This window comes from Bacillus atrophaeus (assembly GCF_001584335.1).
GTDB lineage: Bacteria > Bacillota > Bacilli > Bacillales > Bacillaceae > Bacillus > Bacillus atrophaeus.
Window position 1 is genome coordinate 687,918 of record NZ_LSBB01000020.1, and the last position, 57,671, is coordinate 745,588.

The 57,671-nt window shown below is 44.5% G+C and carries 61 protein-coding genes (2 of these 61 cut by a window edge); 60 read left to right on the top strand and 1 reads right to left on the bottom strand.

The annotated features are described in order from the left end of the window. The 17 genes from AXI57_RS17125 to spoVM all read left to right on the top strand — a co-directional run. Positions 1–435: the 3' end of a calcium-translocating P-type ATPase, SERCA-type gene (locus tag AXI57_RS17125; protein ID WP_061670753.1), read on the top strand. The gene continues 2,238 nt to the left of window position 1, outside the view; 435 of the gene's 2,673 nt are visible here — the last part of the coding sequence; its start codon lies off the left edge, out of view; the stop codon is at positions 433–435. Positions 436–516: 81 nt separating this feature from the next. Further along, complete coding sequence (locus tag AXI57_RS17130; RefSeq protein WP_061670911.1) at positions 517–1,392, top strand: YicC/YloC family endoribonuclease; 876 nt, start codon at positions 517–519, stop codon at positions 1,390–1,392. A gap of 76 nt (positions 1,393–1,468) precedes the next feature. Next, positions 1,469–1,738 carry an extracellular matrix/biofilm regulator RemA gene (gene remA, locus AXI57_RS17135; protein ID WP_003154355.1) on the top strand — a complete coding sequence of 90 codons (270 nt, stop codon included), beginning with the start codon at positions 1,469–1,471 and terminating at the stop codon, positions 1,736–1,738. A gap of 7 nt (positions 1,739–1,745) precedes the next feature. Further along, positions 1,746–2,360 (top strand): guanylate kinase, encoded by a 615-nt coding sequence (gene gmk / locus AXI57_RS17140; protein WP_003329002.1) that lies wholly within the window; start codon positions 1,746–1,748, stop codon positions 2,358–2,360. A 3-nt stretch (positions 2,361–2,363) separates the two neighbouring features. Continuing rightward, positions 2,364–2,567: a DNA-directed RNA polymerase subunit omega gene (gene rpoZ / locus AXI57_RS17145; RefSeq protein ID WP_003329001.1), complete on the top strand. Its 204-nt coding sequence runs from the start codon at positions 2,364–2,366 to the stop codon at positions 2,565–2,567. A 90-nt stretch (positions 2,568–2,657) separates the two neighbouring features. Continuing rightward, the gene (gene coaBC, locus AXI57_RS17150; protein ID WP_061670754.1) at positions 2,658–3,878 is read left to right on the top strand and encodes a bifunctional phosphopantothenoylcysteine decarboxylase/phosphopantothenate--cysteine ligase CoaBC; all 1,221 of its coding nucleotides are present in this window, start codon (positions 2,658–2,660) and stop codon (positions 3,876–3,878) included. After that, entirely contained in the window at positions 3,875–6,292 is a 2,418-nt protein-coding gene (gene priA / locus AXI57_RS17155; protein WP_061571529.1) for a primosomal protein N', read from the top strand. The genes coaBC and priA overlap by 4 nt, the downstream gene beginning before the upstream one ends. A gap of 25 nt (positions 6,293–6,317) precedes the next feature. Continuing rightward, the gene (gene def, locus AXI57_RS17160) at positions 6,318–6,800 is read left to right on the top strand and encodes a peptide deformylase (RefSeq protein WP_061670755.1); all 483 of its coding nucleotides are present in this window, start codon (positions 6,318–6,320) and stop codon (positions 6,798–6,800) included. A 4-nt stretch (positions 6,801–6,804) separates the two neighbouring features. After that, positions 6,805–7,758, top strand: a complete 954-nt coding sequence (gene fmt / locus AXI57_RS17165) for a methionyl-tRNA formyltransferase (protein WP_061670756.1) — start codon at positions 6,805–6,807, stop codon at positions 7,756–7,758. Continuing rightward, positions 7,745–9,088 carry a 16S rRNA (cytosine(967)-C(5))-methyltransferase RsmB gene (gene rsmB, locus AXI57_RS17170; protein WP_061670757.1) on the top strand — a complete coding sequence of 448 codons (1,344 nt, stop codon included), beginning with the start codon at positions 7,745–7,747 and terminating at the stop codon, positions 9,086–9,088. The genes fmt and rsmB overlap by 14 nt, the downstream gene beginning before the upstream one ends. Before the next feature lie 3 nt (positions 9,089–9,091). Next, positions 9,092–10,183 carry a dual-specificity RNA methyltransferase RlmN gene (rlmN, locus tag AXI57_RS17175; protein WP_061670758.1) on the top strand — a complete coding sequence of 364 codons (1,092 nt, stop codon included), beginning with the start codon at positions 9,092–9,094 and terminating at the stop codon, positions 10,181–10,183. Positions 10,184–10,188: 5 nt separating this feature from the next. Further along, positions 10,189–10,953 (top strand): Stp1/IreP family PP2C-type Ser/Thr phosphatase, encoded by a 765-nt coding sequence (locus AXI57_RS17180; protein ID WP_003328993.1) that lies wholly within the window; start codon positions 10,189–10,191, stop codon positions 10,951–10,953. Next, entirely contained in the window at positions 10,947–12,887 is a 1,941-nt protein-coding gene (gene pknB, locus AXI57_RS17185; RefSeq protein ID WP_061670759.1) for a Stk1 family PASTA domain-containing Ser/Thr kinase, read from the top strand. Before AXI57_RS17180 ends, pknB begins: the two co-directional genes overlap by 7 nt. Before the next feature lie 14 nt (positions 12,888–12,901). After that, positions 12,902–13,804: a ribosome small subunit-dependent GTPase A gene (rsgA, locus tag AXI57_RS17190; protein ID WP_061670760.1), complete on the top strand. Its 903-nt coding sequence runs from the start codon at positions 12,902–12,904 to the stop codon at positions 13,802–13,804. A 1-nt stretch (position 13,805) separates the two neighbouring features. Then, positions 13,806–14,456 (top strand): ribulose-phosphate 3-epimerase, encoded by a 651-nt coding sequence (gene rpe, locus AXI57_RS17195; protein ID WP_003328990.1) that lies wholly within the window; start codon positions 13,806–13,808, stop codon positions 14,454–14,456. Positions 14,457–14,539: 83 nt separating this feature from the next. Continuing rightward, the gene (locus tag AXI57_RS17200) at positions 14,540–15,184 is read left to right on the top strand and encodes a thiamine diphosphokinase (RefSeq protein ID WP_003328988.1); all 645 of its coding nucleotides are present in this window, start codon (positions 14,540–14,542) and stop codon (positions 15,182–15,184) included. 85 nt (positions 15,185–15,269) lie between these two features. After that, positions 15,270–15,350: a stage V sporulation protein SpoVM gene (gene spoVM / locus AXI57_RS17205; protein WP_003328987.1), complete on the top strand. Its 81-nt coding sequence runs from the start codon at positions 15,270–15,272 to the stop codon at positions 15,348–15,350. A gap of 71 nt (positions 15,351–15,421) precedes the next feature. Here the strand turns inward: spoVM and rpmB are convergent, their stop codons facing one another. After that, the gene (gene rpmB / locus AXI57_RS17210) at positions 15,422–15,610 is read right to left on the bottom strand and encodes a 50S ribosomal protein L28 (RefSeq protein ID WP_003221548.1); all 189 of its coding nucleotides are present in this window, start codon (positions 15,608–15,610) and stop codon (positions 15,422–15,424) included. A gap of 268 nt (positions 15,611–15,878) precedes the next feature. Between rpmB and AXI57_RS17215 the strand changes: the two genes are divergently transcribed. The 43 genes from AXI57_RS17215 to AXI57_RS17430 form a co-directional block, all read left to right on the top strand. Next, positions 15,879–16,241, top strand: a complete 363-nt coding sequence (locus AXI57_RS17215) for an Asp23/Gls24 family envelope stress response protein (RefSeq protein ID WP_003328986.1) — start codon at positions 15,879–15,881, stop codon at positions 16,239–16,241. Positions 16,242–16,256: 15 nt separating this feature from the next. After that, positions 16,257–17,930, top strand: a complete 1,674-nt coding sequence (locus AXI57_RS17220; RefSeq protein WP_061670761.1) for a DAK2 domain-containing protein — start codon at positions 16,257–16,259, stop codon at positions 17,928–17,930. Between the two features lie 147 nt (positions 17,931–18,077). After that, positions 18,078–18,740 (top strand): L-serine ammonia-lyase, iron-sulfur-dependent subunit beta, encoded by a 663-nt coding sequence (sdaAB, locus tag AXI57_RS17225; protein ID WP_003328984.1) that lies wholly within the window; start codon positions 18,078–18,080, stop codon positions 18,738–18,740. Positions 18,741–18,762: 22 nt separating this feature from the next. Continuing rightward, positions 18,763–19,662, top strand: a complete 900-nt coding sequence (gene sdaAA, locus AXI57_RS17230; RefSeq protein WP_003328983.1) for an L-serine ammonia-lyase, iron-sulfur-dependent, subunit alpha — start codon at positions 18,763–18,765, stop codon at positions 19,660–19,662. Continuing rightward, positions 19,643–21,688, top strand: coding sequence for an ATP-dependent DNA helicase RecG (gene recG / locus AXI57_RS17235; RefSeq protein ID WP_061670762.1), 2,046 nt, complete (start codon positions 19,643–19,645; stop codon positions 21,686–21,688). The genes sdaAA and recG overlap by 20 nt, the downstream gene beginning before the upstream one ends. A 106-nt stretch (positions 21,689–21,794) precedes the next feature. After that, positions 21,795–22,361, top strand: coding sequence for a transcription factor FapR (fapR, locus tag AXI57_RS17240; RefSeq protein ID WP_003328981.1), 567 nt, complete (start codon positions 21,795–21,797; stop codon positions 22,359–22,361). Positions 22,362–22,374: 13 nt separating this feature from the next. Then, positions 22,375–23,373 (top strand): phosphate acyltransferase PlsX, encoded by a 999-nt coding sequence (gene plsX / locus AXI57_RS17245; RefSeq protein WP_003328980.1) that lies wholly within the window; start codon positions 22,375–22,377, stop codon positions 23,371–23,373. Positions 23,374–23,391: 18 nt separating this feature from the next. Next, positions 23,392–24,348, top strand: coding sequence for an ACP S-malonyltransferase (fabD, locus tag AXI57_RS17250; RefSeq protein WP_003328979.1), 957 nt, complete (start codon positions 23,392–23,394; stop codon positions 24,346–24,348). Next, positions 24,338–25,078 carry a 3-oxoacyl-[acyl-carrier-protein] reductase gene (fabG, locus tag AXI57_RS17255; protein ID WP_003328977.1) on the top strand — a complete coding sequence of 247 codons (741 nt, stop codon included), beginning with the start codon at positions 24,338–24,340 and terminating at the stop codon, positions 25,076–25,078. Before fabD ends, fabG begins: the two co-directional genes overlap by 11 nt. Before the next feature lie 84 nt (positions 25,079–25,162). Beyond that, entirely contained in the window at positions 25,163–25,396 is a 234-nt protein-coding gene (gene acpP, locus AXI57_RS17260) for an acyl carrier protein (RefSeq protein WP_003328976.1), read from the top strand. A gap of 139 nt (positions 25,397–25,535) precedes the next feature. Continuing rightward, the gene (rncS, locus tag AXI57_RS17265; RefSeq protein ID WP_010788584.1) at positions 25,536–26,285 is read left to right on the top strand and encodes a ribonuclease III; all 750 of its coding nucleotides are present in this window, start codon (positions 25,536–25,538) and stop codon (positions 26,283–26,285) included. Between the two features lie 93 nt (positions 26,286–26,378). Beyond that, positions 26,379–29,939, top strand: a complete 3,561-nt coding sequence (gene smc / locus AXI57_RS17270) for a chromosome segregation protein SMC (protein WP_061670763.1) — start codon at positions 26,379–26,381, stop codon at positions 29,937–29,939. A 19-nt stretch (positions 29,940–29,958) separates the two neighbouring features. After that, the gene (gene ftsY, locus AXI57_RS17275; RefSeq protein ID WP_061670764.1) at positions 29,959–30,948 is read left to right on the top strand and encodes a signal recognition particle-docking protein FtsY; all 990 of its coding nucleotides are present in this window, start codon (positions 29,959–29,961) and stop codon (positions 30,946–30,948) included. Positions 30,949–31,248: 300 nt separating this feature from the next. Beyond that, on the top strand, positions 31,249–31,581 hold the full coding sequence (locus AXI57_RS17280; protein WP_003328972.1) for a putative DNA-binding protein: 333 nt from the start codon (positions 31,249–31,251) through the stop codon (positions 31,579–31,581). A gap of 13 nt (positions 31,582–31,594) precedes the next feature. Then, entirely contained in the window at positions 31,595–32,935 is a 1,341-nt protein-coding gene (ffh, locus tag AXI57_RS17285; protein ID WP_003328971.1) for a signal recognition particle protein, read from the top strand. Positions 32,936–33,040: 105 nt separating this feature from the next. After that, positions 33,041–33,313 carry a 30S ribosomal protein S16 gene (gene rpsP / locus AXI57_RS17290; protein WP_010788590.1) on the top strand — a complete coding sequence of 91 codons (273 nt, stop codon included), beginning with the start codon at positions 33,041–33,043 and terminating at the stop codon, positions 33,311–33,313. After that, on the top strand, positions 33,313–33,558 hold the full coding sequence (locus tag AXI57_RS17295) for a KH domain-containing protein (protein WP_010788591.1): 246 nt from the start codon (positions 33,313–33,315) through the stop codon (positions 33,556–33,558). The genes rpsP and AXI57_RS17295 overlap by 1 nt, the downstream gene beginning before the upstream one ends. A gap of 129 nt (positions 33,559–33,687) precedes the next feature. Continuing rightward, the gene (locus AXI57_RS17300; protein ID WP_003328968.1) at positions 33,688–34,074 is read left to right on the top strand and encodes a YlqD family protein; all 387 of its coding nucleotides are present in this window, start codon (positions 33,688–33,690) and stop codon (positions 34,072–34,074) included. A gap of 4 nt (positions 34,075–34,078) precedes the next feature. Next, positions 34,079–34,603: a ribosome maturation factor RimM gene (gene rimM / locus AXI57_RS17305; protein WP_061670765.1), complete on the top strand. Its 525-nt coding sequence runs from the start codon at positions 34,079–34,081 to the stop codon at positions 34,601–34,603. Beyond that, positions 34,600–35,331, top strand: coding sequence for a tRNA (guanosine(37)-N1)-methyltransferase TrmD (gene trmD / locus AXI57_RS17310; RefSeq protein ID WP_003328966.1), 732 nt, complete (start codon positions 34,600–34,602; stop codon positions 35,329–35,331). The genes rimM and trmD overlap by 4 nt, the downstream gene beginning before the upstream one ends. A 137-nt stretch (positions 35,332–35,468) precedes the next feature. Beyond that, the gene (gene rplS, locus AXI57_RS17315) at positions 35,469–35,816 is read left to right on the top strand and encodes a 50S ribosomal protein L19 (RefSeq protein ID WP_003328964.1); all 348 of its coding nucleotides are present in this window, start codon (positions 35,469–35,471) and stop codon (positions 35,814–35,816) included. 160 nt (positions 35,817–35,976) lie between these two features. Then, a complete protein-coding gene (ylqF, locus tag AXI57_RS17320) occupies positions 35,977–36,822 on the top strand; it encodes a ribosome biogenesis GTPase YlqF (protein WP_061670766.1) in 846 nt (281 codons plus the stop codon). Positions 36,823–36,892: 70 nt separating this feature from the next. Next, on the top strand, positions 36,893–37,660 hold the full coding sequence (locus AXI57_RS17325) for a ribonuclease HII (protein WP_003328962.1): 768 nt from the start codon (positions 36,893–36,895) through the stop codon (positions 37,658–37,660). 20 nt (positions 37,661–37,680) lie between these two features. Then, positions 37,681–39,429 carry a hypothetical protein gene (locus tag AXI57_RS17330; RefSeq protein ID WP_061670767.1) on the top strand — a complete coding sequence of 583 codons (1,749 nt, stop codon included), beginning with the start codon at positions 37,681–37,683 and terminating at the stop codon, positions 39,427–39,429. Continuing rightward, positions 39,426–39,707, top strand: coding sequence for a FlhB-like flagellar biosynthesis protein (locus tag AXI57_RS17335; RefSeq protein ID WP_003328960.1), 282 nt, complete (start codon positions 39,426–39,428; stop codon positions 39,705–39,707). The genes AXI57_RS17330 and AXI57_RS17335 overlap by 4 nt, the downstream gene beginning before the upstream one ends. A 172-nt stretch (positions 39,708–39,879) precedes the next feature. Further along, on the top strand, positions 39,880–41,037 hold the full coding sequence (gene sucC / locus AXI57_RS17340) for an ADP-forming succinate--CoA ligase subunit beta (protein WP_003328959.1): 1,158 nt from the start codon (positions 39,880–39,882) through the stop codon (positions 41,035–41,037). A gap of 28 nt (positions 41,038–41,065) precedes the next feature. Then, positions 41,066–41,968 (top strand): succinate--CoA ligase subunit alpha, encoded by a 903-nt coding sequence (gene sucD, locus AXI57_RS17345; protein WP_003328958.1) that lies wholly within the window; start codon positions 41,066–41,068, stop codon positions 41,966–41,968. A 61-nt stretch (positions 41,969–42,029) separates the two neighbouring features. Continuing rightward, positions 42,030–42,929, top strand: a complete 900-nt coding sequence (gene dprA, locus AXI57_RS17350) for a DNA-processing protein DprA (RefSeq protein WP_061670768.1) — start codon at positions 42,030–42,032, stop codon at positions 42,927–42,929. 183 nt (positions 42,930–43,112) lie between these two features. Beyond that, positions 43,113–45,188 carry a type I DNA topoisomerase gene (topA, locus tag AXI57_RS17355; protein ID WP_013390513.1) on the top strand — a complete coding sequence of 692 codons (2,076 nt, stop codon included), beginning with the start codon at positions 43,113–43,115 and terminating at the stop codon, positions 45,186–45,188. Between the two features lie 75 nt (positions 45,189–45,263). Then, positions 45,264–46,571, top strand: a complete 1,308-nt coding sequence (gene trmFO / locus AXI57_RS17360; protein ID WP_061670769.1) for an FADH(2)-oxidizing methylenetetrahydrofolate--tRNA-(uracil(54)-C(5))-methyltransferase TrmFO — start codon at positions 45,264–45,266, stop codon at positions 46,569–46,571. A gap of 66 nt (positions 46,572–46,637) precedes the next feature. Next, positions 46,638–47,552: a tyrosine recombinase XerC gene (xerC, locus tag AXI57_RS17365; protein ID WP_010788602.1), complete on the top strand. Its 915-nt coding sequence runs from the start codon at positions 46,638–46,640 to the stop codon at positions 47,550–47,552. A gap of 13 nt (positions 47,553–47,565) precedes the next feature. Next, positions 47,566–48,111: an ATP-dependent protease subunit ClpQ gene (gene clpQ / locus AXI57_RS17370; protein ID WP_003328953.1), complete on the top strand. Its 546-nt coding sequence runs from the start codon at positions 47,566–47,568 to the stop codon at positions 48,109–48,111. A 7-nt stretch (positions 48,112–48,118) separates the two neighbouring features. After that, complete coding sequence (gene hslU, locus AXI57_RS17375; protein ID WP_255265367.1) at positions 48,119–49,531, top strand: HslU--HslV peptidase ATPase subunit; 1,413 nt, start codon at positions 48,119–48,121, stop codon at positions 49,529–49,531. 37 nt (positions 49,532–49,568) lie between these two features. Next, entirely contained in the window at positions 49,569–50,348 is a 780-nt protein-coding gene (codY, locus tag AXI57_RS17380; protein ID WP_003328951.1) for a GTP-sensing pleiotropic transcriptional regulator CodY, read from the top strand. A 419-nt stretch (positions 50,349–50,767) separates the two neighbouring features. After that, entirely contained in the window at positions 50,768–51,157 is a 390-nt protein-coding gene (gene flgB / locus AXI57_RS17390) for a flagellar basal body rod protein FlgB (RefSeq protein ID WP_003328950.1), read from the top strand. Beyond that, entirely contained in the window at positions 51,157–51,606 is a 450-nt protein-coding gene (flgC, locus tag AXI57_RS17395) for a flagellar basal body rod protein FlgC (protein ID WP_061670771.1), read from the top strand. Before flgB ends, flgC begins: the two co-directional genes overlap by 1 nt. A 10-nt stretch (positions 51,607–51,616) precedes the next feature. Continuing rightward, positions 51,617–51,937, top strand: a complete 321-nt coding sequence (gene fliE, locus AXI57_RS17400) for a flagellar hook-basal body complex protein FliE (RefSeq protein ID WP_061670772.1) — start codon at positions 51,617–51,619, stop codon at positions 51,935–51,937. A 43-nt stretch (positions 51,938–51,980) separates the two neighbouring features. Beyond that, complete coding sequence (fliF, locus tag AXI57_RS17405) at positions 51,981–53,588, top strand: flagellar basal-body MS-ring/collar protein FliF (RefSeq protein ID WP_061670773.1); 1,608 nt, start codon at positions 51,981–51,983, stop codon at positions 53,586–53,588. A 12-nt stretch (positions 53,589–53,600) separates the two neighbouring features. Next, positions 53,601–54,617: a flagellar motor switch protein FliG gene (fliG, locus tag AXI57_RS17410; RefSeq protein WP_003328945.1), complete on the top strand. Its 1,017-nt coding sequence runs from the start codon at positions 53,601–53,603 to the stop codon at positions 54,615–54,617. Further along, positions 54,610–55,365, top strand: a complete 756-nt coding sequence (gene fliH / locus AXI57_RS17415) for a flagellar assembly protein FliH (protein WP_061670774.1) — start codon at positions 54,610–54,612, stop codon at positions 55,363–55,365. The genes fliG and fliH overlap by 8 nt, the downstream gene beginning before the upstream one ends. Continuing rightward, entirely contained in the window at positions 55,362–56,678 is a 1,317-nt protein-coding gene (gene fliI / locus AXI57_RS17420) for a flagellar protein export ATPase FliI (RefSeq protein ID WP_003328943.1), read from the top strand. The genes fliH and fliI overlap by 4 nt, the downstream gene beginning before the upstream one ends. Positions 56,679–56,680: 2 nt before the next feature. Further along, entirely contained in the window at positions 56,681–57,124 is a 444-nt protein-coding gene (fliJ, locus tag AXI57_RS17425) for a flagellar export protein FliJ (RefSeq protein WP_003328942.1), read from the top strand. Positions 57,125–57,135: 11 nt separating this feature from the next. Beyond that, a protein-coding gene (locus AXI57_RS17430; RefSeq protein WP_003328941.1) for a MotE family protein crosses the window boundary here: on the top strand, positions 57,136–57,671 show its 5' portion. 64 nt of this gene lie beyond the right edge of the window; 536 of the gene's 600 nt are visible here — the first part of the coding sequence; its start codon is at positions 57,136–57,138; its stop codon lies off the right edge, out of view.

Below are 57,671 nucleotides of genomic sequence, written 5' to 3' on the forward strand. Positions count from 1 at the left end.
GTGATGAAACGGAAGCCGCGTCAGCCGAAAGAAGGGGTTTTTGCCAGGAAGCTTGGATGGAAGGTTATATCAAGAGGGTTCTTAATAGGTATCGCAACACTGCTGGCTTTCATTATCGTGTATCACCGCAATCCTGAAAATTTGGCATATGCCCAGACGGTTGCGTTTGCGACATTGGTGCTTGCCCAGCTGATTCATGTTTTTGACTGCAGAAGCGAAACGTCCATTTTTGATAGAAATCCGTTTGAAAATCTATATTTAATAGGAGCGGTTCTGTCATCCATTTTGCTCATGGTTATCGTCATCTACTATCCTGCGCTCCAGCCGATTTTCCACACCGTTCCGATAAAACCGGGAGACTGGCTTTTAGTGATCGGTATGTCGGCCATTCCTACTTTTTTGCTGGCCGGGTCACTTTTGACAAGAAAAAAATAAATTCGTATGATATAATCTTAGGGGTAATAGCATGTCTATTGCCTTTTTATTTTGAGAACAGGGAAGAATTGGGTGTTTGATATGATACGGAGTATGACAGGCTTCGGCACAGCAAGCAAAACACAAGATGATCTCTCTGTAACCGTTGAGTTGAAATCTGTGAACTATCGGTTCAAAGAAGTCAATGCTCGTTTGCCCAGGCCTTTGCTATATTTAGAAGATAAACTGAAACAGATTATTTTACAGAATATACAGCGCGGCAGAATTGAGCTTTTTGTATCCGTTGACAGCGAGTCGCTCGTACAGAGAAGCGTAAAGGTTGATTGGGCGCTGCTGGATGAGTTTGTCACCGCTGCCGGTGAAATAAAAAAACGCTACAGCTTAACCGCTGAACCTGGTGTTATGGAATTGTTACAGTTAGAGCAAGCGGTGCAAATCCGTGAAAAACAAACACAGCACGACAAGCTTGAGGAATTTTTAACGGAGGCCGTTGAGGAAGCGGTGAAAGGCCTTTGTGAGATGCGGACAAAAGAAGGGCTGCTTCTAAAGGAAGACTGCCTCGAACATCTCGACCGGCTTGAAACGCTTGCCGCACAGGTGAAAGCGCATGCTCCCGCGGTTGTGAAACAATATCAGGAGCGGCTGTACACCAGGATGAAGGAATGGACGGAAGATGCGCTGGACGAGAGCAGGCTGATAACGGAATGCGCCATCTTTGCGGATCGTTCTGACATTACGGAGGAGATTACCAGGCTGAAGAGCCATTTCGCACAATTCCGTGATATATTGGCTGAAGGAGGAATTGTCGGACGAAAACTCGACTTCCTCGTACAGGAGCTTAACCGCGAAGTAAACACCATCGGCTCAAAAGCAAATGATCATCAGATCACAAAGCTTGTCGTCGAAATGAAAAGTTCTATTGAAAAAATAAAAGAACAAGTGCAAAATATAGAATAGCGACTGTGCGTATTGTTTACAGACGGTCTCTCTAGGCTAGACTAGAGACGTCTATTTTACAGGGGGAACGTAGAAGATGACGATTAAACTGATTAATATCGGATTTGGGAATATCATCTCCGCCAATCGGATGATTTCGATTGTCAGCCCGGAGTCTGCGCCAATAAAACGGATGATTCAGGATGCAAGAGACCGCGGAATGCTAATTGACGCTACATACGGACGAAGAACCCGTGCAGTTGTCGTCATGGATAGTGATCACATTATCTTATCTGCCGTCCAGCCTGAGACAGTTGCACACAGACTTTCAGTTAAAGAAGAAATTATGGATGAAGGGCAGGGATAATTGCCGCATGAAAGAAAGAGGGTTATTAATCGTTCTCTCAGGTCCCTCAGGAGTTGGTAAAGGAACGGTAAGGCAAGCAATATTTTCACAAGAGGATACAAAATTTGAATATTCGATTTCAGTGACGACGAGAAGCCCGAGAGCGGGAGAGACAGACGGAGTCGATTATTTCTTCAAAACAAGGGATGAGTTCGAGCAGATGATTGCAAATAACAAGCTGCTTGAATGGGCTGAGTATGTCGGAAATTATTACGGCACGCCCGTCGATTATGTCGAACAAACGCTCCAAGAGGGAAAAGACGTCTTTTTGGAGATCGAAGTCCAGGGTGCGCTTCAAGTGAGAAACGCTTTCCCGGAAGGTCTGTTTATTTTCCTGGCGCCTCCGAGCCTTTCTGAACTGAAAAACAGAATTGTCACAAGAGGAACCGAGACAGACGCCCTGATTGAAAATCGGATGAAAGCTGCTAAGGCTGAGATCGAAATGATGGACGCTTACGATTATGTCGTTGAAAATGACAACATTGAGACAGCTTGCGAGAAAATTAAAGCAATTGTCCTCGCGGAGCATTTAAAGCGTGAACGCATTGCTCCGAGATATAAGAAAATGCTGGAGGTAGAATAACTTATGTTAGATCCGTCAATCGATTCATTAATGAATAAATTAGATTCAAAATACACGCTGGTGACTGTTTCTGCAAGACGCGCGCGTGAAATGCAAATCAAAAAGGACCAGCAGATTGAGCATACCATTTCACACAAATATGTAGGCAAAGCATTGGAAGAAATTGATGCCGGCCTGCTTTTGATTGAAAAGGAAGACCGCGAATAGCAGCACACAAGTAGCAACCTATGACAAGTATAGGTTGTTATTTTTTTCCGTAGGTTTTGTGTGAACGGTGTAAAAAAGGGGGAGAAATCATTGCTTAATAATCGAAATATATTACTTTGTGTGAGCGGAGGAATTGCCGTTTATAAAGCGTGTGCATTAACGAGCAAGCTTGTGCAGGCCGGAGCAAACGTAAAAGTCATTATGACGGAATCGGCATGTCAATTCGTCTCTCCGCTGACTTTTCAGGCGTTAAGCCGCCATGAAGTATATACAGACACATTTAAAGAACAAAATCCAAGCGTCATATCCCATATTGATGCGGCTGACTGGGCAGATCTCATCATCGTTGCCCCCGCAACAGCCAATGTTATTGGCAAATTAGCCAACGGGCTGGCAGATGACATGCTGACGACAACGCTTTTAGCGTCGGAGGCACCCGTTTGGATTGCGCCGGCCATGAATGTGCATATGTATGACCATCCGGCGGTTAAGCGCAATATTTCAGTCCTATACCAAGACGGCTTTCGTTTTATTGAGCCAAGTGAAGGTTATTTAGCATGCGGGTACGTCGGAAAAGGAAGATTGGAAGAACCAGAGAATATCGTGAAGCTCGCTGAAAGCCATTTTTCAGAAGAGACAAACGCTCCGCTCGAGGGAAAGCATGTTGTCATCACAGCCGGTCCGACACGTGAACCTGTTGATCCGGTTCGATTCTTTACAAACAAATCGACCGGGAAAATGGGCTATGCCGCAGCAGAGGCCGCAATTAGCCTCGGAGCGCGCGTGACCCTAATCTCTGGCCCGGTATCCATTGATCCGCCAAAAGGGCTGCATGAATTGATCAGCGTCCAGACTGCTGCGGATATGCGTGAGGCCGTGCTCTCTGTATTCGACTCAAGCGACATCGTCATTAAAACGGCTGCGGTTGCCGATTTTACGCCAACATCAGTATCAGACCATAAAATGAAAAAGAAAGACGGCTCGCTTGTTATTGAACTGAAGCGGACCGGGGATATTTTAAAAGAGCTTGGCGGGAAAAAACAGCGGCAGATATTAGTCGGGTTCGCAGCAGAAACACAAGACGTCGAGCATTATGCACGAAAAAAACTCGACACGAAAAATCTTGATATGATCGTAGCCAATAATGTGAAAACAGCAGGTGCCGGCTTTGGCGCTGATACAAACCTTGTCACGTTCTTTTTCAAAGACGGGCGCAGACGCGAGCTGCCGATACTGTCTAAGTTTGACGTCTCTCTAGAAATTTTCAGAGAAATTGTTGCGTTTTCAGAACAGAGCGTGGAGCGGTCATGAATTTTGCAGAAGTCATCGTGGATGTCAGCACAAAAAACATCGACAGGCCCTTTGATTACAAAATTCCGGAAAATCTAAAAGGGATGATCAAAACAGGCATGCGTGTTATTGTCCCGTTTGGTCCCCGTAAAATTCAAGGCTTTGTGACTGCTGTCAAAGAAACTTCTGATCTCGCAGGAAAGTCTGTCAAGGAAGTAGAGGATTTATTAGACCTGACGCCCGTTCTGACAAAAGAGCTTATGGATCTGTCCTCGTGGCTGTCAGACAAAACACTCTCATTTAAAATAACAGCGCTTCAGGCTATGCTGCCGGCGGCACTAAAGGCAAAATATGAAAAGGAATTGAAAATATCGGGTGATGACCCGCTTCCGCCGCAAATTGAGCGGCTGTTTTCCGAGCGTAAGAGCCTGTTATATTCAGATATTCCCGACCGCGAGACGCTAAAGCTCATCCAAAAATGTGTTCAAAAGGGCAATATAGATGTCACATATCAAGTAAAGCAAAAAACGAATAAAAAGATGATCAGAATGATACAGGCAAAAGTGCCGAAAGAGGAGCTTGCCAAGCAGGCTGCCGGGCTGAGTCAAAACGCCTCCAAACAGCAGGCGGTTCTTCATTTTTTCATCTCCGGCCAGGAAGGATTAAAGCTTTCTGCAGCGGATCTTTGCAAAAAGACAAATACAAGCGCGGCCACACTGAAAACCCTCATCCAAAAGGGATTGCTTCAGGAAAGCCATGAAGAGGTTTACAGAGATCCATATCAGGACAGAATGTTCAAAAAAACGAAGCCCCTTGCGCTGACTGATGAGCAAAGTGCAGCATACGAATCGATACGGGAAACGCTTGATCAAGACGAGCATAAAGTATTTCTGCTTCATGGCGTTACGGGAAGCGGTAAAACAGAGATTTATTTGCAATCAATTGAAAAAGTGCTTGCGAAAGGAAAAGAGGCGATCGTGCTTGTCCCGGAAATTTCGCTGACGCCGCAAATGGTCAACCGGTTTAAAGGCCGTTTCGGCTCCCAGGTCGCCGTTATGCACAGCGGGCTGTCCACCGGAGAAAAATATGATGAATGGCGAAAAATCCACCGAAACGAAGTCCGTCTTGTAGTAGGCGCCAGGTCAGCCATTTTCGCTCCGTTTGAAAATCTTGGCATGATCATTATCGATGAAGAACATGAATCATCCTATAAGCAGGAGGAAATGCCGCGTTATCATGCGAAAGAGGTGGCCATCAAACGAGCTGAGCACCATAGCTGTCCGGTCGTTTTGGGAAGCGCCACACCGACACTGGAATCATTTGCCCGTGCGAAAAAAGGAGTTTATGAGCTTTTGTCATTAAAGAGCCGTGTCAATCAGCAGGTGATGCCTGAAGTTTCTCTTGTTGACATGAGGGAAGAGCTCAGAGGCGGCAACCGCTCTATGTTTTCCTTAGAACTGATGGAACAGCTTGAGGAAACGATCGCAAAGGGTGAGCAGGCGGTGCTGTTTCTAAATAAACGGGGCTATTCTTCATTTGTCATGTGCCGGGACTGCGGTTATGTTCCGCAATGTCCGCACTGTGATATTTCCATGACCTATCATCGTTACGGCCAGAGACTCAAATGCCATTATTGCGGTCATGAAGAACCGGTTCCAAATACTTGTCCGGAATGCGGGAGCGAGCATATCCGTTTTTTCGGAACGGGAACGCAGAGAGTGGAAGAAGAACTGACAAAGGTGCTGCCGAATGCGAGAGTGATACGGATGGACGTGGACACGACGTCGAGGAAAGGATCTCATGAAAAGCTATTATCAGCTTTCGGGGAAGGAAAAGCGGACATTCTTCTCGGTACGCAGATGATTGCAAAGGGGCTTGATTTTCCCAATGTGACCCTTGTCGGCGTTCTCAGCGCTGACACAACACTTCATATCCCTGATTTCAGATCAGCCGAAAAAACCTTTCAGCTATTAACACAAGTAAGCGGGAGGGCCGGCCGGCATGAAAAACTGGGCCGGGTGATCATTCAGACATATACCCCGTCCCATTACAGCATTCAGCTGACAAAAACACATGACTATGAATCTTTCTTTCAGCAGGAAATGGGGCACAGGAGAGAACAGTCCTACCCTCCGTATTATTATTTGGCCCTTGTGACTGTTTCCCATGAGGAAGTGGCAAAAACGGCAATCATAGCCGATAAAATCGCCCATTATTTAAAAGCGAACTGCGGCGCTGACACGAAAATCCTCGGACCCGCCGCGTCGCCGATTGCCAGGATCAAAGATAGATATCGCTATCAATGCGTGATAAAATACAAACAGGAAAACCAGTTGTCAGAAGTATTAAAGAAGATACTGGAACATTATAAACGCGATATTGAACAAAAGCATGTAACGATTTCAATTGATATGAATCCTTATATGATGATGTAACATCTGCGTGTTGGAGGGCTTTATTTTGGCGGTAAAACCAATTGTCACACATCCTGCGGAGGTTCTTGAAACACCGGCGGAGGCTGTGACTGTTTTTGATAAAAAATTAAAAAAGCTGCTTGACGATATGTACGATACGATGCTTGAAATGGACGGTGTCGGATTGGCAGCGCCGCAAATTGGCATTTTGAAAAGAGCTGCTGTTGTGGATATCGGCGAAGAAAGCGGCAGAATCGACTTGATTAATCCGGAAATTCTTGAAAGCGGCGGCAAACAAACGGGAATTGAAGGCTGCTTGAGTTTCCCTGATTTATACGGAGAGGTTACCCGTCCCGATTATGTGAAAGTACAAGCCTATAATCGGCAGGGTAAACCGTTTGTCTTTGAAGCGGCAGGCTTTTTAGCAAGAGCTGTACAGCATGAAATGGATCACTTGGACGGTGTGCTGTTCACTTCAAAAGTAAGCAAGTATTATACAGAAGACGAACTAGCGGATATGGAAGGATGATTGGATGACGAGAATCGTTTTTATGGGAACGCCTGATTTTTCTGTTCCTGTTTTAAGAACGCTTATAGATGAAGGATATGAAGTTGTGGGGGTCGTCACTCAGCCTGACCGGCCGAAAGGAAGGAAAAAGGTTATGACGCCTCCGCCTGTTAAGGAAGAGGCCCTGCGCCATGGAATAACGGTGCTTCAGCCTGAAAAAGTGAGACAGGATGAAGAAATTGAAAAAGTGCTCGCATTGAAACCCGATTTGATTGTAACAGCGGCATTCGGACAAATCTTGCCTAAAAAGCTGCTCGACAGCCCGAAATATGGCTGTATTAACGTGCACGCGTCACTTTTGCCGGAATTAAGGGGCGGGGCTCCGATTCATTATTCGATTTTGCAAGGCAAGAAAAAAACCGGGGTTACCATCATGTACATGGTGGAGAAACTGGATGCAGGCGACATGCTTTCTAAAATTGAAGTGGACATAGAAGAGAACGATAACGTCGGAACGCTTCATGACAAATTAAGCAAAGCCGGCGCAAAACTTTTATCTCAAACCGTTCCTGACGTCATTAAAGGGAACGTAACACCGATTCAGCAAGACGAAGGAAAAGCGACCTACGCCCCGAACATTAAACGGGAGCAGGAGCTGATCGACTGGTCGAGAAGCGGCGAAGATCTTTATAACCAAGTGCGCGGACTGAATCCTTGGCCTGTCGCCTATACGACGCTTAACGGCCAAAACCTGAAGATATGGTCGGCGAAAAAAACACCCGCTCAAAAGAAAGCTGAACCGGGAACCGTTATTGCTGTTGAGGAGAATGGAATCGTAGTCGCGACAGGCAATGAAACAGCCTTGTTAGTAACCGAACTGCAGCCGGCAGGTAAAAAGCGCATGAAAGGCGAGGATTTCGTCAGAGGCGCAAATGTGCAAACTGGAGACGTATTAGGAGTAAAACATGAAGAAAAATAATGTTCGCGACATTGCGCTTGAAGCGCTGATGAAACTGGATCAAAATCAGGCCTACAGCAATCTGCTGCTCAAGTCTGTCATTAAATCGAATGAGCTCAGCGATCAGGACAGAGGCCTGTTGACTGAGCTGGTATACGGGACACTGCAAAACAAAACGGCGCTGGATTACATGCTCAAGCCGTTCATCAACAAACCGGCTAAGGTGAAGCCATGGGTCATTCAGCTCCTTCGGCTTTCCTTGTATCAAATGGAATATTTAGAAAAGATTCCGCACAGGGCAGCCATTCATGAAGCGGTAGAAATCGCCAAAAAAAGGGGCCATAAAGGAATTGCTTCTTTTGTCAACGGCGTTCTTCGCTCTGTACAGCGTGAAGGCGTTCCGTCATTTGCAGCCATTAATGACCCTGTCACCCGGCTTGCGACAGAGACAAGCCATCCGGAATGGCTTGTCAAAGAATGGGCGGAAGCATATGGGTTTGACGCAGCTGAAAAAATCTGCCGCATTCACCTTGTACCGCCTAAGCAAACCCTTCGTGTCAATCAAATGAAAACAGACAGAGATGAGTTGCTTGAATCTCTGGCGGCCGAAGGGATAGAAGCTGAAAAAGGCGACCTGTCCCCTGATGCAGTAAAGCTTTTAAAAGGAAGCATAGCGGGAAGCCGTTTCTTTAAAAATGGCGACGTGTCCATTCAGGATGAAAGCTCGATGCTTGTCGCACGAGCGCTTGGTCCTGAAGCAGGAGAAACCATTTTGGATGCCTGCGCGGCTCCGGGAGGGAAATCAACACATATCGCTGAACGAATGGGAAATGAAGGATCGGTCTTGTCACTAGACCTTCACGAGCATAAAGTGAAGCTGATTAAAGAAGCGGCAAATAGACTCGGACTGACAATCATCAAGCCTGAGGCAATGGATGCCCGCAAAGCATCGGAAGCCTTTCAAGATGATGAGTTTGACCGCATTCTCGTCGATGCTCCGTGCTCAGGCTTCGGGGTTATCCGCAGAAAGCCCGACATGAAATACAGCAAAAACCCTGAAGACAGTGCACGCCTTGCCAAGATTCAGCTGTCAATTTTAAGGGAAATCGCTCCATTAGTAAAAAAAGGTGGCAAACTCGTGTACAGTACGTGTACAATGGACCGGACAGAAAATGAAGAAGTAATCCATGCGTTTATACAAGAACATCCTGAATTTGAACCCGATTTGTCTCTTGAAAAGCGGCTGCCTGAAAAGGCGAGACCTTTTGTTCGGGGTGGAAGCCTTCAAATCCTTCCTCACTATTTCGGAACAGATGGTTTCTTTATTTGCAGCATGAGAAAGAAGGGATAAGCAATGACACAATCAAAACAAACAAAAGTCAGAAAAGAATTGCGGACCGAAAACCCGTCCATTTATTCTTTTGAATTAGATGAACTTCAAACATGGCTCACTGAAAACGGAGAGAAACCGTTTCGCGCCGCACAAATTTTTGAATGGCTTTATGAAAAACGAGTGTCTTCTTTTGAAGACATGACAAACCTTTCAAAAAGCCTGCGTGAGAAATTAAGCAGCCATTTCGTGCTCACAACGCTGAAAACTGCGGTGAAGCAAACATCTCAGGATGGAACGATGAAATTTTTATTCGAACTTCATGACGGTTACACAATCGAAACCGTTTTAATGAGACACGAATATGGCAATTCTGTATGTGTAACGACACAAGTTGGCTGCCGCATCGGCTGTACGTTTTGCGCATCGACACTCGGCGGACTGAAACGTAATCTTGAAGCAGGCGAAATCGTTGCTCAAGTAGTGAAAGTCCAAAAAGCGCTTGATGAAACAGATGAGCGCGTAAGTTCTGTGGTTATTATGGGAATCGGCGAGCCATTTGATAATTTTAATGAAATGCTTGCTTTCTTAAAAATCATTAATCATGATAAAGGATTAAATATCGGAGCCCGCCACATTACGGTGTCAACGAGCGGAATCATCCCAAAAATTTACGATTTCGCAGACCAGCAAATGCAAATTAACTTCGCGATCTCTCTGCACGCGCCAAATACGGAGATCAGAAGCCGGCTGATGCCGATTAACAAGGCGTATAAGCTGCCTGACTTAATGGAGGCAGTCAAATACTATATTGAAAAAACCGGCAGACGCATCAGCTTTGAGTACGGCCTGTTTGGCGGTGTAAATGACCAGGTTGAACATGCTGAAGAGCTTGCAGCGTTATTAAAAGGCGTGAAATGCCACGTCAACTTAATACCTGTCAACTATGTGCCTGAACGTGATTATGTCCGCACGCCGAAGGACCAGATCTTTGCTTTTGAAAAAACGTTGAAATCCCACGGAGTAAATGTCACGATCAGAAGAGAGCAAGGCCATGACATTGACGCGGCCTGCGGTCAGCTTCGCGCGAAGGAGCGTCAAGACGAGACGAGGTGATGAGGTTGTTAACAGCCTTAAAAACAGATACAGGGAAAATCCGCCAGCACAATGAAGACGATGCGGGCATATTTAAGGGGAAAGACGAATTTATATTAGCGGTTGTCGCTGATGGCATGGGCGGCCATCTTGCCGGAGATGTTGCGAGCAAGATGGCTGTAAAAGCCATTGGAGAGAAGTGGAATCAGGCGGAAACCATTCCTTCTGCGCCTTCGGAATGCGAGACGTGGATAAAGGAACAAATACACGCTGTAAACAGCCAGATTTACGGTCACGCACAAGCCCATGAAGAATGCCAAGGCATGGGAACAACGATTGTGTGCGCCCTTTTTACAGGGAAATCGGTGACGGTAGCCCACATAGGCGACAGCAGATGCTATTTGCTTCAAGAAGACGATTTCATTCAATTGACCGAAGATCATTCTCTTGTGAATGAGCTTGTGAAGACTGGAGAAATTTCTAAAGAAGACGCCGAGCATCACCCGCGAAAAAATGTACTCACAAAAGCTCTTGGAACAGACAGGTCGATCAGCATTGACGCCCGATCATTTGAATTAGAGCCAGGCGATAAGCTGCTTCTATGCTCAGACGGACTGACGAATAAGGTGGAAGACCGGGAGTTAAAAGAAATTTTGCAAGATACATCAGCTCCTCAGGAAAAAGTAAATCTGCTCGTAGACAAAGCCAATGAAAATGGCGGGGAAGACAATATAACTGCGGTATTGCTTGAGCTTGCTTTACATGTTGAAGAGGGTGAAGAAAAGTGCTAATCGGCAAGCGGATCAGCGGGCGCTACCAAATTCTCCGGGTTATTGGCGGAGGAGGCATGGCAAACGTTTATTTAGCTGAGGACATCATTCTTGAACGTGAAGTCGCAATCAAAGTACTGCGGTTTGACTTTGCGAATGACAATGAGTTTATCAGACGTTTCCGAAGAGAAGCTCAGTCGGCATCGAGCCTTGACCACCCGAATATTGTCAGCATTTACGATGTGGGCGAAGAAGAAGATATCTATTATATTGTGATGGAATATGTGGAAGGCATGACGCTGAAGGAATACATAACCGCAAACGGGCCTCTTCACCCTAAAGAAGCGCTCCGCATCATGGAGCAGATTGTCTCAGCCATAGCACATGCCCATCACAATCACATTGTGCACAGGGATATTAAGCCTCACAATATTTTGATCGACCATATGGGGAATATAAAGGTCACTGATTTTGGCATTGCCACTGCCCTTAGTTCCACAACGATCACACATACAAATTCTGTTCTCGGCTCGGTTCATTACCTGTCTCCCGAGCAGGCGCGGGGCGGCTTGGCCACGAAGAAATCAGACATCTATGCGCTCGGCATCGTACTGTTTGAGCTTGTAACCGGACGTATCCCGTTTGAAGGAGAATCAGCAGTCAGCATTGCTTTAAAGCATCTCCAAACGGAGACTCCTTCTGCAAAAAGATGGAATCCCGCGGTTCCCCAAAGCGTTGAAAACGTTATTTTAAAGGCCACAGCTAAAGATCCGTTTCACCGATATGAATCCGCTGAGGACATGGGAGAAGACATCAAAACAGCTTTTGATGCCCGTCGGCTCAACGAAAAGAAGTTTTCCGTACTGGAAGATGAAGAAATGACTAAAGCAATTCCCATTATAAAGGATGCCGATCAAGCCTCTCCCTCTGACAAAGAGAATGCTGATGAAGCTCCTCACGGAAAGAAGACGAAAAAGGGCAAGAAGAAAAAATGGCCATGGGTTTTATTGGCCGTATGCTTTATTTTAATTACGGCCGGAGTGCTCGCCGTAACCGTATTTCCATCTCTTTTTATGCCGAAAGATGTCAAGATCCCCGATGTTCAGGGGATGGAATATGAAGAAGCGGCTGATCTGCTTGAAAAAGACGGCTTACAGGTCGACTCGGATGTCTTGGAAATTTCAGACGAAAAAATTGAAGAAGGCTTAATGGTGAAGACAGACCCTAAAGCGGATTCAACCGTAAAAGAAGGGGCATCCGTTAAACTGTATAAAAGCACGGGAAAAGCAAAAACACAGCTGAATGATGTGACGGGTCAAACCGTTGAACGGGCAAAAGAAGCTTTGAAGAAAAAGGGCTTTGAAAACATAACAGTCAATGAGGTTCACGATGAAGAAGAGTCCGGCACGGTCATTGACCAGGAGCCTTCAGCAGGGACCGATCTTGTGCCAAGTGACGATCAAGTAAAGCTGACGGTCAGCATAGGCCCTGAAGACATTACGCTCAGAGACTTAACGACATACAGCAAACAGGCGGCCTCTGGTTATCTTGAGGATAACGGGCTGACATTGGTCGAAAAAGAAGCTCACTCAGACGATATTCCTGAAGGGCAGGTAGTCAAACAAAACCCGAAAGCAGGCACGGCATTAAAGCCCGGAAACGAAGTCGAAGTCACCTTTTCACTCGGACCTGAAAAAAAACCTGTGAAGACCGTGAAAGAAAAAATTCAAATCCCTTATGAACCGGAAAAAGAAGGGGACGAGCTAGAGGTCCAAATTTCAATTGATGACGCAGATCACAGCATTTCTGACTCTTATGAAAACTTTAAAATAAAAGAGCCGACTGAACGTACAATTGAACTGAAGATTGAACCGGGCCAAAAAGGGTATTATCAAGTGACAGTAGATAATAAAGTCGTCAGCTACAAAACAATTGAGTATCCCAAAGATGAATAACAAGGAGGGACAATATGCCTGAAGGCAAGATTATTAAAGCGTTAAGCGGGTTTTATTACGTACTGGACGAATCAGACGATACAAAAGAAGGAAAAGTGATCCAATGCAGGGGAAGAGGCATTTTTAGAAAAAATAAAATAACGCCTCTCGTCGGTGACTATGTAGTGTATCAAGCTGAGCATGAAAAGGAAGGCTACCTTTTAGAAATAAAAGATAGAACCAATGAGCTAGTCAGGCCGCCGATCTCAAACGTTGATCAGGCAGTGCTCGTTTTTTCTGCGGTTCAGCCCACTTTCAGCACATCTTTATTAGACCGTTTTTTAGTGCTTGTTGAAGCAAACGATATTCTTCCCATCATCTGTATCACCAAAATGGATCTTGTCAATGACCAAAAAACAAAAGAAGCCATTCAGGCTTATGCAAAAGACTACCGTAAAATCGGTTATGAGGTTTATCTCACCTCATCCAAGGAACAAAACGGGTTACCGGACATCATTTCTCATTTTCGGAATAAAACGACTGTCTTTGCAGGCCAGTCCGGAGTCGGGAAATCTTCACTTTTAAATGCGATAAGTCCTGAGCTTGAACTGAGAACGGATGAAATTTCGGAGCACTTAGGCCGCGGGAAACATACCACCCGGCATGTCGAACTCATCCACACATCAGGCGGATTAGTTGCGGACACGCCAGGATTCAGTTCACTGGAATTTACCGGCATTGAGGCGGAAGAGCTGGGATATACATTTCCCGAAATCAGAGAAAAAAGCGCTGAATGCAAATTCAGAGGCTGCCTTCATCTGAAAGAGCCGAAATGTGCCGTAAAACAAGCCGCTGAGAACGAAGAAATAACAAAATACCGTTATGACCATTATGTTGAATTTATGATGGAGATTAAAGACAGAAAGCCGAGGTATTAACATGATTAAGGTTGCACCATCTATCCTTTCCGCTGATTTTGCCTCTTTGGGAAAGGAAATAAAAGACGTGGAGCAGGGCGGAGCCGATTATATTCACATTGATGTGATGGACGGCCATTTTGTCCCAAATATTACGATCGGCCCGCTTATTGTGGAAGCCGTTCGTCCGGTGACAGAACTTCCGCTTGATGTTCATTTAATGATAGAAGAGCCGGACCGTTACATACCGGCATTCGCAAAGGCGGGAGCGGATGTGATATCCGTCCATGCCGAAGCATGTCCGCACCTTCACCGAACCATTCAATTAATAAAAGAACATGGCGTAAAGGCGGGAGTTGTGCTTAATCCCCACACCCCCGTTGATATGATTAAACATGTGATAGAAGAGCTTGATCTCGTTCTCTTAATGACTGTGAATCCGGGCTTTGGAGGGCAGAAGTTTATTCATTCCGTCCTGCCGAAAATAAGCGAAGTCCGCCGGCTTGCAGACGTAAAAGGGAAAAATGAGATACTGATTGAAGTAGACGGCGGCGTCAACAAAGAGACAGCCCCGCTATGCATTGAAGCAGGCGCCAACTTACTTGTCGCGGGGTCTGCGATTTATGGCCAAAATGACCGCAAGAAAGCCATTTCTGACATTAGAGGCAGCTAGTAAATAAGCACTTCGAAAGAGCCAAGCGCTGATTGACCAGCTTGAGCTCTTTTTCATGTATGCAGACAAAGAGAGGAAACAATATGAGCCAGATAAATATAGTCGCCGGCGGACCGATTGACTTAATACCGGAACTTTCCCAGTATGCCGCTGATCAAATGCTGTGGGTCGGTGTTGATAAAGGCACGGTCACATTGTTAGACGCCGGCATCATCCCGGATGAAGCGTTCGGAGATTTTGACAGTATTACAGACCGAGAGCGCCGGAAAATTGAAAAGGCGGCGCCGGGTTTGCATGTGTACCAGGCGGAAAAAGACCAAACAGACTTAGAGCTTGCACTCGTCTGGGCTTTAGAGCAAAAGCCGGATATGATCCAAGTATTCGGTATCACGGGCGGGAGAGCTGATCATTTTTTAGGGAATATCCAGCTTTTGCACAAAGGCATTGAATCAAACACAGCGATTCAGCTGATCGACAAACAGAACATCATTCAAATGTTTACACCGGGAACACATACAATTGAGAAGGACTTCGGCAAAAGATATATTTCATTCATCCCGTTTTCTGAAGAGGTAGAAGAGCTTACCCTCACCGGTTTTAAATATCCGCTAAAAAACTGTCATATTACATTCGGTTCAACACTATGTATTAGTAACGAACTCATTTATTCACGAGGTACTTTTTCGTTTGCTGAAGGCATAGTAATAATGGTAAGGAGCACTGATTAGTTACGTGCTTTCACTCAAATGCAGAAACAATAAACCTTTAGAACGATGAACAGGCGGTTACGGGACTTATAGGAGGGGGACAAAAATGAAATTTTACACCATTAAATTGCCGAAGTTTTTAGGAGGAATTGTCCGGGCAATGCTGGGCTCATTTAAAAAAGATTAAGCCTGACAGCGAAGCCCTCTTACACCACATAAAAACGCCTGCCACACATATCGGGGCAGGCGTTCATTTTGTTATACACGCTCAACTTTACCGGATTTCAAAGCTCGAGCAGATACATATACTTTTTTAGGTTTGCCGTTCACAAGGATACGAACCTTTTGAAGATTCGCGCCCCAAGTGCGCTTAGAAGCGTTCATTGCGTGAGAACGGTTATTCCCAGCTGTTGTTTTTTTACCTGTGATAACGCATTTACGTGCCATTTGTTTCCCTCCTAACTGCGCAAAACATCTACTTTTCAACATGCATTTTTCTTAGATGCTTTCGATACTTTAATAATTTACCACAGCTAAAAACCGTTTGCAACTATTGTTTACCCTCCTTTCAAGAAAAATCACTTGACAACTTGAAAAAAATTGAACGCTGTAGTATAAGTAGGGTTGGACAGTCAGTGTTGCTGACTTTTCTTTTCATAACGGAGTACATATAGTAGAATAGCTATAACTCTATGCACTCGAAGGAGGAACTTGCGTGTCCATTGAATTAAGAACAAAATACGGACAGATTGATATATCGAATGAAGTCATCGCGATGGTTGCCGGAGGCGCGGCAATTGACTGTTACGGAATTGTAGGTATGGCATCTAAAAGCCAAATTAAAGACGGACTGACTGAGATCCTCCGCAAAGAGAATTTCAGCCGGGGTGTTCTTGTCCGCCAGGAAGCAGACCGGATACATATTGACATGTACATTATTGTGAGCTACGGCACCAAAATATCCGAAGTCGCACACAATGTTCAAACAAAAGTAAAATACACAGTAGACCAAACAGTCGGACTTGCAGTGGATTCTGTAAATATTTATGTCCAAGGCGTACGAGTGACGAACCCGTAGTTAGGAGGAAAAGTATTGTCTAAACGAAAATTGGATGGGAGAGCCTTTGCGGAAATGATTCTTTCAGGGTCTCAAAACCTGTCTCAGAACGCAGGAGTTGTTGATGCGTTAAATGTGTTTCCGGTCCCGGACGGCGATACAGGAACAAATATGAACCTGTCGATGACCTCCGGAGCGAGAGAAGTGGAACATCTTGAGACATCTGATATCGGCAAGGTGGGAATTGCGCTGTCTAAGGGATTGCTCATGGGAGCGAGAGGGAACTCAGGTGTCATATTGTCGCAATTATTCCGGGGTTTCAGCAAAAGCATTGAGCAAAAAAAAGAAATAAACGCCAATGAGTTTGCCGCAGCGCTTCAAGCCGGTGTAGACATGGCTTATAAGGCAGTGATGAAGCCTGTTGAGGGGACGATTTTAACAGTAGCAAAAGATGCGGCGAAAGAAGCAGTCGCTGCGGCCCAAAAAGAAACCGATATCATAAAGCTGATGGAGGCTGTCACTGAAGAAGCAGAGGCATCGCTGAACAGAACGCCCGATTTGCTTCCTGTACTGAAGGAAGTCGGCGTGGTGGACAGCGGCGGAAAAGGGCTGCTTTGCGTATATGAAGGATTTCTGGCTTCATTAAAAGGAGAAACCGTTTCAGCAAAAACAGCTCTTCCTTCACTTGACGACATGGTCAGCGCTGAGCATCATAAGAGCGCACAAAGCATGATGAGCACGGAAGATATAGAATATGGTTTCTGCACCGAGGTTATGGTAAGGCTGGATCAGGACAAAAGAGAGTTTAATGAAGAAACATTCAGAAACGATCTGAGCCGATTCGGCGATTCGCTTCTAGTGATTGCAGATGATACACTGGCGAAGGTCCATGTCCATGCCGAAGAGCCCGGAAACGTATTAAACTACGCGCAAAACTACGGCGAATTGATTAAAATCAAAATCGAAAATATGAGAGAGCAGCACACGTCTATCATCAGTCAGGATCTGATGCCTGCTGACAGCGGGGCGCCTGTCGCGCCATCAACTAAAAAGCAGCCGTACGGTATTGTCACGGTCGCGATGGGAGAAGGCATTTCAGAGCTGTTTAAAAGCATCGGCGCTTCTTCCGTTATTGAAGGCGGACAAACAATGAATCCGAGCACTGAAGATATCGCAGAAGCTGTCAAGTCGGTGAATGCTGAAGTTGTGTTCATTTTGCCGAACAACTCTAACATTATAATGGCTGCCAATCAAGCGGCAAGCGTTTTAGAACAGCAGGTATTTGTCATTCCTGCAAAAACCGTGCCTCAAGGGATGTCTGCTCTATTAGCGTTTAATCCGCAGCAAGAACCAGAGGTCAATGAAGCGAATATGCTTGACGCCATTCAGCAAGTGAAAAGCGGACAGGTGACTTATTCAGTCAGAGATACTCATATAGACGGCCATGACATTAAAAAAGGCGACTTTATGGGAATTCTGAACGGAACGATTATCGGCAGCGCTGAAGATCAGCTTGCAGCGGCAAAAATGCTGCTTTCCGAAATGATTGGGGAAGAAGATGAAATTGTGACGGTTCTGTATGGAGAGGATGCTTCTGCGGAGGAAGCGGCACAGCTTGAAGAGTTTCTAGGCGATAAGTTTGAAGATGTGGAAGTTGAAATCCATAACGGAAAACAGCCGCTGTATTCTTATATATTTGCGGTAGAGTAGAAGGGCTTACGGCCCTTCTATTCTTATGCCTTCTTTTAAGTGCGGCAGCGCGGTAATACGTCCGCTTGCCATTTCATATCTGATCAATTAGTCTAGAAGAAAAGCGCTAAAAAGGTTTGTTGATTGATAGATAAGAGGGGGAAAAACATGAAATACAGGAGCGTTTTTGATATCATCGGACCGGTTATGATTGGTCCGTCCAGCTCACATACTGCGGGCGCGGCGCGAATCGGAAGAGTGGCCAGAAGTCTGTTTGGCAGAGAGCCAGAGCGCATCATAGTTTCTTTTTATGGCTCTTTTGCGGAAACTTATAAAGGCCATGGCACCGATGTCGCCATTATCGGCGGCCTGCTCGATTTTGATACATTTGACGAACGGATAAAAACGGCGATCCAAATTGCTGAAGATAAAGGAATAACGATAGAGTTTAGGGTGGAAGACGCTGTCCCTGTTCATCCGAACACAGCCAAGATCAGGATATCGGATGATCAAGGAGAGCTCGAATTGACCGGAATTTCAATAGGGGGAGGCAAAATCGAAATAACCGAATTAAACGGGTTCGAACTCCGCCTTTCAGGGAACCATCCTGCCATTTTAGTGGTCCATAATGATAAGTTCGGCACCATTGCGGGAGTGGCAAATGTCCTTGCGAAATTCTCCATTAATGTAGGACATATGGAGGTGGCGCGAAAGGACATCGGCCAGCTTGCGCTGATGACGATAGAAGTGGATCAAAATATTGATGATGACGTGCTCGATGAGCTTAAGAAACTGCCAAATATTATTCAAGTCACTAAAATTGCTGACTAGTGAAGTCAGGAGGACATAAGCTATGTTTCGTAATGTAAAGGAATTAATTGCGATTACAAAAGAAAAACAAATTCCCATTTCAGAGGTAATGATCGTTCAGGAAATGGAAGTATCGGAAAAGACGAGAGCCGAAATTTTCGAACAGATGGAGCACAACCTGACCGTGATGGAAGCGGCAGTTGAAAGAGGCATTAAAGGCGTAACAAGCCAAACGGGTTTGACTGGGGGAGACGCGGTTAAGCTGCAAGCCTATATTGAATCAGGCAAAAGCCTGTCGGGCTCTCTCATTTTAGATGCGGTATCAAAAGCTGTCGCGACGAATGAAGTCAACGCAGCGATGGGCACGATCTGCGCTACGCCCACCGCCGGTTCAGCGGGTGTCGTTCCGGGAACTTTATTTGCGGTAAAGGGAAAACTGAATCCGACAAAAGAACAGATGGTGCGCTTTTTGTTTACATCAGGAGCGTTCGGCTTTGTCGTTGCCAATAATGCGAGTATATCAGGCGCAGCCGGCGGCTGTCAGGCTGAGGTCGGATCAGCTTCAGGGATGGCCGCAGCGGCAATTGTGGAAATGGCCGGAGGAACACCGGAACAATGTGCGGAAGCCATGGCCATTACGCTGAAGAACATGCTTGGACTAGTGTGTGATCCGGTGGCGGGCCTTGTAGAAGTGCCATGTGTGAAGCGGAATGCAATGGGCGCCTCAAATGCAATGATTGCTGCTGATATGGCGCTTGCCGGTATCACGAGCCGCATCCCGTGTGACGAGGTCATTGACGCCATGTACAAAATTGGCCAAACGATGCCGACTTCGCTCAGAGAAACTGGGCAGGGCGGATTAGCGGCAACACCGACCGGAAGAGAATTAGAGAAAAAAATATTCGGAGGAGCGCTCAGTTCAAGTGAAACGTCTGCAAACTAGTATTTCTCATATCAAAGGTATCGGATCAGAAACAGAAAAAACACTTCATGAACTTGGTATCTATGATGTGTCTGATCTGCTGAACTATTTTCCCTACCGTTATGATGACTACGAGCTGAGAGATTTAGAAGACGTCAAGCATGATGAAAGAGTCACAGTCGAAGGGAAGGTTCACTCAGAGCCTTCTCTCACTTATTACGGCAAAAAGCGAAACAGGCTGACATTCCGGCTTTTGGTCGGCCATTATTTAATTACGGCGGTTTGTTTTAACCGCCCTTATTTGAAAAAAAAGCTCTCGCTCGGTTCAGTGGTCACCATATCTGGAAAATGGGACAAGCATCGCCAGACTATCATGGTGCAGGAACTGAAAAACGGCCCGCATCAAGAGGATAAAAGTATAGAGCCGGTATACTCAGTAAAAGAAAATGTCACCGTGAAAATGATGAGAAGATTCATTCAGCAGGCACTTTCCCAATATCTTGACACAATGTCTGATCCGTTGCCTGAAAAACTCAGGCTCCATTATAAACTGCCGGATTATCATCAAGCATTAAAAACGATGCATCAGCCAGAAACGAGAGAATCTCTAAAGCAAGCTAGGCGCCGTTTCGTCTATGAAGAATTCCTGCTGTTTCAGCTGAAAATGCAGGCGTTCCGGAAAGCTGAGCGAGAACAATCACAAGGCATCAAGCATCATTTTTCCAACGAAGAACTGATGAGCTTTGTAGAAAGCCTTCCGTTTCCGCTTACGAATGCACAGTCCCGCGTGCTGCGCGACATTACGGCGGATATGTCTTCGCCGTACAGAATGAACCGGCTGCTTCAAGGGGACGTAGGGTCTGGGAAAACGGCCGTGGCAGCTATCGGGCTGTATGCAGCCATTCTATCAGGCTACCAAGGTGCGCTTATGGTGCCGACAGAAATACTTGCCGAGCAGCACGCGGATTCTCTCGTTGCACTATTTGAGAATTGGAATGTGAATATCGCTCTGCTCACAAGCTCAGTCAAAGGCAAACGTCGCAGGGAGCTGCTTGAAAGACTGCAAGCGGGAGATATCGATATACTCGTAGGAACCCACGCCCTGATACAGGACGAGGTCGAGTTTAAAGCTTTGGGCCTTGTAATTACAGATGAACAGCATAGGTTTGGAGTGGAGCAGCGCAAAAAGCTTAGGAACAAGGGGCAGGATCCTGATGTGTTATTTATGACCGCTACCCCGATTCCCCGGACACTCGCAATTACCGTTTTTGGAGAAATGGATGTATCGGTTATTGATGAAATGCCGGCAGGGCGCAAACAAATCGAAACCTATTGGGTGAAGCACGACATGCTTGACCGCATTTTGTCATTCATTGAAAAAGAAGTAAGACAGGGCAGGCAGGCGTATATCATTTGTCCGCTGATTGAAGAGTCTGACAAACTGGATGTGCAAAATGCCATTGATGTATACAACATGCTTTCAGAAGTTTATCGGGGCAAATGGAATGTGGGACTGATGCATGGAAAGCTGCACTCTGATGAAAAAGATCAGGTGATGAGGGAATTCAGCGCAAATGAGTGTCAGATATTAGTTTCAACAACAGTAGTTGAAGTAGGCGTGAATGTCCCGAATGCCACGATTATGGTTATATATGATGCTGACCGTTTCGGCTTATCCCAGCTTCATCAGCTCCGGGGACGGGTCGGACGCGGAGAATATCAATCCTTCTGTATTTTGATGGCTGATCCGAAATCCGAAACCGGGAAAGAGCGGATGAGAATTATGTCTGAGACCAATGACGGTTTTGAATTGTCTGAGAAGGATTTGGAATTGCGCGGTCCTGGTGACTTTTTCGGAAAAAAACAAAGCGGTATGCCTGAGTTCAAGGTGGCAGACATGGTCCATGATTACAGAGCCCTGGAAACGGCAAGGCAGGATGCGGCTGATCTGGTGTCTTCAGAGGCTTTCTGGAACGAGCCGGAATACCAGGCGCTGAGAGAGCAGCTGTTGAAAAGCGGGGTAATGGACGGCGAAAAATTAAGCTGAGTTCAGAAATTTTTGGTTTTCTCTATAAACAATCGTTGCATTCCAATCTATGAGATTATATACTACTATTAGTACCTAGTCTTAATTGTCCGGATGGTGTTTATATATGAGGAGAAATAAGAAAGAACGCCAGGAATTGCTACAGCAGACGATAATAGCGACCCCTTTTATCACCGATGAAGAATTAGCGGGGAAATTCGGGGTGAGCATTCAGACCATCCGTCTGGATCGCTTAGAGCTCTCTATACCGGAGCTTCGAGAAAGAATAAAAAACGTTGCAGAGAAAACACTTGAAGATGAAGTGAAATCGCTGTCGTTAGATGAGGTCATTGGAGAGGTTATTGATCTCGAGCTTGATGAACAGGCGATTTCTATATTGGAAATTAAAAATGAGCATGTCTTCAGCCGTAATCAGATTGCGAGAGGGCATCATTTGTTTGCGCAGGCGAACTCACTTGCCGTTGCGGTCATTGATGATGAGCTGGCATTAACAGCGAGTGCAAATATCCGCTTTACAAGACAGGTGAAGCAGGGTGAGCGTGTCGTTGCTAAAGCAAAGGTGACTGCGGTCGAAAAAGATAAAGGCAGAACGGTTGTTGAGGTCAACAGCTATGTTGGGGAAGAGATTGTTTTTTCTGGAGACTTTGACATGTACCGTTCAAAACATTCATAAAGGTGGAGCATGCATGAGAATAGCTGTAGATGCTATGGGAGGAGACCACGCTCCCAAAGCTGTTATTGACGGAGTTATGAAGGCGATTGAAGCGTTTGATGATCTTCAAATTACGCTTGTCGGTGACAAAACAACAATAGAATCACACTTACCAACAACTTCAGAACGCATCACGGTGCTGCACGCTGATGAAGTGATTGAAGCGACGGATGAACCTGTACGCGCCGTACGCAGAAAAAAGAATTCTTCTATGGTGCTGATGGCTCAGGAAGTGGCAGAACAACGTGCTGATGCCTGCATTTCAGCAGGAAATACAGGCGCATTAATGACAGCGGGGCTGTTTATCGTCGGAAGAATAAAAGGGATTGAACGCCCTGCGCTTGCGCCGACGTTGCCGACTGTTTCAGGTGAAGGCTTTCTCCTTCTCGATGTCGGGGCCAATGTGGATGCTAAACCAGAACATCTTGTTCAATACGCCATCATGGGTTCGGTTTACGCCAAACAAGTGCTTGGCATATCTGCTCCGAGAATCGGCCTTTTAAATGTCGGAACCGAGGATAAAAAAGGAAACGATCTGACAAAGCAGGCATTTCAGCAGTTAAAGGAAACAAACGTCCAATTTATCGGAAACGTTGAAGCGAGAGATATTTTAGAGGGCGTTGCCGATGTAGTCGTAACAGACGGCTTCACGGGAAATGTTACGCTTAAAACCCTGGAAGGCTCTGCGATGTCTATTTTTAAAATGATGAAAGAAGCAATGACATCCAATTTCACTTCAAAGCTTGCAGCAGCAGTGCTTAAGCCAAAATTAAAAGAAATGAAATTGAAAATGGACTATTCCGAGTATGGAGGGGCCAGCCTTTTCGGATTGAAGGCGCCGGTGATTAAAGCGCACGGTTCTTCAGACGCCCGTGCGGTCTACCATGCCATTCGTCAGGCCAGAGACATGGTCAGCCAAAATGTCGCTGCTTTTATCGAAGAAGAAATAAAAGAAGAAAAAACGGATGCTTAATCTGGAGGTTTTATCATCATGAGCAAGGTTGCATTTTTATTCCCTGGACAGGGATCACAATTTATTGGAATGGGAAAAGAACTATATGAACGGGAATCCGTTTCAAAACGAATATTTGATGAAGCGGATGAAGCCTTGGAAACAAAGCTCAGCTCCCTCATTTTTGAAGGCGATGCCGAAGAATTAACTCTTACATATAATGCGCAGCCAGCACTGCTGACGACAAGCATCGCGATTCTTGAAAAATTTAAAGAGGCAGGCATTACACCGGATTTTACCGCCGGACACAGCCTCGGCGAATACTCAGCGCTTGTCGCAGCAGGAGCGATCTCTTTTAAAGATGCTGTTTATGCTGTCAGAAAACGCGGCGAATTTATGAATGAAGCGGTGCCTGCCGGAGAAGGCGCGATGGCGGCTATTCTAGGCATGGATGCCGAAGCTTTACAGCAGGTGACCGACAAAGTCACTGAAGAAGGAAATCTTGTCCAGCTTGCAAACTTGAACTGCCCGGGGCAAATTGTCATCTCGGGAACCGCTAAAGGTGTTGAGCTTGCTTCAGAGCAAGCAAAAGAAAACGGTGCAAAACGGGCCATTCCGCTGGAGGTAAGCGGTCCTTTCCATTCGGAATTGATGAAACCGGCTGCAGAAAAGCTGGCAGAAGTGCTGGACGCTTGTGAGCTGAAAGATACGAATGTTCCTGTCATTTCAAATGTTTCTGCTGATGTAATGACAGAGAAAGAAGACATCAAAGCCAAGCTGATTGAGCAGCTTTACTCACCGGTCCGTTTTGAGGAAACAATTAACAAGCTGATTGACGAAGGTGTAACCGTTTTTATCGAAATCGGCCCCGGGAAAGTGCTGTCCGGACTTGTCAAAAAAGTAAACCGCCGTTTGAAAACCATTGCGGTTTCTGATCCGGAAACAATCGAGCTTGCACTTCAAACCTTAAAGGAGGAGTACGGAAATGCTGAATGATAAAACGGCTATCGTAACTGGAGCGTCACGCGGAATCGGCCGTGCGATTGCATTGGATTTGGCCAAAAACGGAGCTGACGTTGTCGTTAACTATTCGGGCAATGAAGCGAAAGCAAATGAAGTGGTTGATGAAATTAAATCACTCGGCCGAAAAGCAATTGCTGTAAAATGCGATGTATCAAATGCCGAAGATGTACAAAACATGATAAAAGAGACAATCGCGACTTTCTCTTCTATTGACATCCTGGTGAACAACGCCGGCATTACAAAAGACAACCTGCTGATGAGAATGAAAGAAAATGAGTGGGATGATGTTATCAACATTAACTTAAAAGGTGTCTTCAATTGCACCAAAGCCGTGACAAGACAAATGATGAAACAGCGTTCGGGCCGGATTATTAACGTGTCATCTATTGTAGGTGTCAGTGGAAACCCGGGACAAGCCAACTATGTCGCGGCAAAAGCAGGAGTCATCGGTTTAACTAAATCGTCAGCGAAAGAACTTGCAAGCCGTAATATTACCGTCAATGCAATTGCACCAGGATTTATTTCTACGGATATGACGGATAAACTGACCAAAGAAGTACAAGATGAAATGCTGAAACAAATTCCGCTCGCGCGTTTTGGCGATCCTCGTGACGTCAGCAGCGTTGTCACGTTCCTTGCTTCCGAAGGAGCACGTTACATGACAGGCCAGACGCTTCATATTGACGGCGGAATGGTGATGTAATATATTTTCTCGAAAATTTCATCATAGTTACTCTAGTTTTTTAAAAACGAATCAACTATAATACTTGAGGGGAGGTGAATTGCTATGGCAGATGCATTAGAGCGTGTAACAAAAATCATCGTAGACCGCCTTGGCGTAGATGAAGCAGACGTCAAACTTGAAGCTTCTTTCAAGGAAGACTTAGGTGCTGATTCCCTAGATGTAGTTGAACTTGTTATGGAACTTGAAGACGAGTTTGACATGGAGATTTCTGACGAAGATGCTGAAAAGATTGCAACAGTCGGCGACGCTGTGAACTACATACAAAACCAGCAATAAGCTAAAGCTAAAAGTCCCGTCTGAAAGCGGGGCTTTAGCCCTTTATTCGTGCAGTTATTACAGCATGCCGCTTTTACGTGCGCTGTATCCGGTTTAGTCAGAGAAGCGCGGTGAACCTGATGTGCCTATGGAGGTTACTATGTCAAAACACTCACATTATAAAGATAGAAAAACGTTCTATAAAAAAATTGAGCAATTTAAAGAGTTCCAAGAACGGATTTCAGTTCATTTTCAAAACGAAAAACTTTTGTATCAAGCATTTACACATTCATCGTATGTGAATGAGCATCGGAAAAAGCCATATGAAGATAATGAAAGGCTTGAATTTTTAGGTGACGCTGTTTTGGAATTGACGATCTCCCAATTCTTATTTGCCAAATATCCGGCTATGAGTGAAGGAGATTTGACGAAGCTGAGAGCCGCAATTGTATGCGAGCCGTCTCTCGTTTCTCTGGCTCATGAATTGTCATTCGGCGATCTTGTCCTACTAGGAAAAGGTGAAGAAATGACAGGCGGAAGGAAGCGTCCTGCACTTTTGGCTGATGTCTTCGAGGCGTTTATCGGAGCCTTATACCTTGACCAAGGATTAGAGCCGGTCGAAAGTTTCTTAAAAGTCTATGTGTTCCCTAAAATAAACGATGGTGCTTTTTCTCATGTGATGGATTTCAAAAGCCAGCTGCAAGAATTTGTACAGCGGGATGGTAAAGGCACGCTTGAGTATAAAATACAGAATGAAAAAGGGCCCGCGCACAATCGGGAATTCGAAGCGCTCGTATCCCTTAAAGGTGAAGCGCTCGGAATCGGAAACGGCCGTTCGAAGAAAGAAGCCGAACAGCACGCGGCGCAGGAAGCTCTTGCTAAATTGCAAAAACACCATACGAAACAATAAAATCCCCCTGCATCTCCAAGGGGGATTTCAGTATGTTCCGGACAAGTTTATGATAAAATTGAAATACTTAATTCATACATAAGGAGGATCGCTATGTTCCTCAAACGTTTAGACGTTATAGGATTTAAATCATTTGCAGAACGGATCTCCGTTGATTTTGTAAAAGGCGTCACCGCCGTTGTCGGTCCGAACGGCAGCGGGAAAAGCAATATAACAGACGCCATCCGCTGGGTTCTTGGAGAACAATCAGCGCGGTCTCTTCGCGGGGGAAAAATGGAAGATATTATTTTCGCCGGAAGTGATTCGCGAAAGAGATTAAATCTTGCTGAGGTCACATTGACACTCGACAATGACGATCATTTTTTGCCGATTGATTTCCACGAAGTCAGCGTGACAAGAAGAGTTTACAGATCAGGCGAGAGTGAATTTCTTATCAATAATCAGCCATGCCGTTTAAAGGATATCATTGATTTATTTATGGACTCCGGGCTTGGAAAAGAAGCATTTTCCATCATCAGCCAAGGGAAAGTCGAAGAAATCCTGAGCAGCAAGGCGGAAGAGCGGCGAAGCATCTTTGAAGAAGCTGCCGGGGTGCTTAAATATAAAACAAGAAAGAAAAAAGCGGAAAATAAACTGTTTGAAACACAAGATAATTTAAACAGAGTGGAAGATATATTACATGAGCTTGAAGGTCAGGTAGAACCGCTGAAAATCCAGGCATCCATAGCAAAAGACTATTTGGATAAAAAGAAAGAGCTGGAACATGTGGAGATCGCTCTGACCGCTTATGATATTGAAGAGCTGCACGGCAAGTGGACGAGCCTTCAGAAAAAAGTTCAAATCGCAAAAGAGGAAGAGGTCGCTGAATCTTCTGCTATTTCTGCAAAGGAAGCGAAAATCGAAGACACACGCGATAAAATCCAAGCGCTTGACGAATCGGTTGATGAGCTTCAACAGGTCCTTTTAGTCACAAGTGAAGAGCTTGAAAAACTGGAAGGGCGCAAAGAAGTACTGAAAGAGCGCAAGAAAAACGCCACTCAAAACCGAGAACAACTTGAAGAAGCAATTATTCTCTATCAGCAAAAAGAAACCGAGCTGAAAGAGAATATCACAAAACAGACGGCAGTATTTGAAAAGCTGAGGGCAGAAGTGAAGCAGCTCCAGGCCCAGGCCAAAGAAAAGCAGCAGGCACTGAATCTGCACAGTGAAAATGTTGAAGAGAAAATCGAACAGCTGAAAAGCGATTACTTTGAGTTATTAAACAGCCAGGCCTCCTTCCGCAATGAGCTGCAGCTTTTAGATGACCAAATGACCCAGTCTGCTGTGCAGCAGCAAAGACTGACAGCCAATAACGAAAAATACATTCAAGAACGAAAAGAAATTTCTGAAAAGAAGGCCGCGTGTGAAACCGAATTTGCGCGCATTGAGCATGACATGCACCGCCAAGTGGCACAGTACCGTGAAGCCCAGTCGAAATATGAACAGAAAAAACGCCAATATGAAAAAAATGAATCTGCGCTTTATCAGGCGTATCAATTCGTACAGCAGGCAAAGTCAAAAAAAGACATGCTGGAAACGATGCAGGGAGATTTCTCCGGATTTTATCAAGGCGTAAAGGAAGTGCTGAAAGCAAAAAACAAGCTTGACGGCATTCATGGGGCGGTACTTGAACTTATCACAACGGAACAAACGTATGAAACGGCAATTGAAATCGCTCTTGGCGCTTCTGCCCAGCACGTCATAACAGAAAACGAGCAATCTGCCCGCCAGGCCATTCAATATTTAAAGCAGCATTCATTCGGCCGGGCGACATTTCTGCCTCTTTCTGTTGTGAAAGATCGCCAGCTCCAAAGCCGTGATGCAGAGACAGCGGAAAAACATCCGGCATTTATCGGTGTGGCAAGTGATCTCGTCACATTTGAGCCGGCATACCGCCGCGTCATTCAAAACCTGCTTGGAACAGTCCTGATAACCGAGCACTTAAAGGGAGCAAACGAGCTCGCCAAGCAGCTGGGACACAGATACCGCATCGTCACGCTTGAAGGGGATGTTGTGAATCCGGGTGGCTCCATGACCGGGGGAGCAGTCAAAAAGAAAAACAATTCGCTTCTCGGAAGAAGCCGGGAGCTTGAAACCATCACTAAACGGCTTGTGGAAATGGAAGAAAAAACAGCTCTCTTGGAAAGTGAAGTCAAATCCGTCAAGCAATCCATTCAGGAATCTGAGAACAAGCTTGCTGAACTGAGGGAAGCCGGAGAAAATTTAAGGCTGAAGCAGCAGGACATCAAAGGCCAGCTATACGAGCTGCAAATTGCCGAGAAGAATATCAATACTCATTTAGAGCTCTACGATCAGGAAAAATCGGCTCTTCTGGAAAACGACCAAGAAAAGAATGCACGCAAGCGTCAGCTTGAAAAAGAGCTTGCAGAAGTGTCTGATCAAATAAAAGAGCTTGAAGAGGAAATGGAAAGGCTCACACAGCAAAAGCAAATGCAAACTTCAACGAAAGAATCATTATCAAATGAGCTGACAGAACACAAAATCGCCGCGGCGAAAAAGGAACAAGTCTGTACGAATGAAGAGGAAAATCTCAACAGACTGAAGAAAGAGCTGGAAGAAACGCAGCTCGCCTTAAAAGAAACCGCCGAGGATTTAAGCTTCTTAACGACAGAGATGTCATCCAGCACAAGCGGTGAAGTGAAGCTTGAAGAAGCTGCAAAAGCCAAATTAAATGATAAAACAAGAACGGCTGAACTGATTTCTGTAAGACGGAACCAGCGCATGAAACTCCAGCAGGGCCTAGATACATACGAACTCGAACTGAAAGAAATGAAGCGGCTGTATAAACAAAAGACAACGCTCTTAAAAGACGAGGAAGTAAAACTCGGCCGGATGGAAGTCGAGCTGGATAATTTATTGCAGTACTTACGTGAAGAGTACAGTCTGTCCTTTGAAGGGGCGAAAGAAAAGTACCAGCTTGAAACAGACCCGGAAGAAGCCAGAAAAAGAGTCAAATTGATTAAGCTGGCAATAGAGGAGCTTGGCACCGTCAACCTCGGAAGCATAGATGAATTCGAGCGGGTCAATGAACGGTACGAATTTTTGAGTGAGCAGAAAAATGACCTGACAGAAGCGAAAAATACGCTGTTCCAAGTCATTGAGGAAATGGATGAGGAAATGACGAAGCGTTTCAATGATACGTTCGTACAGATCCGTTCTCACTTCGATCACGTCTTCCGTTCCTTGTTCGGAGGCGGCCGTGCGGAGCTAAAGCTTACTGATCCGAATGATCTGCTTCATTCGGGAGTCGATATCATCGCGCAGCCTCCGGGGAAAAAATTGCAGAATCTGAGCCTTTTATCAGGCGGGGAACGAGCTCTTACGGCTATAGCCCTTCTCTTCTCGATTCTAAAGGTTAGACCTGTGCCGTTTTGTGTATTGGATGAGGTAGAGGCGGCGCTTGACGAGGCAAATGTTTTCCGTTTTGCGCAATACTTAAAAAAATACAGCGGCGAAACACAGTTTATCGTGATCACCCACAGAAAAGGGACAATGGAAGAAGCAGACGTGCTCTACGGCGTTACAATGCAGGAATCTGGGGTTTCAAAGCTGGTCTCGGTCAAGCTGGAGGAAACAAAAGAATTAGTTCAGTAACGAGGAAAGAGGTTGAAAGATGAGCTTTTTTAAAAAATTAAAAGAGAAAATCACAAAACAGACAGACTCCGTATCTGAAAAATTTAAAGAGGGATTGGAGAAAACAAGGAGTTCCTTTCAAGATAAAGTAAATGATCTTGTGTCTCGCTACCGCAAAGTGGATGAAGATTTCTTTGAAGAGCTTGAAGAAGTGCTGATCGGAGCGGATGTAGGCTTTACGACAGTCATGGAACTGATTGATGAGCTGAAAAAAGAAGTCAAACTGAGAAATATCCAAGATCCTCAGGAAGTACAATCTGTTATTTCGGAGAAATTGGTTGAGATTTATAACAGCGGAGATGAGCAGGTTTCTGACTTGAATATTCAAGCAGGACGTTTAAATGTCATTCTTTTAGTTGGTGTAAACGGAGTGGGAAAAACGACAACGATCGGCAAGCTTGCGCATAAGCTGAAAGAAGAAGGCAAATCTGTCGTTCTTGCAGCTGGAGATACGTTCAGAGCTGGAGCTATCGAACAGCTGGAAGTATGGGGAGAACGGACAGGAGTGCCTGTTATTAAGCAGGCTGCCGGGAGCGACCCTGCGGCTGTTATATATGACGCTGTTCACGCTGCGAAAGCGCGGGAAGCCGATGTGCTCATTTGTGATACAGCCGGCCGTCTTCAAAATAAAGTGAACTTGATGAAGGAGCTTGAAAAGGTAAAACGCGTGATTGAAAGGGAGGTACCCGAAGCGCCTCACGAGGTGCTGCTGGCCCTTGACGCAACAACCGGACAAAATGCGATGGCTCAGGCGAAAGAATTCTCAAAAGCAACCAATGTAACAGGAATTGCCTTAACCAAACTCGACGGAACGGCAAAAGGCGGAATTGTTCTTGCGATCCGCAACGAGCTTCATATCCCTGTAAAACTGGTCGGCCTTGGAGAAAAAGTTGATGATCTCCAGCAATTCGATCCGGAATCATACGTATACGGACTCTTTTCAGACTTAGTTGAAAATGCAGATGAATAATCGGAAAAACCGGGGGCTTCCCCGGTTTTTTTATCTTTCACTATAAACTTTAAAGGGAACCATCTCGCAGGAGTAAAAGGTTTTCCCGCAGTCTGATTGTGTGATTTCACTCATGTAAACCTTATAATTTTGCCTTCCTTTACATATATCAGCATCAAGTTCTTTTTTATGAATATGATCAAATCAATTTGTGAAAATAGGCATTTTTCTTTGACAAGATAAAAACTTGACAGTTGATATAAAACCATGTAAACTAAGTTTTCGTAAAGGGATTTGACTTAACAAAGGGGAGAGCTCATGATGTCGCTCGAAAAAACAACGAGAATGAATTATCTGTTTGATTTTTATCAGTCGTTGTTAACGTCCAAACAGAAGAGCTATATGTCGCTTTATTACTTGGACGATTTCTCCCTTGGCGAAATAGCCGAAGAATATGACGTGTCCAGACAAGCCGTTTATGACAATATTAAACGTACAGAAGCAATGCTTGAACAATATGAAGAAAAGCTGCTCCTGCTGAAAAAGTTTCAGGAGCGTAAAGAGATCTTTCATAAGCTGAAGGAGCTCACGTCCGACGTTAAAGAGAAGGAAGACGTTGAAGCTCTTATCGAAGCGCTTGAGAAATTAGATTAGGAGGCGGCAAACAATGGCATTTGAAGGATTAGCCGACCGACTGCAGCAGACGATTTCCAAAATCCGCGGAAAAGGTAAAGTCACCGAACAAGATGTAAAAGAAATGATGCGTGAAGTTCGGCTTGCGCTTCTTGAGGCCGACGTAAACTTTAAAGTGGTTAAGGACTTTGTGAAAAAAGTGAGTGAAAGAGCCGTCGGCCAAGACGTCATGCAAAGCCTGACGCCCGGCCAGCAGGTTATTAAGGTTGTAAAAGAGGAATTAACCGAGCTGATGGGTGGAGAAGAAAGCAAAATCGCCGTAGCGAAGCGGCCGCCTACCGTCATTATGATGGTGGGTCTTCAAGGGGCGGGTAAAACGACAACCACCGGGAAGCTTGCGAATCTGCTCCGTAAAAAGCATAACCGTAAACCGCTTCTGGTTGCCGCTGATATTTACCGTCCCGCTGCGATCAAGCAGCTGGAGACACTCGGTAAACAGCTTGATATGCCTGTTTTTTCTCTTGGCGACCAGGTAAGCCCGGTTGAAATTGCCAAACAGGCCATTGAAAAAGCCAAGGAAGAACATTATGATTATGTCATTTTGGATACCGCGGGCCGTTTGCACATTGACCATGAACTCATGGATGAATTGGCAAATGTAAAAGAAATTGCGAACCCGGAGGAAATCTTCCTTGTCGTCGACTCAATGACTGGTCAAGACGCCGTAAATGTGGCCAAAAGCTTTAACGAACAGCTCGGTTTAACGGGTGTTGTTTTAACGAAGCTTGACGGTGACACGCGCGGAGGGGCAGCCCTTTCCATTCGGGCGGTTACGAATACGCCGATTAAATTTGCCGGCTTAGGAGAAAAGCTTGACGCGCTTGAAGCTTTCCACCCTGAGCGAATGGCATCCCGAATTCTCGGAATGGGCGACGTTCTGACATTAATTGAAAAAGCTCAGGCAAGTGTCGATGAAGACAAAGCAAAAGAGCTGGAACAAAAAATGAGGACGATGAGTTTCACACTCGATGATTTTCTGGAGCAGCTCGGACAGGTTCGCAACATGGGGCCTCTTGATGAGCTTCTGCAAATGATGCCCGGCGCGGGGAAAATGAAGGGCTTAAAGAACATTCAGGTGGATGAAAAGCAGCTGAATCACGTTGAAGCCATCATTAAATCAATGACTGTTCTTGAAAAAGAACAGCCGGATCTCATCAATGCAAGCCGGCGTAAGCGGATTGCAAAAGGGAGCGGGACATCCGTACAGGAAGTCAACCGTCTGCTGAAGCAGTTTGAAGAAATGAAAAAAATGATGAAGCAGATGACCAACATGTCAAAAGGAAAGAAAAAGGGATTTAAATTACCTTTTATGTAATCGGTTATACATGATAAAACCATTGTTAAGAAAAAACACTTTACAAACACTTTTATCATTGTTAATATACTATCTTGTTGAAATATTTTCGGAGGTGCTAGTAAAATGGCAGTAAAAATTCGTTTAAAACGTATGGGATCAAAAAGATCTCCTTTCTATCGTATTGTTGTAGCAGATTCTCGTTCACCACGTGACGGCCGTTTCATCGAAACAGTCGGAACTTACAACCCGGTTGTAAAACCAGCAGAAGTGAAAATTGATGAAGAGCTTGCTCTTAAATGGCTTCAAACTGGAGCTAAACCTTCTGACACAGTTCGTAACTTGTTCTCTAACCAAGGAATCATGGAAAAATTCCACAACGCTAAACAAGGCAAGTAATGACTGATCAACACTTGGAAGATTTGATTGTGACGATTGTGGCTCCGCTTGTTGACCATCCGGAAGACATTCGGGTCATAAGAGAAGAAACTGATCAAAAGATTGCGCTTCGCTTATCTGTTAATAAATCAGATACCGGTAAAATTATCGGAAAGCAAGGCCGGACTGCAAAAGCGATTCGAACAGTTGTGTTTGCAGCTGGCGCTCGATCTTCTAAGAAAGTTCAACTTGAGATATTTGACTAAAGGGAGAGGGCCGGCACCTCCCCTTTTTTTACACGAAAAAATGGGTAAACAGTTAAAAGAGAGACATGATAAATAGGTCAAACCGCTTTTCGTCAGGAAAAATGTTTTGAAAGTAGGGAGCCTGGTGCCATGCAGATTATTCACCGTGTAACCGTCATGCAAGTCTTAACCGAGCACAGTAAAGAGAAGCTTGTGGCCTCTTTTGAAGAAAAAAAACAATCGCTTGAGCGAGAATGCAACCAGCTCTATTTCCAGCTTAGAAAACATGAAAAAGATCATCTTAACCCTGATGTCACAGAACAATTTAAAAAAGCGATAGAAAAAAGGCAAGACAAAATCAAAATGATCGATTTCCAAATCAACCAAGCACACACATTGCCGCTTGGAAGCGAAGTGAAAGAAAAGGAAATCGACGCGCTGTTATCCATTGATGTCGGCGATAACTGGCACGAGAAAACAGCAGCAAATACCATCGTCATTAAAGACGGAGTGGTAATCGAAATTCGCCCGAGGTGATGATATGGCAAAGCGATGGTTTAACGTGGGCAAGATAGTAAATACTCACGGAATTAAAGGCGAAGTGCGGGTCATTTCCAAAACCGATTTTGCCGAAGAGCGGTACAAGCCCGGCAAGACCCTCTATTTGTTTATGAGCGGCAGCAAAGAGCCTGTGCAAGTCACAGTTCAAACGCACCGGCTTCATAAACAATTTCACCTTCTTCAGTTTAAAGAAAGACCTTCCCTGAATGATGTGGAAGAATTAAAGAACGCGGTCATCAAAGTTCCGGAAGAAGACTTAGGGGAGCTTGATGCAGGCGAATATTACTTCCATGAAATTATCGGCTGTGAAGTGTACACAGAAGACGGCGAGAGAATCGGAGTCATCAGGGAGATATTAACTCCCGGAGCAAATGATGTATGGGTTGTCGAGCGAAAAGGCCAAAAAGATGCCCTGATTCCTTACATTGAATCAATTGTAAAGGATATTGACGTGACGGAAAAGAAAATTCAGATTCATTTGATGGAAGGATTAATAGACGAATGAAAATTGATTTTTTAACCCTTTTCCCCGACATGTTTGAAGGAGTGCTGGGTTCCTCTATTTTGCAAAAAGCACAGGAGAAAAACGCCGTTGAATTTGATGTCGTCAATTTCCGCGCCTTTTCTGATAACAAGCATAAAACAGTGGATGACTATCCTTACGGCGGAGGGGCGGGCATGGTTCTGAAGCCTCAGCCCGTGTTTGACGCAGTAGAGGAGCTTACGGCGAAATCAAAAGCTTCTCCCCGCATTATCCTCGTCTGCCCTCAAGGCGAACGCTTTAATCAGAAAAAAGCAGAGGAGCTGGCGGAAGAAGAACATCTGATGTTCATTTGCGGCCATTATGAAGGCTATGATGAGAGAATCAGAGAACATCTTGTGACAGACGAAATATCAATCGGCGATTTCGTGCTGACAGGCGGAGAGCTGCCGGCCATGATGATTGCAGACAGTGTCGTGAGACTGCTGCCGGGAGTGCTTGGGAAAGAAGAATCCCATCTTGAGGATTCCTTCAGCACGGGACTCTTAGAGCACCCTCATTACACAAGGCCCGCAGACTATAATGGCCTTAAGGTCCCTGAGACGCTTCTGTCAGGAAACCATGCGAAGATTAAAGAATGGCGAAAAAAAGAATCGGTGAAAAGAACCTTTTTGCGGCGTCCTGATCTGCTCGAACACTATCCGCTCACAGAGCAAGAAAGAAAATGGATTTCTGAGTGGGAAAAAGAATAGATAGTATTGCACAGACAGTTGAGTTGTGGTAAGATACTACTTGTGGCTTAAGCGGACTTATCTGCCTAAGCTTGAAAACGATGTTCCGCTGTGCCGGTTTTATGGTCAAGAGCATCTGTTGGAAGGAGTTGAAAACGATGCAACAATTAATTCAAGATATCACAAAAGAACAATTGCGCACAGATCTTCCTGCGTTCCGTCCTGGTGACACTTTACGTGTACACGTAAAAGTTGTTGAGGGTAACCGTGAGCGTATCCAGATCTTCGAAGGTGTTGTGATTAAGCGTCGTGGTGGTGGAATCAGCGAAACTTTCACAGTTCGTAAGATTTCTTACGGTGTTGGCGTTGAACGTACATTCCCTGTACACACCCCAAAAATCGCTAAAATCGAAGTTGTACGCTACGGTAAAGTACGTCGTGCTAAGCTTTATTACCTACGTGAACTTCGCGGAAAAGCGGCTCGTATTAAAGAAATCAGACGATAATGATAACGAACGAAAAGAGCTTGTTACTGCTAACAAGCTCTTTTTTTATGACTGCATTTGAAAAAGCCGGACAGGCATCGTAAAATACATAAGAGACAGCCAGAAATGACCCAGAAGAAGAGAGTGTCTTCTTACTAGATAAGGCAGGTGTTAGTGTCACATGACCATTCAGTGGTTTCCAGGCCATATGGCAAAAGCAAGACGGGAAGTAACCGAAAAATTAAAACTGATTGATATTGTATATGAGCTGGTGGACGCCAGAATCCCGATGTCATCAAGAAATCCGATGATTGAAGAAATCTTAAAAAATAAACCGCGCATTATGCTGTTAAATAAAGCCGATAAAGCCGATGCAGCCGTCACAAAGCAATGGAAAGAGCATTTTGAAAAGCAAGGCATTCCGTCACTGTCAATTGATTCAGTGAATGGACAAGGCTTAAACCAAATCGTGCCTTCCTCGAAGGAATTATTGCAGGAGAAAATCGATAAGAGAAAAGCGAAAGGCGTTAAGCCGAGAGCCATCCGGGCTTTAATTATCGGCATCCCAAACGTCGGGAAATCAACGCTCATTAACAGGCTGGCGAAGAAAAATATTGCAAAAACAGGAGATAGGCCGGGTATCACGACATCCCAGCAATGGGTAAAGGTCGGCAAAGAACTGGAGCTGTTAGATACACCGGGGATTTTGTGGCCAAAATTCGAAGACGAACTTGTAGGTCTCAGACTGGCTATAACCGGGGCGATTAAGGACTCTATCATCAACCTGCAGGACGTCGCCGTATTTGGACTGCGTTTCTTGGAAGAACATTATCCGGACCGTCTGAAAGAGCGTTACGGGCTTGAAGAGATACCCGAGGATATTGCGGAGCTGTTTGACGCAATCGGAGAAAAACGCGGCTGCCTGATGAGCGGCGGGCTTATTAACTATGATAAAACCACAGAAGTCATCATCCGGGACATTCGTACAGAGAAGTTCGGCAGGCTGTCTTTCGAACAGCCATCATAAAGGCGCGCAGAGATGCGGGTCTTTATTTTTTCATTGCCGCACCGATACATATAGTAAGGGAGAAGAGAAAGTGAATACATTGACAGTAAAGGACATTAAAGACCGGCTGCAAGAGGTGAAAGACGAACGGGACCCATTTCTTGCCGAGTGCGAAAAAGACCAGAGGAAGAGCGTACAAACGCTCGTAGAACAATGGCTGAAAAAGAATGCGAAGGAAAAAGCATTAAAAGAACAATGGGAGAGTATGACTCATTGTGAACGCCTGGCAAGAAACAAAGGCTTCTGTATAATTGCCGGAATTGACGAAGTAGGCAGAGGGCCGCTGGCGGGACCGGTTGTGGCAAGCGCCGTTATCCTGCCTGCGGAATGTGAAATACTTGGATTGACAGATTCGAAAAAGCTTTCAGAAAAAAAACGCGAAGAATATTATGAACGTATTATGAACGAAGCGCTTGGCGTCGGAATAGGCATTATCGAAGCTTCTGTCATAGATGAAATGAATATATACGAAGCGTCAAAGCTGGCAATGGTCAAAGCAGTCCGTGAACTGTCCGAGGCACCCGATTATCTGCTTGTGGACGCGATGACGCTGCCCCTTGACATACCTCAGTCTTCCATTATTAAAGGGGACGCAAAAAGCGTTTCCATCGCAGCCGGGGCTTGTGTAGCCAAAGTAACCAGAGACAGAATGATGAGCGAGTATGCCAAAACCTACCCGATGTACGGGTTTGAAAAGCACAAAGGCTACGGGACAAAAGAGCATCTGGAAGCACTCGCTGCATATGGGCCGACGGATATTCACCGAAGAACTTTCGCTCCTGTTCAAACTTACTGTTAAGCAAGGGGGGCGCTTTTTAAATGAACATGCGCAACGATATACATACAGCGCTGAGAAGCCTGTTTGCGGGCACAGCCGTTTCGCTGCAGGAGTCAAATCCAACTGAAGAGTCAAGCGGCATTCAGAGGCTTCTTTTAGGGAAAGTGCTCCGTCTCACGGGGGATGAGCATGCGCTGATCCAGGTAGGGGACCAAACCATACAGGGAAAGCTTGAGACAAAGCTTCGCCCACAAGCGTATTATTGGTTTTCTTATGAAAAAAAACCAGCAGAACAAATGGGCCGGCTCCAAGTCGTCCAACGTTTTGAACAAAATCCGGCAACAGTTCAGGAAGCGGCAGGAAAGCTCTTAAGCGCCATTTCAATTAAACCGTCCAATACATCTCTGTTAATGACCAGCGCTATGCTGAAAAGCAATCATCCGATAACAGAAAACGATATCAAAGCAGCTGTTCAATGGATGGAAACTCTGCCGCCCGCAGAAACAAAAAAAGCGATTGAAACCATTTTATTTACCCTTAAGCGTGATCTCCCTGTCCATGAGGGCGTGCTGAACGCCCTTCATGCAGTCAAATCACCAGTTTCAATGAATCAGCAGCTGTCACGGTTACTTCACGCAATCAATCAAGATTCTCAGCCGACAGAAGCGCTGATGAAGTTAAAACAGGCTGTCACGGCGCTTTTTGACGCGGAAAGCGACATACATGCAGAACGTCTGATCCGAATGCTCGGCTCACAAGCTGAAAATGAGGGATTCGGCGGGGAGAAAGCGATGACATCCGTCAATGATACTGAAGGGCATATCAGCGGCCGGCGGTCAGCGCCGGAACAAATACAAGGCACGATAAAGCTCAATACCATTTCTGAAAGCATGCCGCAGCTAAAGGGCATGCAAAGTGCCGGGGGAAAAGAGGATATACCTGAAATCCCGCGGCTGCTCCTTGAAAAAATGTCTGTTCAAGCTGAAAAAAACGGCAGCCATGTGCTAAAAGAAGCGGCGGCTTGGATTAAGGCGGTGCTTTCACAGGAAAATACGAAAACAGGAACCGTGCCGTCTGTTATGCAAGCGGCGCAAGTCACAGATCAAGAAGCCGACGTTTTCATTGAGGCGGTGAAACAAGCGGAACCAAGCTTGTCCAGCAAAATAGATGTTCTTTCCTTCTTGTCAAAAATCAGACAGGGACTGGGCGCGCGTGACGAATTGGCTTTTATTAAAGCATTTGAACAAGGGGCAGACATCCAGCGTGATGAACTCCAATCTTTAAAACTGACGCTCCATGCCGCACGAACGTCCAATGAGCTTTCTGAGCCTGTCAAGAGGGAGGCTGATCAGCTTTTTCATAAATTAAACGGACAGCTCTTCATCCAGCAGGATCACCCGTCCTACAGCCAGATTGTCATGTCATTTCCGATGTTTTCAAAAAACAGTGTCCAGGATATGACCGTTCTTTTTAAAGGACAGAAAGAACCCGACGGAAAGCTAGATCCTTCTCATTGCCGGCTCCTTTTTTTACTGAATCTTGAATCATTAAAAGAGACTGTTGTTGATTGCTTTGTTCAGCAAAATGTTATGACAATCTCGATAGAAACCGAATTTGATCTGCAGTCTGCGATTGATCCAATGGTGCCAGCTTTGAAACAATCCCTGAAAGAAATGGGATACAGCCTGTCAGGTGTTGTGGCGAAAAAAAAGGTTCACTCAGCAGCAGACATTCACATCGAACGATATATAACGAACAGCAGCGAACAAGAACTGGATGTGAGAATATGAAAGAACAGACGCCGTTAAGAAAAGCCGTAGCTCTGCATTATGACGAGCAGAAGGATAAAGCGCCGAAGGTTATAGCGACAGGCAGAGGACACATTGCGGAAAACATTATAGCAGAAGCGAAAAAAGCAGGGGTACCGATTCAGGAAGATCGGACCCTTGTCGAATTAATGCGACATTTGACAGTGGATGATCAGATTCCGGAAGCGCTTTATGAAACTGTAGCCGAAATATTTTCTTTTGTTTACAAGCTGGATGAAAGTGTAAAAAATAAAAAGTAACCAGAATATTCCCCATACTCCATTTAAATTTATATTTTCAGTAAAATAAAAGTTTGAATGTTTAGAAGGATTTTACGATTTTTCATCGAACTCTAGACAATCCTTCCAGTATTATATAGAATGAAAGCGCAGTCTATTTTTAGTTTTGTTACATAAGTTAGGAGGATGGGAAATGAATATCCATGAATACCAGGGAAAAGAAGTCCTCAGAAAATACGGAGTGTCTGTTCCTGAAGGTAAAGTGGCTTTTACAGCAGAAGAAGCAGTTGAAAGAGCGGAGGGCTTATCAAGCTCGGTTTATGTCGTAAAGGCGCAAATTCATGCTGGCGGTCGAGGCAAAGCTGGCGGGGTAAAGATTGCGAAATCAAAAGAAGAAGTAAAAGCGTATGCCGAGGAGCTGTTAGGGAAGACGCTCGTTACGCATCAAACAGGTCCGGACGGCCAAGTAATAAAACGCTTACTTATTGAAGAAGGATGCGACATTAAGAAGGAATACTATGTCGGTCTCGTGCTTGACCGCGCTACTTCAAGAATCGTACTGATGGCGTCTGAAGAAGGCGGAACGGAGATTGAAGAAGTAGCAGAGAAAACACCGGAAAAAATCAAGAAAGTCGTTATTGATCCGGCTGTGGGACTGCAAGGCTATCAAGCGAGAAAAATCGCATTTTCTATTAATATACCAAAGGAGCTTGTCGGACAAGCTGCTAAATTTATGCTGGGGTTATATAAAGCATTTGTAGAGAAAGACTGTTCAATTGCTGAAATTAATCCGCTTGTTGTGACAGGCGACGGAAAAGTAATGGCGCTTGATGCGAAATTAAACTTTGACAGCAATGCACTATATAGACAAAAAGATATTATGGAATATAGAGATTTGGACGAAGAGGATCCAAAGGAAATTGAAGCTTCTAAATACGATTTAAGCTACATTTCTCTGGATGGAAATATCGGCTGCATGGTAAACGGCGCCGGCCTTGCGATGTCCACAATGGATATTATTAAACATTACGGCGGAGATCCTGCCAACTTCCTTGACGTGGGAGGCGGCGCAACTGCTGAAAAAGTAACGGAAGCATTCAAAATTATTCTTTCCGACCAAAATGTAAAAGGAATTTTTGTCAACATTTTCGGAGGCATTATGAAATGTGACGTCATTGCGGAAGGGGTTGTTGAAGCGACGAAACAAGTCGGTTTAACATTGCCGCTTGTCGTCCGTCTTGAAGGCACAAACGTAGATCTAGGGAAGAAAATCCTTAGTGAATCAGGTTTGAATATTACATCTGCGGAGTCTATGGCTGACGGGGCGCAGAAAATCGTATCTTTAGTATAGGAAAGCATGAAAGGCAGGGGACCAAATAATGAGTGTATTTGTAAATAAAGATACAAGAGTTATTGTACAAGGGATTACAGGTTCTACCGCTTTGTTTCATACGAAGCAAATGCTTGAATACGGAACAAACATTGTAGGCGGCGTAACACCTGGAAAAGGCGGAACTGAAGCAGAAGGAGTGCCTGTGTTTAATACAGTGGCTGATGCTGTCCATACGACCGGTGCCAACGCATCTGTTATTTATGTGCCTGCGGCGTTCGCTGCTGATGCAATCATGGAAGCCGTTGATGCTGAGCTTGATCTTGTCATTTGTATTACCGAGCATATTCCGGTATTAGATATGGTGAAAGTGAAACGCTTTATGGAAGGAAAGAAAACAAGATTAATAGGACCAAACTGTCCGGGCGTCATTACACCTGAAGAATGTAAAATCGGCATCATGCCTGGATATATCCATAAAAAAGGCCATGTAGGCGTTGTCTCTCGCTCTGGAACATTAACATATGAAGCGGTTCATCAGCTTTCAGAAGCGGGTGTAGGACAGTCTACAGCTGTCGGAATCGGGGGCGACCCGGTTAATGGAACGAATTTCATTGATGTCTTAAAAGCGTTTAACGAAGACCCTGAGACCCACGCTGTGATTATGATCGGCGAAATCGGCGGAACAGCTGAAGAGGAAGCGGCAGAATGGGTAAAAGCTAATATGACTAAACCTGTTGTCGGATTTATCGGCGGAAAAACCGCACCTCCGGGAAAACGCATGGGACATGCCGGCGCGATCATTTCCGGCGGAAAAGGAACAGCGGATGAAAAGATTAAAACGCTGAATGCCTGCGGAATCGAAGTTGCGGAAACACCTTCCGTGATGGGAGAAACGCTCATTAAGGTTCTAAAAGAAAAAGGTTTATTTGAAACTTGTAAAACTCACTAATAACAAAAGGAACAGCTGTTAAGGCTGTTCCTGCTTTTTATGCCAAAAGGAGGTTGTTGGTTTGGATCAGGCGTCTGCCTGTTTACTCATTTGCAGCATTAACCGTTTATTATCCCCGTCTCTTCTATTAAAATGGTGGAAGGCTGATCCGTCTCTTTCTTTTAAGACTGATCCGCATCCAATTCACACCATCACTTCCGGTAAAATAAAAGCCGCCGCACTTAAAACTCAAATAGAGAAAGAATATGATAAGCTTCAAGAACAGCTGTCTGACTATCAACGGCGAGGTATCAAAGTCATTCCGATCACTTCACATCAATACTCGTCATGGCTGAAAACGATCTATGATCCGCCTCCCGTTTTGTTTGCCAAAGGGAATGAGAACCTGCTCATAAAAGGCAGGAAAATTGGAGTGGTAGGTACGCGAAACCCTACCGCATATGGCAAAAAAGCAGTTTTTCATCTTACAAAAGAGCTTGCAGGAAACCAGTGGATCATTGTCAGCGGACTCGCGGCCGGAATAGACGGTTTGTCCCATAGAGCCTGCATCAGGGCAAAAGGGTATACAATCGGTGTCATAGCAGGCGGTTTTCATCATATATATCCCCGAGAAAATCAGCAGTTAGCAGAATACATGGCGAAGTATCATCTGCTGCTGTCAGAACATCCACCGGACACAAAACCCCAAAAATGGCATTTTCCCATGAGAAACCGTTTAATAAGCGGATTGTCCGAAGGCATAGTGGTAGTGCAAGGCAAAGAAAAAAGCGGTTCGTTAATCACTGCCTATCAAGCGCTTGACCAGGGCAGGGAGGTGTTTGCCGTGCCCGGTTCTATATTTGATCCATACTCCGGAGGACCTATAAAACTTATTCAAGAAGGGGCAAAATCTGTACAGTCCGCTGAGGATATTTACAGTGAGTTATCGGAGGGAAACGTTCAATATACGGAACCCTTTTAGAAATATCGTTTGACAAACCGTATTGTAATATTTAATAATAGTGAGGATTTAAAGTTGCATATTGTTTTTCATGTTTAAAATGACGTTCACGATAAAGAATGAAATATTGAAAGCCATATAAAGGTAGCTTCAAAAATGAAATATACTTGAAAAGAGAGAGAACACCTCTTGAGGGGGATGAAAATGTCTGATTATCTAGTCATCGTAGAATCGCCCGCTAAGGCGAAAACGATTGAACGTTATTTAGGTAAGAAATACAAAGTCAAAGCTTCAATGGGACATGTCCGGGATCTGCCTAAAAGCCAAATGGGCGTTGACATAGAACAAAACTTTGAACCCAAATATATAACGATACGAGGAAAAGGGCCTGTTTTAAAAGAATTAAAAACGGCTGCCAAAAAAGCTAAGAAAGTCTATCTCGCGGCTGACCCCGACAGAGAAGGGGAAGCGATTGCATGGCATCTCGCCCACAGTCTTGATCTGGACCTCAACTCCGACTGCCGGGTAGTTTTTAACGAGATCACCAAGGACGCTATTAAGGAGTCATTTAAGCATCCCCGGATGATTAATATGGACCTTGTTGATGCTCAGCAGGCGAGAAGAATTCTAGACAGGTTGGTCGGATACAAAATCAGCCCGATTTTATGGAAAAAAGTCAAAAAAGGACTCAGTGCGGGCCGGGTGCAATCCGTTGCACTTCGTTTAATCATTGACCGTGAAAAAGAAATCAATGAATTTAAGCCGGAAGAATATTGGACGATTGACGGCTCTTTCTTAAAGGGGCAAGAAACATTTGAAGCAAGCTTTTTCGGTAAAGGCGGCAAAAAGCTTCCTCTGAAAAGCGAAGCCGACGTGAAAGAAATTCTTTCTCAGCTTAAAGGCAACAAATATACAGTTGAGAAAGTGACCAAAAAGGAACGGAAGCGCAATCCTGCCCTGCCATTTACTACTTCCACCCTACAGCAGGAAGCAGCGCGCAAACTCAATTTCAGAGCTAAGAAAACGATGATGATTGCACAGCAATTATATGAAGGAATTGATCTTGGCAAAGAAGGAACGGTCGGGCTGATTACGTATATGAGAACGGATTCAACCCGTATCTCTAACACAGCCGTGGAAGAAGCGGCAGCCTTTATTGACCAGACTTATGGAAAAGAGTTTTTAGGCGGAAAGCGCAAACCGGCGAAAAAGAATGAAAATGCGCAGGATGCCCACGAAGCAATCCGGCCCACTTCTATTCTCCGGAAGCCGAATGAATTAAAAACGGTTCTCGGCAGAGATCAGCTCAGACTGTATAAATTAATCTGGGAACGATTTGTCGCCAGTCAAATGGCATCTGCCGTATTGGATACAATGAGCGTTGATCTAGAAAACAACGGATTGACATTTCGGGCAACCGGAAGTAAAGTCAAGTTTTCCGGGTTTATGAAGGTCTATGTAGAAGGAAAAGACGATCAGCTTGAAGAAAAAGACCGCATGCTGCCTGACTTACAGGAAGGGGACACGGTCTTATCTAAAGATATCGAACCCGAACAGCATTTTACTCAGCCGCCTCCTCGGTACACTGAGGCCCGCTTAGTCAAAACGCTTGAAGAATTAGGCATCGGCCGTCCGTCAACTTACGCTCCGACGCTTGACACAATCCAGCGGCGCGGTTATGTCGGATTGGATAACAAACGGTTTGTGCCGACTGAACTTGGGCAGATTGTTCTTGAGCTCATCATGGAATTTTTCCCTGAAATCATAAACGTAGAGTTTACGGCGAGAATGGAACAAGACCTCGATAATGTTGAAGACGGCAACACCGAGTGGGTGCAAATCATTGACCGCTTCTATACCGACTTTGAAAAACGGGTTAAAAAAGCAGAAGCTGAAATGAAAGAAGTTGAGATTGAGCCCGAATATGCCGGCGAAGATTGTGAACTATGCTCTTCACCTATGGTATATAAAATGGGCCGCTATGGTAAATTTTTAGCCTGCTCAAACTTCCCTGACTGCCGAAACACAAAACCGATTGTTAAACAAATCGGAGTGAAGTGTCCCAAGTGCGAAGAAGGAAATATTGTTGAACGAAAATCGAAAAAGAAACGGGTTTTTTACGGCTGTGACCGTTATCCACAATGCGACTTTGTATCATGGGATAAACCAATTGAACGAAAATGTCCGAAATGCGGAAAAATGCTTGTTGAGAAAAAACTCAAAAAAGGCATACAAGTTCAATGCGTGGAATGCGATTATAAGGAAGAACCACAAAAGTAGCGGTGAGCAGGTCTTGCTCACCTTCTTTGTGTGTTAAAAGAAGAACTTGAATAATAAACTAGGAGATGTGATAAGATGAACCAACATACAGTAAACGTCATAGGGGCGGGGCTTGCCGGAAGTGAAGCGGCATGGCAGCTGGCTAAGCGCGGCATCCAGGTGAAACTATATGAAATGCGTCCGGTGAAACAAACGGCTGCACACCATACAGATAAATTTGCAGAGCTGGTGTGCAGCAACTCTTTACGCTCCAATACGCTGGCTAATGCTGTCGGTGTGTTAAAAGAAGAAATGAGGGCGCTCGATTCAGCGATTATCGCTGCGGCCGATGAGTGTTCTGTACCAGCCGGCGGCGCTCTAGCCGTGGACCGTCATGAATTCGCGGCAAGCGTAACAAATCGGGTGAAAAACCATCCGAACGTGACGGTAATGAATGAAGAAGTAACTGAAATACCTGCAGGACCTACTATTATTGCGACAGGGCCGTTAACTTCTGAAGCACTGTCCACCCAATTGAAAGAGCTTACGGGCGAGGAGTATTTATACTTTTACGATGCGGCTGCGCCTATTCTTGAAAAAGACAGCCTTGATATGGATAAGGTGTATCTTAAATCCCGCTATGACAAAGGGGAAGCGGCCTATTTAAACTGCCCGATGACAGAGGAAGAGTTTGACCGTTTCTATGAAGCTTTGACGACGGCAGAGACCGTTCCATTGAAAGAGTTTGAAAAAGAGATTTTCTTTGAAGGATGCATGCCGATAGAAGTAATGGCCAAAAGAGGCAAAAAAACGATGCTGTTCGGACCGATGAAACCGGTCGGACTGGAGCACCCGGAAACAGGAAAACGCCCTTACGCAGTTGTTCAGCTCAGACAGGATGATGCAGCAGGCACTCTTTACAATATTGTAGGATTTCAGACACATTTAAAATGGGGCGACCAAAAGGAAGTGCTGAAATTAATCCCGGGACTTGAAAATGTGGAAATCGTCAGATACGGCGTAATGCACAGAAATACATTCATTAACTCACCGAGCCTCCTAGAGCCTACCTATCAGTTTAAGAACCGCAGCGATTTATTCTTCGCGGGCCAGATGACTGGTGTAGAAGGCTATGTCGAATCAGCGGCATCAGGTCTTGTGGCCGGCATTAATGCTGCAAAACTCGTTTTGGAACAGGAACTTGTGACATTCCCGCAGGAAACAGCGATCGGCAGTATGGCACACTATATTACAACGACCAACCAGAAGAACTTCCAGCCGATGAATGCAAATTTTGGGCTTTTAAAAGAATTGCCTGTTAGAATTAAAAATAAGAAAGAACGCAATGAAGAGTATGCAAAACGGGCAATCGAGACTATTCAAACTATTTCGAAAACGATATAGGTATTCGTTGCAACTTGAACGCGTTATGTGATACCATTTAAAAGCCCTTCCTGGGGAGGTATTATCATGGAAAATGTTAAGAATTTTTTAAAGTTATTCGTTGAATATTTACAAATCGAAAAAAATTATTCACAATATACTATTGTGAATTATGTTGATTCAATTGAAGAATTTGAGACATTCTTGCGTGTTCAAAGAATAAATGGATTTGAAGAAGCTGCTTATCATGATACAAGGATTTTTTTGACAGAAGCCTATGAAAAAGGATTATCAAGAAGAACGATCAGCAAAAAAATCTCGGCTCTGAGAAGCTTTTACAAATTTTTAATGAGAGAAAAGCTTGTTGAGGAAAATCCGTTTCAGCTTGTCCATCTGCCGAAACAAGAGAAACGGATACCGAAATTTCTTTATCAAAAAGAGCTTGAAGAGCTATTTGCGGTTTCAGACACAAGCCTGCCGACCGGCCAGCGGGACCAGGCATTATTAGAGCTCCTCTATGCGACTGGTATGAGGGTCAGTGAATGCAGCTCCTTAACTGTGGACGGAGTTGATTTATTTATGGACACAGTTCTCGTTCACGGAAAAGGGAAAAAGCAGCGTTATATTCCCTTTGGGTCTTATGCCCATGAAGCGCTGGAGCTATATGTAAACAGCGGAAGGCAGCGCTTGCTTGAAAAGGCGAAGGAATCTCATGATGTTTTATTTGTGAATCAAAGAGGCGGGCCGCTTACAGTCCGCGGTGTCAGATATATTTTAAGCGGGCTTGTGAAAAAGGCGTCCGGCACTTTACATATACATCCGCATATGCTTCGTCATACATTTGCCACGCATCTGTTAAATGAAGGCGCAGATTTAAGAAGCGTCCAAGAGTTACTCGGGCACTCCAACCTGTCGTCAACACAGATATATACGCATGTATCGAAGGAAATGTTGAGAAACACATATATGTCTCACCACCCAAGAGCTTTTAAGGAAAAATAAAGGAGGCCCTCTAATGTCATCTTTTCATGCGACTACGATATTTGCCGTACAGCACAATGGAAAAAGCGCAATGTCCGGTGACGGACAGGTTACATTTGGTCAGGCCGTTGTCATGAAACATACGGCGAGAAAAGTAAGGAAGCTGTTCAACGGCAAGGTTCTTGCAGGTTTTGCGGGATCTGTTGCAGACGCTTTCACCCTCTTTGAAATGTTTGAGGCAAAGCTTGAGGAATACAATGGGAATCTGAAACGCGCTTCCGTGGAGCTTGCAAAAGAATGGCGCAGTGATAAAGTTCTTCGCAAACTGGAGGCCATGCTGATTGTGATGAATCAAGATACCCTGCTTCTTGTATCTGGAACAGGTGAAGTGATTGAGCCGGATGACGGTATTTTGGCGATCGGTTCCGGCGGTAATTACGCTCTTGCCGCGGGAAGAGCATTGAAAAAGCATGCGGGCGAAAGCCTGTCTGCAAGAGAGATTGCTCAGGCAGCACTAGAAACTGCGGGCGAGATTTGTGTGTATACGAACGATCAAATCATACTGGAAGAACTTGAATAGAAAGGACTTGAAGCGCATGGAAAAAAAACCGTTAACACCAAGACAAATTGTAGATCGGTTAGATCAGTACATTGTCGGACAGCATGATGCAAAAAAAGCTGTCGCCGTGGCATTAAGAAACCGCTATAGACGAAGTCTTCTGGATGAAAAGCTGAAAGATGAGATCGTACCCAAGAACATTTTGATGATGGGGCCTACCGGAGTGGGGAAAACAGAGATCGCCAGACGAATCGCAAAGCTCGTCGGTGCGCCATTTATAAAAATTGAAGCAACAAAATTTACTGAAGTCGGCTATGTAGGCAGAGATGTAGAGTCAATGGTCAGAGACCTTGTTGAAACGTCCGTCCGGCTTATAAAAGAAGAAAAAATCAACGACGTGAAAGACCAGGCTGAAGAAAATGCCAATAAGCGCATCGTCAGTCTGCTGGTTCCCGGAAAGAAAAAGCAATCCGGCGTGAAAAATCCGTTTGAGATGCTCTTTGGCGGCAATCAGCCAAATGGGGACGAGGAGAGCGACAGCCAGGAAGAAGCAAGCATTGAAGAAAAGAGAAAACGCATGGCGCATCAGCTGGCAATGGGAGAGCTTGAAGACCACTACATCACTGTAGAAGTCGAAGAGCAGCAGCCATCCATGTTTGATATGCTGCAAGGCTCGGGTATGGAGCAAATGGGCATGAATATGCAGGATGCCCTTAGCAGCATGATGCCGAAGAAAAAGAAACGCCGCAAAATGACAGTCAGAGAAGCAAGAAAAGTCCTGACAAATGAAGAAGCAAGCAAACTGATTGATATGGATGAGGTCGGCCAGGAAGCAGTGCTGAGAGCTGAACAGGGCGGAATCATCTTTATTGATGAAATTGATAAAATTGCGAAAAACGGAGGAGCTTCATCTTCTGCTGATGTATCAAGAGAAGGCGTTCAGCGGGATATCCTTCCAATTGTCGAAGGCTCTACAGTTGTCACAAAGTACGGTTCAGTGAAAACCGATCATGTCTTGTTTATTGCAGCAGGAGCGTTCCATATGGCGAAACCGTCTGACTTGATCCCTGAGCTGCAGGGGCGTTTTCCGATTCGTGTAGAATTGAGCAAGCTTACTGTAGACGATTTCGTGAAAATTTTGGTTGAACCTGATAACGCCCTTCTGAAACAATATCAAGCTTTATTGCAAACAGAAGGTATATCTCTTGAATTTTCTGACGAAGCTATTCGTAAGATTGCCGAGGTAGCTTATCATGTTAACCAGGACACGGATAATATCGGTGCAAGGAGGCTTCACACGATTCTTGAGCGTCTTTTGGAAGAGCTCTCGTTTGAAGCGCCTGATGTAACGATGGAAAAGATTACAATCACCCCGCAATATGTTGAAGATAAACTCGGCACCATTGCAAATAACAAAGACTTAAGTCAATTTATATTGTGAAAATTTAATAAGAGGAATTTTAGGAGGATCATTTATTATGGCTTTATTACAAAAAACAAGAATTATTAATTCCATGCTTCAAGCTGCGGCAGGGAAACCGGTAAACTTTAAAGAAATGGCGGAAACACTTCGGGATGTTATTGATTCAAATATTTTCGTCGTAAGCCGCAGAGGAAAGCTGTTAGGTTATTCTATTAATCAGCAAATCGAGAACGACCGTATGAAAAAAATGCTTGAAGACCGTCAGTTCCCGGAAGAATACACAAAAAACCTATTTAATATTCCGGAGACTTCTTCTAATCTGGATATTAACAGTGAGTACACAGCGTTTCCGGTCGAGAACAGAGATCTGTTCCAAGCTGGTTTAACAACAATTGTACCAATTATCGGAGGCGGAGAAAGACTTGGAACGCTTATTCTTTCACGCTTGCAGGATCAATTTGAGGACGATGATCTGATTCTTGCTGAATACGGGGCGACCGTTGTAGGAATGGAAATCCTCAGAGAAAAAGCAGAAGAAATTGAAGAAGAAGCACGCAGCAAAGCTGTAGTTCAAATGGCAATCAGTTCTCTTTCTTACAGTGAGCTTGAAGCGATTGAGCACATCTTTGAAGAACTTGACGGAAACGAAGGCCTGCTTGTGGCGAGTAAAATTGCAGACCGCGTCGGCATTACCCGTTCCGTGATTGTCAATGCGCTCAGAAAGCTGGAAAGTGCCGGTGTCATCGAATCGAGATCACTCGGAATGAAGGGCACTTATATTAAAGTCCTTAACAACAAGTTCTTGATCGAATTAGAAAACCTAAAATCTCATTAATTTTTAAAAAAAGAGGCAGAATCCTATGAAAAAGGGTTCTGCTTCTTTTTTTGCAGGCAGTAAATCTTTAAGCTGAATGTCCTGGGCGAAAAGTCTTTCTGCCAAAAGTTGCAGTTTGAAGTTGATTTTTCCTTTTTTATCTGAGATAATCCATCTCGGTTTGAATTTTGTGAAAAAGCCCGAAAACATAAGGAGAGATCACTGAAAAGCATCTATTTTCTGGCTTATATCAGAGGGGAAAACCTAGTTCGAATATTCTAGGACTAAATACCTAGTTATAAAATAGATATATATGAGGACTTTTTTTTACCCTAACTTCATAGACTTTAAGCCTGTTATTTCTTACAATAAGCATATGGTTTTACAAATCTCGACAAGGATATTTAGTGAAAAAACAACTGAATTGGAGGTAAGTGGATTTGGACTTATTTTCTGGAACTATACAAAATCTTGAAAATGCCTTGGGGAGAGCGAATGTTAAGCAAAAAGTCATAACTAACAATATTGCTAATATAGATACACCGAACTATAAGGCCAAAAAAGTCTCTTTCCAAAATTTGTTGAATCAGGAATCTTCTCGTCTCGAATCGGTAAAAACAGACTATCGACATGTTGACTTTTCGGACACGGGGTCGAATGGTTCAATTGTTGCAAACTCGAACACTGCTTATCAGCAAAACGGAAACAATGTAGACATTGATAAAGAGATGACAGATTTAGCAGAAAATCAAATTAACTATCAAGCATTGGTTGAAAGAATGAGCGGAAAGTTCAATTCTCTGAAAACGGTGTTAACAGGAGGAAAATAATGACTGCATTTCAAAGTTTAAATGTTTCTGGCTCTGCTTTAACCGCTCAGCGTGTCCGTATGGATGTCGTATCATCTAACTTGGCAAATATGGATACGACAAGAGCCAAACAGGTTGATGGTGAATGGGTGCCTTACAGGCGGAAGCTGGTTTCTCTTCAGTCAAACGGTGAGTCGTTTTCATCTATACTACATTCTAGAATGAGCAGCGGGGATGCGGGAAACGGCGTCAAGGTAACTAAGATTACAGAAGACGACTCAGACTTTAATCTGGTATATGATCCGACAAATCCAGATGCAAATGAGGAAGGTTACGTGCAAAAGCCAAATGTCGACCCTTTAAAAGAAATGGTTGACCTCGTAAGCAGCACAAGATCGTATGAAGCAAACGTTACTGCAATGAATGCATCAAAGGGCATGCTGCTAAAAGCTTTAGAAATCGGAAAGTAAGGTGATGAATGTGGTTAATACAATTTCTCCGTTCCAAGTTCAAAATACACAAAGCACTCAACCTGTAACTAGTCAAATAAATAATAACCAAAAAACAGACTCTTCAAACCAAACAAGCTTCTCGGAGCTTTTAAAAAACTCTATTAGTTCGTTAAATGAGTCCCAAGTACAATCTGACAATTTCACAAACGCACTGGCCGCGGGAAAGGATGTTAATCTTGACGAGGTCATGATCGCTGCTCAAAAAGCAAGCATCTCCCTGACTGCCGCGACAGAATTCCGCAATAAAGCGGTGGAAGCCTACCAGGAGATCATGAGAATGCAAATGTAGGGGGTCTGATTGAATAGAATGAGTGGAATGACCGGGGGTTAACATGAATCGTACTCTAATGCAATTAAAAAACAAAACGAGTGAGTTTTGGAACAATAGATCAAAAACACAGAAAGTATTAATGATCAGCAGTTTTGCCGCAATTATCATTCTTATAACTGTCATCAGCGTATTTTCTTCTTCAGAGAAGATGGTGCCTCTTTACAAGGATTTGTCAGCAGAAGAAGCCGGCCAAATTAAAGAAGAACTGGATGCGAAAAAAGTTCCATCAGAGCTGTCGGATGGCGGAACAGTGATTAAGGTTCCCGAAGAGCAGGTGGACACGCTGAAAGTGCAGCTTGCTGCAGAGGGACTTCCTAAAACCGGTTCAATAGATTATTCTTTTTTCGGACAGAATGCCGGGTTTGGATTAACTGACAACGAGTTTGATATGTTAAAAGTTGAAGCGACACAAACGGAATTATCAAACCTGATCAACGAAATGAAAGGCATCAAAAACTCAAAAGTAATGATAAATCTGCCGAAAGACGCTGTCTTTGTAGGAGAGGAGCAATCAACAGCTTCCGCTTCAATCGTCTTGCAGATGAATCCTGGCTATACGCTTGACCAAAGCCAAGTCAACGGCTTGTATCATTTGGTTTCAAAGAGTGTACCGAACTTAAAAGAGGATAACATCGTTATCATGGACCAGAATTCTACATACTACGACAAAAGCAACGGCGATGCCGGGTCCTATGCCGATAGCTATTCTTCCCAGCAGGGAATTAAAACACAAGTTGAAAAAGATATCCAAAAGCATGTTCAAACGCTGTTAGGAACAATGATGGGACAGGATAAAGTCGTTGTGTCTGTTACAACGGATATCGACTTTACAAAAGAAAACCGCACAGAGGATTTGGTAGAGCCTGTCGATAAGGAAAACATGGAAGGTATAGCGGTCAGCGCGGAAAAAGTAGCTGAAACCTATCAGGGTGACAACGCGGCTAACGGAGGGACAGCCGGAACGGGTGATGAAGATACGACCGGTTATGCTCAAACTGATGAAAATTCCGAAAACGGAAATTATGACAAAAGCAGTAATAAAATCAATTACGAAGTCAATCGAATTCACAAAGAGATTGCAGAAAGTCCGTATAAAGTCAGAGATTTAGGGATTCAGGTCATGGTAGAACCGCCTGATGCAAAAAATACAGCATCCCTTTCAGCTGAAAGACAGGATGATATTCAAAAGATACTTGCAACGGTAGTGAGAACTTCTATTGACAAGGATTCACAAGATCAAGAGCTTACCGATGAAGAAATCAATAATAAAATCGTGCTGTCCGTTCAGCCGTTTGATGGAAAAGTGAGCTTGGATACGGCTTCTGAAAAATCGTCAGGTCTGCCGATTTGGGTATACATCGCAGGAGGCGTTCTGCTTGCGGCGATTATTGTCCTTATCATTATGCTTGTGAGGAAGAAACGATCAAATGAGGATGAATATGAAGAATGGACGTATGAAACGCCTCAGGAGCCAATCAATTTACCTGATATCAATGAAGAGGAAAGTGAAACAGAAGAAACAGTCAGACGGAAACAGCTTGAAAAAATGGCGAAGGATAAGCCTGAAGATTTTGCGAAACTGCTGCGCAGCTGGCTGACAGAGGATTAGGAGGGATTAGAAATGGCGAGACGTGATCAAGACAGGCTTACAGGAAAACAAAAAGCGGCCATTCTTATGATTTCCTTAGGATTAGATGTGTCAGCTTCGGTGTACAAGCATTTATCTGAAGAAGAAATAGAGAGACTGACTTTGGAAATTTCAGGGGTCAGAAGTGTGGATCATTCAAAAAAAGATGAGATTATTGAAGAATTTCATAATATCGCAATCGCTCAGGATTACATTTCTCAGGGCGGTTTAAGCTATGCAAGACAAGTTCTTGAAAAAGCGCTTGGAGAAGATAAAGCGGAAAATATCTTAAACAGACTGACATCTTCTTTGCAAGTTAAACCGTTTGATTTTGCCAGAAAAGCAGAGCCGGAGCAAATTTTGAATTTTATCCAGCAAGAGCATCCGCAAACCATGGCGCTGATTTTATCCTATCTGGACCCTGTGCAGGCCGGACAAATTTTATCCGAGCTTAATCCGGAGGTGCAGGCGGAAGTAGCGAGAAGGATTGCTGTGATGGACAGAACTTCACCTGAAATCATTAATGAGGTAGAACGTGTGCTCGAACAAAAATTATCCTCTGCCTTTACGCAAGATTATACACAAACCGGCGGAATTGAAGCTGTAGTCGAAGTGCTTAACGGAGTGGACCGTGGAACAGAGAAGACGATCTTGGATTCGTTAGAGATACAGGATCCGGATCTGGCAGACGAGATCAAAAAACGGATGTTTGTGTTCGAGGATATTGTTACGCTTGATAACCGTGCAATTCAGCGAGTCATTCGCGATGTGGAAAATGACGATCTTCTGCTTTCCTTGAAAGTTGCAAGCGAAGAAGTCAAAGATATTGTATTCAGTAATATGTCACAGCGTATGGTTGAAACGTTTAAAGAAGAAATGGAATTTATGGGTCCTGTACGTTTACGTGATGTCGAAGAAGCTCAATCAAGAATTGTAGGCATCGTCAGGAAGCTTGAAGAAGCAGGTGAAATTGTAATAGCGAGAGGCGGAGGGGACGATATTATTGTCTAATGTCATTAAACAAGAATCATCTATTTCCCCAGAAAAGGAAAGAAGAAAACTCTCTTTGCAAGAAGTTCGTCTGAAAAAAATCGATCTTGAACCGCATGCAGAGGTAAAGCCGGAAGCCCTTATAGCGCGGGCCAAAGCAGAAGCTGACCGAATGTCAGAACAGGCAGCCAGCCAAGTGGAAAATATCCGCCGCCAAATTGAACAGGAAAAAAACAATTGGGCAAACGAAAGGCAGCTTCTGGTTGAGGAAGCGAAACAAGACGGCTTCGAACAAGGCGTGGAGCTTGGGAAAGCAGAAGCTTTACAGCAATACGCAGGGCTGATTAATCAGGCGAATGATATTGCCAAAATGTCTAGAAAAGATCTGGAGGATAAGCTGGAAAGTGCATCTGAAGAGATTGTAGAGCTCGCTGTTGCTCTGGCTAAAAAAGTCTGGCAGCAAAAAGCTGATGACAAAGAGGCGTTCGTTCTGCTTGTCAAACAAGTTATCAATGAAGTGAAGGATTACGATGACATTTCGATATATGTTGACCCTCATTATTATGAGACAGTGTATCAGCATAAAGACGAAATTCAGCAGCTTCTTCATAAAGAGTGCAGATTGGGCTTATATGCAGATGATAAAGCGGCTGAGGGCTCCTGTTATATAGAAACGCCATTTGGCCGGGTGGACGCAAGCGTTGATACCCAGCTGATGCAATTAAAGCATAAACTTTTGACGGCGCTGGAAGCGGGTGCAGATGAATGAAGACACAGCATTTGATAGATTGTGTCGAAATGTCAGATTCATATAAGCGGTACGGAAAGGTCAAACGGGTCATCGGTCTGATGATCGAATCAAAAGGACCTGAGAGTTCGATAGGTGACGTGTGCCTCATTCATCCGAAGGGCTCGTCAGATAAAGTGATTAAAGCCGAGGTCGTCGGCTTTCAGGATGAGAATATTCTCTTAATGCCTTATCTGGAGGCAGCAAGCATTTCGCCCGGCAGCATTGTCGAAGCTACCGGAGAATCGCTCAGGATAAAAGTAGGCGCAGGTCTCATCGGACAGGTTATTGACGCATTTGGCGAACCGCTGGACGGGAAGCTGCTGCCGAAAGGGCTTTCGCCGGTATCGACGGATCAGGCGCCGCCCAATCCGATGAAGCGGCCGCCGATTCGGGAGAAAATGGCTGTCGGAGTCAGGTCGATTGACAGTTTATTGACGGTAGGCAAAGGCCAAAGGATCGGCATTTTTGCAGGCAGTGGCGTCGGAAAAAGTACGCTGATGGGAATGATCGCAAAGCAAACGGAAGCTGACCTAAACGTTATCGCCCTTGTCGGTGAACGCGGGAGAGAAGTCCGTGAATTTATTGAGAAGGACCTTGGCCCAGAAGGACTGAAACGTTCAATTGTTGTGGTTGCTACCTCAGATCAGCCTGCGTTAATGAGGCTCAAGGCCGCTTATACAGCAACGGCGATAGCTGAATATTTCCGCGATAAGGGACAAAATGTCATGTTCATGATGGATTCAGTCACGAGGGTGGCAATGGCGCAGCGGGAGATTGGGCTGGCGGCAGGAGAGCCGCCGACGACAAAAGGATATACACCTTCCGTGTTCGCTATTTTACCCCGTCTTCTAGAGAGAACCGGCGCAAATGAACAAGGAACGATCACAGCTTTTTATACTGTTTTAGTTGATGGAGACGATATGAATGAACCTATAGCTGACACAGTCCGGGGGATTTTAGACGGACATATCGTATTAGACAGGGCTCTGGCGAATAAAGGGCAGTTTCCGGCGGTAAACGTACTAAAAAGCATCAGCCGCGTCATGTCGAATATATCAGCACCGCACCATTTAGACGCAGCCAACAAATTCCGAGAACTTCTGTCAACCTATCAAAACTCAGAGGATCTGATAAACATCGGAGCATATAAAAGAGGGTCTTCCAGAGAAATTGATGAAGCCATACAGTTTTACCCGCAGCTCATACAATTTCTAAAACAAGGAACAGAAGAATCCTCAACTTTAGAAGAAAGTGTTGCTGCATTAACCAGCCTGACAGGAAAAGGGGAATAACCGTGGCTTATCAATTTAGGTTCCAAAAGCTGCTGGAATTAAAAGAAAATGAAAAAGATCAATCATTGTCAGAGTATCAAAAATCGGTTTCTGAATTTGAAACAGTTGCAGAGAAGCTATATGAGAATATGAGCAAAAAAGAGCAGCTGGAGAAAAATAAAGAAACCAAGCTGAAAAGCGGTATGAGTGTCCAGGAAATGAGACATTACCAGCAATTCGTCACTAATCTAGAGAACACCATATATCATTATCAAAAACTTGTGATGATTAAAAGAAACCAAATGAATGAGAAACAAAACGTTCTGACAGAAAAAAATATAGAAGTAAAGAAATTCGAAAAAATGCGTGAAAAACAGTTTAAAATGTTTGCTCTTGAAGACAAAGCTGCCGAGATGAAAGAAATGGACGATATCTCGATTAAGCAGTTTATGATTCAAGGCCATTAGGAGCGAATGTCATGTCGGACAAACAAAAAGAATCCGGTAAGTTTCGGTCGATTCTGTTTATTGTCATCATTCCGCTGATATTTTTGATTATAGCGGGGGCGGTTGTGCTGTGGGCAGCTGGCGTGGATATGATAAAGCCGATTCAGGAGGCAGCCGCCAAAACACCGATTCTTAAAGAATTGGTTCCCGAAACAGAAAACAGTAAAGAAACAGCCGCAAAGCAAGAAGAAAGTAAAACAGCTGCTCTTGAAAAGACCATCAAAGATCAAAAAAGCGAAATCAGTATATTAAACAAGGATTTAGACACAAGTAAAGCTGAAATAGACAGGCTTAACCAGAAAATTCGCTCCCTCGAAAAAACAGCGGAAAGCCAAAGTAAGGATGAGAAAAAAACATCCGCAGCTGCTTCTGCAGAGAGTGATAAGGTCATCAGCATTTACAAGAGCATGGACAGCGGAAAGGCTGCGAAAATCATTGCACAATTAAAAGAGCAGGAAGCGCTGAAAATCTTGAATGGTTTAAGCAAAAAGCAGCTTGCAGACATTTT

Excerpts from the sequence above, each read along its gene's own strand:
- AXI57_RS17130 (WP_061670911.1), top strand. The coding sequence starts at position 517 with ATGATACGGAGTATGACAGGCTTCGGCACAGCAAGCAAAACACAAGAT.
- remA (WP_003154355.1), top strand. The coding sequence starts at position 1,469 with ATGACGATTAAACTGATTAATATCGGATTTGGGAATATCATCTCCGCC.
- gmk (WP_003329002.1), top strand. The coding sequence starts at position 1,746 with ATGAAAGAAAGAGGGTTATTAATCGTTCTCTCAGGTCCCTCAGGAGTT.
- rpoZ (WP_003329001.1), top strand. The coding sequence starts at position 2,364 with ATGTTAGATCCGTCAATCGATTCATTAATGAATAAATTAGATTCAAAA.
- priA (WP_061571529.1), top strand. The coding sequence starts at position 3,875 with ATGAATTTTGCAGAAGTCATCGTGGATGTCAGCACAAAAAACATCGAC.
- fmt (WP_061670756.1), top strand. The coding sequence starts at position 6,805 with ATGACGAGAATCGTTTTTATGGGAACGCCTGATTTTTCTGTTCCTGTT.
- rsmB (WP_061670757.1), top strand. The coding sequence starts at position 7,745 with ATGAAGAAAAATAATGTTCGCGACATTGCGCTTGAAGCGCTGATGAAA.
- rlmN (WP_061670758.1), top strand. The coding sequence starts at position 9,092 with ATGACACAATCAAAACAAACAAAAGTCAGAAAAGAATTGCGGACCGAA.
- rsgA (WP_061670760.1), top strand. The coding sequence starts at position 12,902 with ATGCCTGAAGGCAAGATTATTAAAGCGTTAAGCGGGTTTTATTACGTA.
- rpe (WP_003328990.1), top strand. The coding sequence starts at position 13,806 with ATGATTAAGGTTGCACCATCTATCCTTTCCGCTGATTTTGCCTCTTTG.
- AXI57_RS17200 (WP_003328988.1), top strand. The coding sequence starts at position 14,540 with ATGAGCCAGATAAATATAGTCGCCGGCGGACCGATTGACTTAATACCG.
- spoVM (WP_003328987.1), top strand. The coding sequence starts at position 15,270 with ATGAAATTTTACACCATTAAATTGCCGAAGTTTTTAGGAGGAATTGTC.
- rpmB (WP_003221548.1), bottom strand. The coding sequence starts at position 15,610 with ATGGCACGTAAATGCGTTATCACAGGTAAAAAAACAACAGCTGGGAAT.
- sdaAB (WP_003328984.1), top strand. The coding sequence starts at position 18,078 with ATGAAATACAGGAGCGTTTTTGATATCATCGGACCGGTTATGATTGGT.
- sdaAA (WP_003328983.1), top strand. The coding sequence starts at position 18,763 with ATGTTTCGTAATGTAAAGGAATTAATTGCGATTACAAAAGAAAAACAA.
- fapR (WP_003328981.1), top strand. The coding sequence starts at position 21,795 with ATGAGGAGAAATAAGAAAGAACGCCAGGAATTGCTACAGCAGACGATA.
- plsX (WP_003328980.1), top strand. The coding sequence starts at position 22,375 with ATGAGAATAGCTGTAGATGCTATGGGAGGAGACCACGCTCCCAAAGCT.
- fabD (WP_003328979.1), top strand. The coding sequence starts at position 23,392 with ATGAGCAAGGTTGCATTTTTATTCCCTGGACAGGGATCACAATTTATT.
- fabG (WP_003328977.1), top strand. The coding sequence starts at position 24,338 with ATGCTGAATGATAAAACGGCTATCGTAACTGGAGCGTCACGCGGAATC.
- acpP (WP_003328976.1), top strand. The coding sequence starts at position 25,163 with ATGGCAGATGCATTAGAGCGTGTAACAAAAATCATCGTAGACCGCCTT.
- rncS (WP_010788584.1), top strand. The coding sequence starts at position 25,536 with ATGTCAAAACACTCACATTATAAAGATAGAAAAACGTTCTATAAAAAA.
- smc (WP_061670763.1), top strand. The coding sequence starts at position 26,379 with ATGTTCCTCAAACGTTTAGACGTTATAGGATTTAAATCATTTGCAGAA.
- ftsY (WP_061670764.1), top strand. The coding sequence starts at position 29,959 with ATGAGCTTTTTTAAAAAATTAAAAGAGAAAATCACAAAACAGACAGAC.
- AXI57_RS17280 (WP_003328972.1), top strand. The coding sequence starts at position 31,249 with ATGTCGCTCGAAAAAACAACGAGAATGAATTATCTGTTTGATTTTTAT.
- ffh (WP_003328971.1), top strand. The coding sequence starts at position 31,595 with ATGGCATTTGAAGGATTAGCCGACCGACTGCAGCAGACGATTTCCAAA.
- rpsP (WP_010788590.1), top strand. The coding sequence starts at position 33,041 with ATGGCAGTAAAAATTCGTTTAAAACGTATGGGATCAAAAAGATCTCCT.
- AXI57_RS17295 (WP_010788591.1), top strand. The coding sequence starts at position 33,313 with ATGACTGATCAACACTTGGAAGATTTGATTGTGACGATTGTGGCTCCG.
- AXI57_RS17300 (WP_003328968.1), top strand. The coding sequence starts at position 33,688 with ATGCAGATTATTCACCGTGTAACCGTCATGCAAGTCTTAACCGAGCAC.
- rimM (WP_061670765.1), top strand. The coding sequence starts at position 34,079 with ATGGCAAAGCGATGGTTTAACGTGGGCAAGATAGTAAATACTCACGGA.
- trmD (WP_003328966.1), top strand. The coding sequence starts at position 34,600 with ATGAAAATTGATTTTTTAACCCTTTTCCCCGACATGTTTGAAGGAGTG.
- rplS (WP_003328964.1), top strand. The coding sequence starts at position 35,469 with ATGCAACAATTAATTCAAGATATCACAAAAGAACAATTGCGCACAGAT.
- ylqF (WP_061670766.1), top strand. The coding sequence starts at position 35,977 with ATGACCATTCAGTGGTTTCCAGGCCATATGGCAAAAGCAAGACGGGAA.
- AXI57_RS17330 (WP_061670767.1), top strand. The coding sequence starts at position 37,681 with ATGAACATGCGCAACGATATACATACAGCGCTGAGAAGCCTGTTTGCG.
- AXI57_RS17335 (WP_003328960.1), top strand. The coding sequence starts at position 39,426 with ATGAAAGAACAGACGCCGTTAAGAAAAGCCGTAGCTCTGCATTATGAC.
- sucC (WP_003328959.1), top strand. The coding sequence starts at position 39,880 with ATGAATATCCATGAATACCAGGGAAAAGAAGTCCTCAGAAAATACGGA.
- sucD (WP_003328958.1), top strand. The coding sequence starts at position 41,066 with ATGAGTGTATTTGTAAATAAAGATACAAGAGTTATTGTACAAGGGATT.
- topA (WP_013390513.1), top strand. The coding sequence starts at position 43,113 with ATGTCTGATTATCTAGTCATCGTAGAATCGCCCGCTAAGGCGAAAACG.
- trmFO (WP_061670769.1), top strand. The coding sequence starts at position 45,264 with ATGAACCAACATACAGTAAACGTCATAGGGGCGGGGCTTGCCGGAAGT.
- xerC (WP_010788602.1), top strand. The coding sequence starts at position 46,638 with ATGGAAAATGTTAAGAATTTTTTAAAGTTATTCGTTGAATATTTACAA.
- clpQ (WP_003328953.1), top strand. The coding sequence starts at position 47,566 with ATGTCATCTTTTCATGCGACTACGATATTTGCCGTACAGCACAATGGA.
- codY (WP_003328951.1), top strand. The coding sequence starts at position 49,569 with ATGGCTTTATTACAAAAAACAAGAATTATTAATTCCATGCTTCAAGCT.
- flgC (WP_061670771.1), top strand. The coding sequence starts at position 51,157 with ATGACTGCATTTCAAAGTTTAAATGTTTCTGGCTCTGCTTTAACCGCT.
- fliF (WP_061670773.1), top strand. The coding sequence starts at position 51,981 with ATGAATCGTACTCTAATGCAATTAAAAAACAAAACGAGTGAGTTTTGG.
- fliG (WP_003328945.1), top strand. The coding sequence starts at position 53,601 with ATGGCGAGACGTGATCAAGACAGGCTTACAGGAAAACAAAAAGCGGCC.
- fliI (WP_003328943.1), top strand. The coding sequence starts at position 55,362 with ATGAAGACACAGCATTTGATAGATTGTGTCGAAATGTCAGATTCATAT.